The following is a 57,671-nucleotide window of genomic DNA, read 5'->3' as shown; positions in this document are numbered from 1 at the left end:
GATAATACCCTGACTATAATCCCCTTGCTTAATGCCTCGCATGTGCGTAAACCACCCATGCTCCTGAAACGCTCTAATTGATACGGCCGCAAAACAATACGCGCTACTCCCCCATAGCAAATCGCGATTAGAGTCGTAGACATGCTCTTGAAAGTCGAACTGATCGTTGCGTGAACCATCACTTTTATATGGCTGACGGAATAGAACATTCGGCGCAGTCAGGCCAATAAATTTGGTATCATCGTTGTCTCTCAAACTGCGCCATTTTGCGTAATCTGCCTGTTCAAATTGGGCCGCAATATCTCTTATCGCAGAAAGCTGTGAAAAACTGTCAACACCAAACATCTCCGGCGATGCTGACATAATGAACGGGCTGAATGCTGCCGCTGCAGACTGAGAGATCTTGCTGAGCACAGACAGATCTCTATCAAAATAATTTTTACTCGCATCACAACGAAGTTGATAATCGCCAACTACCACGCCAAAGGGTTCTCCCCCGGCCATGCCATATTCATTTTGATAGAGCAGCTTAAATAGTGCTGATTGGTCAAACTCGATGGCTTTTAGTGCATCTTTACTGACTTCATTCCATGTTGCCGCCAACACCTTGACTTTGACGGAGTCTGATGATCGAGTGTCGACCTGTTCGCATAAATACCTCACGCCGATCCAACCTCTTTCGAGTTGTTGAAACTCAGGATGATGTATTATTTCGTTTAATTGAGATTCTAATAGCTCATCAATTCGGTTTATCGTGTTCATCACACTATGACGAAAACTGTCCAAATCTCTTGAACGCGTACCTTCTAGCCAAATTCGAGCTGCCTCTACAAGATCAGAAGATTCATTGAATCGAGTCAACCACGGGCTATCAAGCTCAGCATGGCCTCCTGTGCTGAATTCATGCTTTAGCTTACTGGGATCGCGAAAGTTAAGTGACACTGCTATTTCCATCTAGAACATAACGATTTGGTATGGCTGGCCTTACGACCAGCCAATTCATTTCTTATCCACCCGACTGAGGGATCTTTGCAACAAGTCGCAAAGATGTCGTCAATTCTTCCATTTGCAGCCAAGGCTTAAGCCATGCTACAGCATTGTAAGAACCTGGTGCGCCAGGGATTTCCTTAACCTGGACACGAGCATCTGCTAGAGGGTATTTCGCTCGGATCTCTTGACCACCACCCTCTGAAGCATTTACATAGCCTAGAATCCAGCGGTTCAACCAAGACTCAACGTCTTCTGCTTCCATAAAGCTACCGATTTTATCTCGAGCCATTACCTTCAAATAATGCGCAAAACGAGATGTCGCCATCATGTAAGGTAGACGTGCTGAAATCGCCGCATTAGCCGTTGCTTCTGGAGATTCGTGGTTCGCCGGTTTTTGACAGGTTTGCGCACCAAAGAAAACCGCATAGTTGGTGTTTTTGTAGTGACAAAGCGGTAAGAAACCAAGTTTACCCAGCTCTGCCTCACGTCGGTCGGTAATACCAATCTCTGTTGGACACTTCATATCAGGATCGCCATCATCACTCATGAAGAAATGTGTTGGCAAATTATCCACTCGACCACCACCTTCTGCACCACGGATAGCTGTACAGAATCCATATTTTGAGAAGGCGTCTGTTAACTTAACACCAAGAACGTACGAAGAGTTCATCCAACAGTAGTCATTATGCTCAGCATTGACAGCAATACCTGACACTGGGTCTACTTCGAACTCTTCAAATCCAAATTCCTCAACTGGAGCAGTGGCTTGTCCGTATGGTAAACGAGCCAGAACTTTCGGCATAGTCAGGCTAACAAACCGTGAATCAGCACTCTCACGGAACGAACGCCATTGAGCGTATTCTAGCGACTCAAAGACCTTGTCTAGATCGCGTGGTTTTGACAGTTCAGTCCACTCATCAAAACCAAATAGTGCTGGTGAGGCCGCGGACAAGAATGGGGAGAAGCCTGAAGCGGCTACATTTGACATTAGGCGCAGCGACTCAATATCCTCTGGGTGGTTGGTAAACTCATAGTCACCAATTAATGCACCATAAGGTTCACCACCTGCACTGCCAAACTCAGACTCGTAAACTTTCTTAAAGATCTGGCTTTGGTCAAATTCAACCGCTTTACTCAAGTCTTTATGTAACTCTTTCTTAGTCATACTCATCATGCGAATTTTCAGAGTAGAGCTCGTCTCTGAGTTCATCACTAGATAATTTAAACCACGCCAAGAACCTTCAAGTTTCTGTAATTCAGGATGATGCATTACTTCAGACAACTGATCAGAAATCTGTTTATCAAGTAAATTAATCGCTTCACGAAAAGTTACCGTTAGGTTTTTGTTCCAAGTAACCGTCCCTTTCATCGCTTCTTCAGTGAGCGTTTTAATTAGCTCTTCAGCACGAGAGGCTTCTGTCTGCTTAGTTGCACCAATAGCTTGATCTAAAAATGAAGTTGTTTGTTCATTAACAGTTGGATCTAACTGCTTTTCAGCTTCAGTCGTCATTATTCCGCTCCTTCAGTACTGTCTGACTTCGCTTTCTTGCCAAGATCTAACTCGCCCGCAAGTTTTGCCAGATTGTCTGTGTTGTTCAAAACATCCTCTAAGATGTTTTCAAGCTCTTCAGAACGGTCAACTTTTGTCATCAAATCACGCAGTTTATTACGCGTTTCCATCAGTTGGCGCAGTGGATCAACTTGATTTACGATCGCAGCGGGCTCAAAGTCTTGCATTGATTTAAAGTTCAAATCCACCTCAAACTGTGAATCGTCGTTCGCAAGCTTGTTCGCAACTTTGAACTTAACCGATGGGTTCATCTTTTTGAGCACATCATCGAAGTTGTCTCGATCGATCTGAATAAAACGGCGGTCTTTCAATGGCTTCAACGCTTCAGTGTTTTGACCAGCGAAGTCACCCATTACACCTACAACAAAAGGTAGCTCTTTCTTAAGAGTTGTACCTTCAGTTTCAACATCATAGGTAATGTGGACACGAGGCTTCCGTACTCGTGACAGTTTCGAGTGGATACTCGTCATACCATTCTCCCTTTATTAATTTTCATTTTGTTCTGCTATGCCAACCAAACGGAAGTAGCTTTTCTTTGCATCTCCGTCGGAGATAAGTTCCGCCAGTAACTCCGGCAGAGGCATTCCACACCAACGAATGATCTGTTCGATGGAGTAAGAAACTGGTGAGTGAGGCTCACTCTCTCTGAAGAAATCAGCCACTTGCTGCAATTGTCTAATCGCCTGCTCTCGTGATTTCATGTTTGTCGCTAATAGTGCATCAGAACTTTGTGAACTCACTTGTTGTTCCGAAGAAGAAGATTCATCCACCTCCTCCAGTTCTTCAAACACAGCTTGTGGTTGATTAAAACGCTCTCCAAGGAGATGCTTTAATGCCGAGTGTATTGATTCAAGCCTTTTTGATATATAAGAGCTAGGAGTGACATCACCTACCGCTTCATCTAATCGCTGACTGAATTCATTAAATGACTCTGTGGCGAACTCCAGATCAGCGATTAGCTCACGATAAAAGGCATCAGAGGTAGATTTAACTGTAGTTGTAATATCAGATAGCTCTGTAACGCCAAGATCGACTCGATTTCGGCGCTTATCTTCATCTAAACGCTCCAACTCAATAGCTTGCTGATATTCCCAGTAGGCATACGCTTGCTCAACGCCTACGTCAGTAAGCGGGATACAAGCAATAGGGAAAATAAGTGTTCCTTCGCTATCGATACCATTGAGGCCAGTAATCGCCGATATTCTTGTTTCAATACCATCCTCATCAGGCATTGGATAGAGATCATCCCAAAACTTCTCGATGAACTCGGTTGCGAGTTTGTACCCAACGCCCATACCACGAAAACCATGCAATCGAGTTAGAGCCTCTATAAGCCAAGCCACAAACTCTAAATCTTTAGATTGATTCGTAAGTATCTCTGGTACTTCTTCAATAAATACCCGCCATAAGTTACTGTGGGTATAAATACTTTCTTCTTCTATAAGCGCATTACGCTCTGCATTTCGCGCAGCCATACGCTGATCTTTTAATCGGTAATAAGCGGACTGTGGCGATACATCTTCTCTAGGATCAACACCTGTGGGATTCTCTTGAGATATAGGAGCCAACGCTTGTTCATACCAATCGAACATCTCACTATTCATAAGACCTCCCTCTAAGAAAAACGGGGATCGTCGCGTCTTCTCTCGTTACTGCTTCAAATTCTGTCTGCGCTTGGCGAACTTTGACTAACGCACAAGTAACGTTATCACTTGCACCTCTCACTAACGCCGAATGCATGAGCGCTAATCCTGCTTGATTTACTGAGTCCGCATACAATGTCCGGTGAATTTCATCACTCGTTAATTCTTTAGAAAGCCCATCACTACACAGAAGAAATTGATCTCCGTCAGCCAACTGCCCCGAAACTTGATCAATAGTGATACTCTCATCTACCCCAACAGCTCTGGTAATAACATTTGCGAGAGGATGTGACTCAGCATCTTCAAATGCCAATAACCCTTGATCGACTAAATCCATAACTTGACTATGATCGCGTGTTTTTTGAGAAAAATGACCATTTCTAAGCTGGTAAATTCGGCTATCACCGACCCAAAGACAGTGGTAATACCCGTCCTGGATAAACAACAAAACGAGAGTTGTTCCCATCGTTTTACCGTCTAAGTGATTTTGTGCGTATTGATAAATTTCTAAATTCGCGGCTTGAACCACACTCCGGATATCATCGATATTGGTATTTGGGACATCCTGCATATGGCGCGCGATTCTATCCACTAGCATCTGGCTTGCTATGTCGCCAGCACTATGCCCACCCATTCCATCGGCTACAACCCAAATATGCTGCTCTGTCATATCTAAAAGAGCATCCTCGTTATAAGGGCGTACTTTTCCTGCGTGCGATTTAGCAAAGGTAAAATAGTTCCAATTCATTCTTCTATCCTACCAATTCCACTTTTTCCAACCGCCATCAAGCATGGCAGAAAATTGACCAATAGAAGGGAAACCGCTGGTCATAAACACACATGGTTCAACTAGAGTCGAGCCTTCAGTCCACCAAAAGCATGGCTTACTCAATTTTTCTTTAATGAGGTAATTCAAAAGTGCGCTTTGATCTGCTCCACCTTGATCATGAAAAATCGTAGATATTTGGCTTTGATAAAGAAACTTAAGAGGCCGCACTTCACTTTTTACATTCGCCACTAAATCGTTTTTTTCTTGCATGCTCTTATGCCAAACATCAAATACAAAGTCGTCCTCAAGTACTGCTAGGGCAAGAGATGCACTGTCCTCGGTCCAAGCTTTGTCCCCCCAATATTGCGCAGCTTCACCTTTTACGGCACGAGCTATAGTAAAGAAAAAGTATCTACCGCATGCATCTACACTAGGAATCATGCTACCAATGTATGTCGAGTCTTCTAAGTAACTAACATCCAGAGCAAAGTGCCACACAGGCGCGGTTAAAAAGTGCTCATTCCAACTTTCACCCAATTGTTCTCTGCTGACTGCAATAACAGCCTGCTGCCAGTCATGCCAGCGCTCTGAAAAATCTTGTGATAAGCCATCTTTCACAAAGTCTCCTTTTGCAGGCATTTTACCGATATAACCCCAGGCTGATGTTACAAGGTTCGTGGACATCTGAACCTCTCCATTTCATTTGACCAAAACGGATTAATAGCACTAGACGGAATAAGCTCTAGTTGCACCTTATTTCCCTTTAAATCAATCATAACTATGTTGTCTTTACGTGATTCTGGTCTTGCTTTAAGTGATTGATCTAGCAGTTTGAATATGCCCCACTCACCTTCATAAGTATGGGCAATCTCACGTTTAGATTCTGGCGGTGTGAACACTATTCGAGTCTGGTCTTGACCCGCAGGCCAGCTCAAGGATTTAGCTCGTGCTGGTCCATGCTTATAAACCAAATCTTGCTTACCTAGCTCTAGAACAAACCGAGTAATGTGCTGATCCAGATACACTGGTTTCATACCGAACTCTACGCGCAATGAATTATCAGATTCAAAGAAAGACTGCCTGATACGCTTCGCTCTTTGAAAGACCATCAGCGTTTCTGGACGAACTCCAATTTCCTTTTCTAATCGCCAACGACTGTTCGACGTATCGACAAACGGTTCAAGATACTCTTGGAAGAATGAGTCAAGCGTACCTCCATAACCAAAGAAACGTTTGAAGTCCTTCAGCCTTACTTCTCTGCTCGCATTTGGCTCGAATGGGTATCTACCCGCAATCGTCCGCTGATAAGGGCGCACCACTTGCGTAACCCAAAGCTGATTTAGATGATCTTTCGACCCGCTCTCCGCAAACTTAACTGACTCTTGAGAAAGTTCACCTAGCCATTGATTAAATGGCCTAGGCAAAAATTCTTTAGCGCGAGCAAAGGAAGCAGCCACATCTTGTGTAACGGTCCCATCTAAAATACTTTTGTAAGCAATTTTCTGATTATTACCTGAGCTTGATAAATCGCTTAAGTACGAGCGCAAGTTAACCATAGCTTGTTGAATATCATCAAAGTCTTGTTCGCCGAGACGTAAGATCTCCGAAAAATGAGATTCGACTTCTTTACCTGGCAGTGCAATATTGAAACCATTTTCTTCAGGCAAGTACATGTCTAGTCTATCTGCCGTATTCGAAAATTTAACTTTGGCAACCTTACCAGCAACTTCAGAAGTGGCCTTCTGATTTTCTGACAATGATACTTTCGACAAACCAACTTCTTTTTGGATTGCCCTCAACAACGATTCGATTGGTCTTTCAACTCCAGATAGAACTCTAGCTTGTTCTGTTGCAAGCTCTAGGCTCGGAGCCTGCTTAAGTTGAATATCTTCGATCAGAGTTTTCCATTCATTCACATAATCTTGATAGTATCGAGATTGGACTCCTTGAATAGCGCTATCTTGATCAATTTCATGAGCCTTAAGATCGTCACCATAAACCCAGTTCTCTTCCATTAGGCTTTTTACTGTACGGTTGATCTGAATCTGAAAAATGCTATGAAAGCCATTGTACGTATAAAAGCCCGAAATGCCTTGTGATAAAGGCTTTCCACTCGCTCGTTCAAACTGCTCAAGCCCTTTAGGCCCCAAGACATCAGTAAAACGAAATGAAGGAACATGACTCTTCGAAAATTGTATCTTCATTCGCTGGTAAGCACGTTCTGGTAGAGACATTTGTGTCAAAACCTCGCGAGCATTAGTCACGGCAGCAGTATTATAAGAAAAGCCTTGTCCATCATTCTCTAATAAATTTTGAGTGTGCTGTAACAGACCTTTTCTTAAGTCTATATTTAGTTCACCCGGATATTGACGTTCAAAATAGAAGTTAAACCAAGCCAACACTTCATCTTGTTGGTATTTGTCTGGATTAAATAACATCAAATAAGTTTTCAACGTTTCATACAAATACTCTCGATGCTGTTGATTACTTTCCATTTCCGTTACCAAGCTATCAAGAAGCAAGGGAGCGTAATATTGGGTCAACGCATCAGAATATGCATTGTTTGCCGCCTGTGAGACTTTATCTCCTTGATAGAGACCAAACCTTTTTACGGAATCAGCATCGCCGTAGTTGCTTTGTTTTCCTAGAGGAAGCGTCATCAATCGGTCTAATGTCTCTACGGCTGAGATAATATCCGCCTCAAAATCTAGGCTCTCAGCACCAATCATTGCTTCAATATGGCCGGCTTGCTCATTGGTATCGACAATCAACTGAGAATTCCACTTGTAGCTCATAAGCCAAAGTGCAGACGCACCTAGCAGTAGAGAAGCACAGCCAATGTAAACACCTCGGCGCATCCACCCTGACTGCTTTTGATAGTGACGATTAACCGTTCCTAACAGTTGTTCCTTGAAAATAACCTTATCAAACAAGTTCTTCACGAAATAACTATGAGACCCTGTGTGGCTCTTTGCTAGAGCGAGGCGATTTAGTCCAAGTCCATTGGTCGATTCATTCATTAACTTATCGACTGGTAAGCCTTCTTGGACCGAGCTCAACATAAACACACCACGAATCAAGGCTGGCTCTTCAAAACTATTTTGTGCAAATATTTCCGCTAAAAATTCATCAAGATTAGCTTGCAATACCCTTAGCTGTTTAGGAAATTCAAAAATAAGTGCTCGCTTCTCTAAATCATCTTCAGTTTCAAGGATTCTCAGCATTCGAGAATCAAGACGCTCCAACATGCCATGAAATTCTTTATTGAATAAAGAAATAACCCCTCTTTCATCAGCCACTTCACGCGGAAACATGAAACCGAACAATTCCTCACGCTCTTCCTTACTTAGATCAGAGAAGAACTCATTGAAACCCGCAACTAAATCCATTTTGGTCAGTAGTACGTAAATAGGAAATTGCATCCCTAACTGATTCTTCAGTTCTTGAAGGCGCGACTTGATAGCTCGGGCATGAAGGCTTCGCTCGGTTCTTGTCTGCGACATCACACTGGCTAAACTGATCGTGACAATTGCACCATTAATTGGCCTTTGCGTTCTATATTTTTTCAACAACCCTAAGAAGCCGTGCCATGCTTTAGAGTCGACTTTTTCTTGACTGTCTTGTGTCGTGTATCGACCGGCCGTATCAATCAGAACTGCTTTATTTGCAAACCACCAATCACAATGACGAGTTCCACCGACACCAGCAATAGAGTCAGAACCAAGGCTATCCGCTAACGGAAACTCCAGCCCTGACTGCTTTAACACTGTTGTTTTCCCTGTCCCTGGAGGGCCGATCAACACATACCAAGGCAAGTCATATAAGCTTCGCTTTCCTTTATGTGTTTTCGTTACTACTTTGACAGCTTGCTCAATACGCTCGCGCATTAAGTCAATTTCACTCGCCGCTTCTTTATCTGACTGACTATCAACCTCAAGTAACGTTTGAATACTTTCGTCTTCTTTAACTTTTTGCTTGTGCTGCTTAGTCACGTTGAATAAAGCCCACACAAACACCAGCACCAAAATCGTGACGAGTCGTTGGAAGTCGCTCTTTAGTGGCTCATATCCCGCTATCGTGATAAGTGGACCAACAACCCAAATAAAAATTGAACAAGCAGCGACACCGATAAGACCGAGAAACCACCTTTGAGTAAATATTCTGCCAATTTCTTTAATACGCATCTCTATCTACCTGTTATTAATTCGCGACAAGGAGGTCGATTTCAATTCGACGGTTAATAGCTCGGTTTTCGTCACTATTGTTTTCAACCAATGGTCTTGCATCACCCAGACCTTCTGGTATGACTCGACCTTCTAGTGCGCTATTCGAGATAAGTTGTTCAGACATAGCAGTAGCTCGAGCTAATGATAGATGCCAGTTCGAAGGATATTTACTCGTGAAAATTGGCCTATCATCGGTATGACCTGTCACAATGATCTTGCCTTGGGTCGACTCCAACGTTCTAGCGAGTTTAGAAATTACGGGTTGGATATACGCAACAACATCAGCACTACCTGATTCAAATAGATCTTGCGACTTTAACGAAATTCTTACCCTGTCTTGCAACGGCTCGACGTTAATTAGCCCCTTCCCGATCTCAGTTGCCAGATACATAGAGATCCTTTCTGCAATTGGCGCTGATTTTGATTCTGACGTTGCATCTTGGTTAAGCTGTTGCGGTTGAACCAAATTGACTAATTGAGAAAAGGTGCGGTTGGAAGCCTTGTTTAGCTCATAGCTAAAATACATAAATATACAAACCAATAATGCAGCCGTTACGGAGCACACAACCCAGAGAGGAGCTCTGTCGGAAGCCTTAGAGCCATTCAAAATGTGTTGTTCGATACTATTGCTTAGCTCTTGAGGTATCCCTCTTCCGTAAGACTTAAGAATAGCGATAATCTGCCTTCTCAGTTTTCGGTGAGACTCCAGTCCGTTTTTTTCCAAACGATATTGGCCGAGAAACCCAAGCGATAGGCACACGTACATCAATTCAAGCAAATCTAAATTTGTATCTGGTTGCGCCATGCATTTATCAAGGTACTTAAAGAACGCTTCCCCACCCTGGCTGCTGGCATAGAAAGAACTAAGCAATGAGTCATGGCTCCAAAATGAATGCCCCCCCCAATTAGTATTGAGCACCGCTTCATCTAACGAGCAACACAAACAGTAACGAGCCGTATCAATAGTGTCCAAATCAACGTCGTGGTGGCGTAGTCGGTTCTCATAATCTCTAAGTTTTTGTGCCAACGTCTCTTTTAGAAACAACGGATCAGAATGAGTCGCTGTCGCTCGAATTTGACCAATAATGGATAAAAGACCATTCGCTTCTGCCAATAAAGGGTTGTTCCCATAAGCAACCACTGAATCGTTATTCACCAATTCAGGACTTTTTGAGATAACTACCGTATTATCTGCTGACTTTTCTGATTGTGGTTTCGGTGCGGGCGCTCTTCCACCCGGTGTTGGTTTTACGATCGTTTGTTCCATACTGAGCACACCTATTGACTAATACTCCACAGCTCAAGGTCAGCATTCGGAAAATGCCCCGATAAATGCAGCGCAATACCACCACTGTCTTTCAGCCTCATCCAAAACGGGCCTTTCTTGACTACTTCGAAGTAGACATAACCCGTTTGGTAAGGGATCTGCCTCGGTACTACACTCAATGGCGCTACGTTTATGCCATTAATCTGGTTGTTGATCAGATCACGAATCTGCTCCGCTGGTCCAAACTTGAGCTGCGCCGGGACTAAACGTCTGATTTCATCTGTTGTCGTATCAGCTTTGACCGCAAGCACAAACTGGCATGATTCAAGTAAACGCTTATCTGGAAGTGGCGTCACTTGAATTCCATATTGTCGTGGCTCCAAAGGAAGTTTGCTTGCAGTTTGATCAAGGACAACGCTCAGATATTGACTCAGAACTTGATTCAATTCGCTATAAACACTTGATACATCTAAGTGATCGTATGCAAGTAAGCTTGGCATCCTCTTGGTTTTGTCAGAAAACGTAGCTAATTCACCAATATAACCTTTCAGGGTCGTCGCTAATTCCAATGGATGTAGCCTGTCTAGGTCACTAAAGTGCTTTAACATCGCCTCATACCTGTTCAACATTTGTAGCATGATGAAATCAACAGCAGATGCAGATGCGGCTTTGCCCTTAATCAATCGCTGAGCAATAACGTCGGCACGCATCTTTGTCATCGCAATAACGTTACGCAAGTAAGCCGACATAACTTTGTCGCTAAGTAAATTGATAAGCGGTGGAACATACGAATCGTCTAGTATTACTTCGCCTTCTGCCGTTACCTCTTTTATTTTCAATATCGGTAACTCAACATAACCCGCTAATTTGTCATTGCTGGCTTTCAGTTCCAGGTTTAGGGCTGCGACTTGAATCGTTTCTTCATCCTGCCCAGTGAGATTATCTATAACGTCAACGTCTTTAAGTACATAACGAGAAACAATCGCCTCACTTACATCAGAAACATTTTTACCTTTGACATTTGAAAGGGGAAGAGTGATTTTTACTAACGTATTTTCTACGTCTTTATCAATAAATAAAGGCACAACCGAATCGCTGGCTGTTAAGGTATTAACCAGAGTCATATCTGGCAAAACTGCCTCAAAGTGATCTAATTCAATCAGACCATCTTTTAATGCATGTTCTTTTACTCGACATTTCCAAACCCCCCAATTATAAGCCCCACCAAACTGATGTAAGCCTTTGAATTCTTGAGAGGTTGCGCGTTCATGTTGTTGAAAGTGCTGGGGACGTAAAAACATCCCTTCGCACCAAGCCGTCTTGGAGTATTGCGTCATTTATAATTAGCCAACTAAACGTTATTTTACGACCAAAGACAGATCTTCTAACAGAATTTGATAGGTGTTGTAACCGGTCTTATCCACTTCAATGACTTGTCGCCAATTTGAATTTTCAATATCTCGAAACGCTGCGACAATGCCTAAGTATTCAGTCTTTGGAGACATACTTGCCTGATATGTTTCTTTCTGACCTGGAGTTAATGATATTTCATATTTATTCACTAAATCAGGGCCTAAGACTTTTTCACTTTCTTCATAAATTGAAAAAAAATCCTGACTTTCAAAAAGGGTATTTGATGTTAATTCAAAAACATACACGACTACAGGGGATGGCCTACCATTGGAGTCAGGGTTAATATTGTGATTTGCTGTTATTTCTAAATCTGAATATGGGTCAACAACTAAATTGGCTGCTGAGCATCCAAATAAAACCATTGAAATTAATAACAAAATGTACTGATAAACTCTTTTCATCACCCTATTTCCTAGCTTTTATTTTTTAATGCTAACTCATAGTGTTTAGCGAAATCTTCTAAATAAAATGGAGATTCTTTATTGATAATGTCATCGGATAGCTTTTCATGAATATCCTCAAACCGCTTCCAACTTTGAGCATATTTCCTTGCTGGAATAACCTTATTAATAACCGTGTCTTTAGCTAAAGCTTCTGAGTATATCGACGTAGGTTCAACAAGCGACATAACACTTGAAACCGTACCCTCAACACCTTTCATTAACGCTTGTTCATGACTTTCTATATCACTAAACGCTTCTTTAATGGCTGCACTTGGCTTTAGGAAACTTGCAGTTTGACGGTTATATAAGTTATGAATTGCATCTTCTAAATTCGCAGAGAACTTCAGAGGATTATTTTCTGACTTCCGAAACGCAGTATGACTCATTCGATTTGTTTGTTTAAATACCGCGCGATTGTGCAGCGTTTCCATTAAACCAACTAACATCAAAGAAAATGATTCCCCCAGCTGTTCAAACCATTGTTCTCTGTTGTCGCTGGGAATCATCGTTGGATCAATACCCGCTCCTTTAATGAACGCCGCAAGCTCGCTCCCTTTACTATCAAATTTGGGAGTTGGCTGACGTTCTAGCTGACGTGGGGTTTCCGGTACAGGTGTAGGATCTACACTCTGTTTTTCTGGTTTGGGGATATCAATGAAATCATCGACTAATCCAATATCTAATTGAAAGTCAGAAGGAACACTCTCATTCAACAGCTCACTGGCACTAAGGCCGAGGTCTACAAACTCTGCTTCAGATGAACTCGAGAATGCTTCAGGTTCTGAACTGGAACGAAAGTTACTTTCCTGATTATTGAATGCCTCAGTGCTCGTTTGAATACTTACTGAAATTTGGTAATCCCCTAAACTAACCGTATCGTCGTCGCTTAGTGCAATCTCATTTCCTTGGCCCACAGGTGTCACAGCGTTATTAACAAACGTGCCATTAGTTGATAAGTCTTTTATCAAGTATTTATCACCAAACTTGATGAGCTCTCCGTGAGTTCCAGATACTACTCTTTCAGGGTCTGGCAGTGTCCAATCACATTGTTCAGACCGACCAAATGTAACCTTGGCATGCTCATCACTTGATTCAAACACAAACTCACTCTCTATCTCTGGAGTAAATTTGTGAAAACTTGTTATGGTTAAAACCAACTTCATGTAAACCTCGCCAAAGACCTGCTAAATATTATTTTTAATTTTATTATTAGTCACTTTCTTATTAACAGTAAGATTAATAAAAATCTTAAATCTGCCATTGAAAATCATGCACGGAATAATGAATCATTTTTTTATCAAAGCAATCACGTATTGTTCAACAATTTTAATTATCCAACCAAGTTCAAATTTTTGACACTTAGACTTTCATCAATAAAAAAACGAATGTTAGTTTGGCCGCGAAATTCTAACATAATGACTTTTCATTGAGCAGAAAGGTATATATTCCCCCATCATTTATACGGAGTTCTTGTGATGGAAGACAGCAATAAAAACAATTCTATAAATAATAATGATAGCGGAGACAAAACTAAAATTGTAAAGACTCAAAAACGAGACAATGCAATTCAATCAAATAAAGTTGCTAGCAATGAAGGCTCCGTTCAAAATAAAAATGAAACAAATACAAAACTGTCTCAAAAAGAAAACACTCCGTTAGTTAATAAGAAAATAAACAATAAAAATAACACATCAAATAATGACAAAGATGTTATTAATGAGAATTTAATAGGCACAACTGTCAAAAATCGATATGAAATCGAGTCGGTTCTTGGCCATGGCGGACTTTGTGATGTTTATTTGGCAAAAGATAAGATATTAGAATCTTCAGGTTCAGAAACCCCTTACGTAGCATTAAAGATTTTACAAAAAGAGTTTGCATCTCAACCAGAGACTGCACGCATGTTGATACGTGAAGCTCAGCAAACACAAAGATTAAGCCACCCTAATATTATTAGGGTTTTTGATTTTGGTGTTGATGGCGAAATATATTTCTTAGTGATGGAATATATTAACGGGGAAACATTAGAGGATTTAATACAACGATCTAGGCCGCATGGGCTGAAGTTTAACGCAACTTTATCGATTCTAAATCAGGTACTTGACGCGCTGTCTTACGCCCATTCACTTGGTGTCGTGCATGCCGATTTAAAGCCCGCTAACGTCATTTTAACGTCTGAAGGTAATGTTAAATTACTCGACTTTGGTGTATCTAAAACTCATCAATTAAAGCAAGATCAATACGCAGCTAAACGTAAATCCGAAAATGTGGAGACTCTTGGTTATACTCCAAACTACGCATCGCTCAACTTGTTGTCGGGTAAAGAGCCAAACTTAAGCGACGATATGTTTGCGCTATTTTGTATTGCTTACGAGTTATTGAGTTGCAAGCATCCTTATTCAAGAACTCCTGTTAATGAAGCTCTCAAAAAGAAAATGAAGGTCTCGAAACCTGCTAATATGCCTGCATCTAAGTGGCCTATCTTTGCACGCGTGTTTTCAACTGGCATCATCCCTAAAGACCTTACCCCAGAGCAGTTAAAACAAAAGTTGAACATGCGATATTGGCCTATCGTTAGCGGTGTAGCTGCAAGCGTACTATTGGTTACCGGAATCGTATTTGGCTATCAACAACAACAAGAAACCATCTCTGATTTAGAAATAGCTATTAACAAGCAAAATGATCAGATTAATGGGCAGGAATGGTTGCTTGATACACCGCCAGAAAAAAGCTTGTCACTGATTAATAGTGAGAAAAACTTACACCCAGTGATTAAAGCTGGCTTACTACGACAGCACAAGAGCTACCTTCTAAGTGAGTTTGAATCTGAGATTGATCAGGTTCTGAATTCTGATGCTAACAACTATCCAAATTATGATGAAATCGAGTCTGTACTAAACAAAGCAAAAGCCTACTACCCTGACTCACATAAAATTGAAGTTCTGGCGTTAGATATTCAATCAAGCAAGCACTCCACATTGCTTTCGATAGCCAGACAAATCAATAGCCAACTGGAAAAGTCTCGATACAGTAAAGAAGAAGGCAGTAAGTCCGTCTATGAACTGAAAGATGAGTTAAATCAAATTCATCAGGATTACCCATTTACACCAAGCTCATTATCTAGCGATGTTTTTGGTAAACACCTAACTGAAGCACTCAAAAATAAAGATGCTGCAGCACTTGTTGCGCTAATTAAAGTTGGGAATACTTTCTTCTCAAACGTTGAAGAGCATCAAAACAACTTAAAAATAAGCAACGCGATGAAAGATGCAGTTCTCGAGATGAAACTGTATGAGACCGCGCTAGACTCTAACGATCCTCTACCATTTCCAGATGAGGCTGCTCGAATTTTGTTCCAAGAGGAATTTGAAAACTTCTATTACCGCCTAGAAAAGGCAAGAACAACAACTCACCTCGATAACTTAGTGAAAGATGTTGATCAGTTTTCGAAGAACTTTCCTATCGGTTTTCAAGATATTAACGATTTGAGATTCAAAACTGCAGATAAATACCTGCGCTTCTCCGACATACTACTCAATAAGAGAAGGACCACAAGCGCAAGACGTGCAATGAAGAAGGCGAACGAGTTAATGAGGCAGGTAGAACAGGACTCCAAGCAAAGCTAATTGTACAAAAGGGGCTCAAGGCCCCTTTTTTGCGTCAAGCTACTTGCCATTATGCAACTAGGTTGCTAGTTTGTATTTGTACTCGATTAGGAGAGTTAACCTTGACTGAAGGAATAGTCAAAGTTGGCGAGCGCTTGGCTTACTTATTTGATGATTGCTTTAAACTAGGTAGACAAGATTGTTCCCAACCCAGCATTTTATTTGGAACCCACTATCACGTAACTTGTGTTGCCACGACACGAGTGCAAAATGCTTTGCACAAAAGATTAGATCATAGACACTTGTATATAAGTCAAAGTGTACCGAACAATAACTTTGTTTTTATGAGTCTAGCTCAAGTGATAAGCACACTGTTCAGCGCTCAACTCCCCCCACTTCAACATTCCTATCCGATACATTTTTCTACCTCGCGGTTAGTCAGAGGTAAACATGATTAATTTTGATGTTCTCAATAAATACATGGAGAACGACGTAGATCTTATCGTCACCGTTTTTTCCACATACTTAGAAGACCACGCCAATGACATACAGCGTATCAATGAGTTGTACGCAAACAAATGTTGGCCGGAACTCTACTTATTGGCTCACAGTCTAAAGGGCATTCTAGAGAGCTTTGGTGAAGAAACCGCTGTCATTGTTTTCACCAAAATAGAAGCAGAAACAAGAAACGATAACAAGCCAGATAGCTCAGATATAGCTATAGTTACTAAAGAGCTAGCTGCCATTAATCAACAAATTTTTGCTTACTTGAAGAATATGCAATAAAACAAATTAAGGCTTAACTGGGGGAAATATGGCAATGAACAATAGCAATTTCAAGGAGCTGATTGAGTCTCTCAAAGACTTAACGCCAACTCAAAAGAGGTACTTGCTTAGTCGTACAAAGATGGCGTTAGATGATGAGAGCAATATGCTAAACATCAGTGATATACTGACACCAGAAGAGTTGGAAGCATTATTGTCGCCTGCACCAACCACAAATACAAAATAACAATAACATACAACGTAACCGTCAGATTAACGCTAGGGACCAGGTGGGGTGAATAGATCTTGCTTGGTTGTTAGTTTTTCGCCGTTCCTCTTCACTAAAACAAACGTGTTTTTTCCAATCTCTTTTTCTAACTTGAACTGGTCAGATAATTGAGCGACTAACATCAGTCCACGACCTGAAGCAGACCAACTATCATCATCCATTAAGTTAGGACCCTCAATCTGTTTATTTTTATGTTGGTTGAATGTCATTTCATTGATTGACGCTCCGTAGTCAGAAACCCTAAGTTCAATGAAATCTGACATTTGGTCACATCTAATCCTACACTCCACGTCTATCGGCTTGCCTTCAATTTCACTGTAAGAATGGATGTAAGCATTGTTCATAAGCTCAACAACACAAAGCTCCAACGACTGAGCCGTACTTAACGATATCTGATTATCCATTAAAAACTTAGCAACCTCTTTGCTCGCACTTCGAGAGCGAGTAAGGGATCCACCGTAAGTTCTTTTAAACTCGCTCTGGAACATTCTTTTCCTTTATCCCTAGGCTATCAGCCTCGCCACCTTACTTGTAAAAGACTCGCATCATCATCAAACTCATCTTTGTTCTGCCAAGATTGTACTTGTTCAAAGACACATCTAGCCTGCACTTCTGCTTCTAATTGCGAAGTACAAACAGCTTTTATACTTGATACCAACCTTTGTACTGAAAACATCGCCTCGCCTCGCCTCGCTTCTATCAAACCATCCGAATAAAGCCATACTACATCCCCCTCACTCAGAATAATTTGATTACCAACGTACTCCATCGGCTGCAAAGCGCCAATCATGAAGTTGTCTTCACCCGCCAGCTCTGTAGTTTCGGTGCTCGCTCGCCAAACAATGAACTTAGGATGACCAGCAGTACAATAGCGAAGTTGTCCTGATTCTGTATTAAGAATGGCATAAACCATGGTGAAATAAAGCTGACTGTTCCTAGTTTGCTGATACCGTCGGTTTAGCCGATCAATAACGGCTGCTGGTTCACTGATACAGTAGTCGCCATCTCTTAGCTCCATGGTTATCGAATCAGGTCCCAGATTTTGAGATAACGTCTGTTGGATAGAAAAAGCCATCAAAGCAGACGAAACACCATGACCTGAAACATCGAAAACATAAAATGCGACATGTTGTTCATCAAGCTCAAAATACCCCAACATGTCACCACCAATCTGGGAGCACGGTTTGTAGGCGTAACTAAATTGCATGTTCTGGATAGACGACTCCGCTGGGAGTAGTTGCTCCATCAGGTGACTAGCAGACTGTAAATCTTGATGGATCATTCGATAGGCTGCATCTAACTCTTTATTTCTATCAATGAGTTTGTTGTGCAGCTGCAGAGTGCGAAAACCTGCTCGAATTCTCGCTTGAAGTTCTTCGACAGACGTTTTCTTATCCACAAAATCATCTGCGCCAGCATCGATGCCTTTCACGATCGAGCTTTGGTCATTTCTAGAGGACAATAAAACAAAGAAAATGTAACGTTCACTAACTTGCGATTTTAATTGCCGACACAGCTCAATACCGTTAATGCCAGGCATCATTAAGTCACTAAGTACAAATTGAATATCTTTGCGATAAGTCAGCACTTCAAGTGCGGATTGTCCGTCTTCAACAGCAATAACTTCATATCCCTGCTTTTCTAATGCACTGCTGATATAAAGTAGTACTGTTTTACTGTCATCGACCAAAAGAATGGATTTCATTCGCCTCCTTAAGACGGTAGTCGGGCATGCTAACGTAGAACACTAGTCACTGATTGCTCATTTCTAAAACGACTATAATCTTCAGCTAATAACTGGTGTTGATATCGAGTGTAAGACAGTGCCTCATTGGAGATTAATATCTGATGCTCTTTCTCTATTAACTGACTTTGCAGTTTTTCAATCTGTTCATTCTGCTGTGTGTTATTGAGGTACAGCGCGACGAGACCAAAGACCGAAACCATTAAAAGAGCAATAAGAACATTATTGATAGTTTTAACTTGAATACGCATGACCTCTCCTTGTCTATTAATAGACTTCCCACTATGAAAAGAACGTCTACAGACTAAGAGCGCTAGGCTCTAAAACGCATTGAAGCCCATTGAGGTTGTTTTTCCAATTATAGGCGATAGGAGACAAAATAAGAAAAAAGCTGAAGAATTTGAATATCCTTGTGAATTCGAAAGGCAATAGCAGCGAGCAATGATCTACTCGCTGCTGGTACATCAACTTAGAAATGCAGGCCGAGCTGAAACTTGCTCATACCAACGCGCAATGTTTGGTGCAGTAGTAAACACATCGACTTCTAGGCCTTTAATTGCAAAACCAATCAAAATAAAGCCTGTAATATCGACGATAGTAAAATGGTCAGCGGCAATGAACTCGCTTTCACCAAGTCGCTTATCTAACAACGGTAAAAACTCTTGCACGCGTTGCTTGGACTCTTCGCCCCACTCTTTAACACAACGCTCTCTATCTTCATAGATAGCTGTGATGTTTCTAAATGCTTGAAAAGCAGCATACAGACCTTGAAACTCCACCACGCGATGCCACATTTCCACTTGCGCGCGCTCAAGTTGGTTTGCCCCAAACAGAGCTAAATTATTTTCAAACGCTTCATCCAGATAACGACAAATTGCGACGCTCTCACAAATCGTCGTGCCATCTTCAAGCTCAAGCAATGGCACTTTTCCATTGACGCTTTTTTGCTTGAAATCTTCCGCTAGATTTTCGCCGTCACGCACATTTAAAGCGATGCGTTCAACATCGCCACCAATTTCCTTTAAAAAAATGCTAACTCGCTTACAACTTGGAGTTATCGCGGTTTCGTAGAGCTTCATTTTATATCCTTTTTTCTTTTTCTAACCGATTGGTTAGGATATACTGTAGCCAGTTTATAAACGATCAGTCAAGAACTTCATTTCCCAAAAGTTGTTCAATAAGTTTAGGAGTGGTTTGAGAAAAACCGCTCAGGTAGGTACGCATATGGCAAGAAAAGCCAACTTCGATCGAGAAGAAAAACTATTAGTCGCTATGGACGTTTTTTGGCGCAAAGGTTTCGCTAATACATCCATTTCTGATCTCACCGACGAGTTGAACATCAACCGCTTCAGTCTTTACAACACCTATGGTGACAAGCAACAGCTCTACTACGAAGCGCTCGATACTTACTTGAAAAAGGTCTCGCTACCGTCACTGAATGATTTGGAAAAAGACGACGCGTCTTTACCTGAATTGGAATCGTTCCTCAAATCTTTTGCTGAGCTGCAACGCAAACGCAACTGTGGGTGTTTTATTCAAAATGCGTTGATTGAGCACGCTGGCGAAGACGATGACGTACTGCGCAAAGGGCATTTTTTGTTTGACCATCTTATCGACATTATTGCGGATGCGCTGACCAACGCGCAAAAAGAAACGTTAGTGCCAAAAACGCTGAAACCAGAAGAGCTCGCTCGTTTTGTTCTCAACAACATGCAAGGTATGCGCGTACTTGGCAAAGCCAAACGTTATGCCGATTTGGATACGGCGCTTTCCTGCTTGCTGGTTTTGATTAGGAAGTAATATGTCGATTGAAGTGATAGCAGTACGTCTTACCAAAGGCATGGACTTAAAGCTGAGCCTAGCGAAATTGGTCGAGCAGCACTGTATCAAAGCTGGCTCGATTGCCTCATGCGTTGGCTGTATCTCTGACCTCAACCTTCGTTTGGCAGGTGCAGAGAGTACGTTAACCAAACAAGAGTCATTTGAAATTGTCTCTGTGATGGGAACCCTAACGCCTGAACATCAACATGTTCATATCTCGGTGTCTGATCGTGAAGGACGAGTTTTGGGTGGGCATTTGCTGGAAGGCACAGTGATTGATACTACCGCAGAACTGATCATCCATTCTTACTCAGGACTTGAGTTCACTAGAGCGATGGACGAGTCGACTGGCTATACCGAACTCCAAGTGAATCCTTCCAAATAGTAAAAAGCTCCAGAGCCATACTGTGCTGTCTCTGGAGCTTTATTCAAATGTTGCTTACCTTATGAGTTCACTCATATCGAGCAAGCTGACGAACTTAGAGGATCATTCTTCGACTAAATAACAACCCTGATTATCGTCGACCGTTACTCGCCACGTTTTTAGACAGTGCGCTTCGTCTTCCAAACATTGTCCATTCTTTAAACTGAAGTGTTGTTTGTATAGCGGTGATGCAACACACATCTCACCATCGATATCACCGACAATCCCTCGACTCATCACATAAGCCTTACCAATTGGGTCCCAATCTTGAACGGCGTAAACACCGCTATCTGGAATGTAGAATAACGCGACATGCTCGCCTTCAATCAACACCGTGGCACCGATGAACGGCATTAGGTCATCAAGCTGACACAATTTCACTTTGGTTAAAGCTGCCATTTACACCTCCTGTTTCACTGGAATACGCTGACCGCGCACACGTTGGTACGGCAAGACTTTGCTGCCCGACGTGCTGTTCAAGAAAGGACGGAAGCGTTGCAATTTTTGAGGATTATCCAACGTACTCTTCCACTCACATTGATAGGTATCTACGACTCGTGCCATTTGTTCATCCAAAGAATCACATAGGTTGAGAGAGTCATCCAGAATAACTTGTTTAAGGTAATTTAAGCCCCCTTCCATGTTCTCCATCCACACTGACGTACGCTGCAAGCGATCAGCGGTGCTGACGTAGAACATCAATACTCGGTCAATCATGGTGATCAACTCTGATTTGGATAAGTCGGATGCAAACAAATCAGCGTGTCTTGGTCTCATGCCGCCATTACCACAAACGTATAGATTCCAGCCGTTTTCGGTGGCGATCACCCCAATGTCTTTACTTTGCGCTTCTGCACACTCGCGAGTACAGCCCGATACGGCAAACTTAAGCTTATGGGGCGCTCGCAATCCTTTGTAGCGGTTCTCTAACTCAATGGCTAATCCAACTGAATCATCAACACCATAACGACACCAAGTAGAACCCACGCACGATTTCACGGTGCGCACCGATTTACCGTAGGCGTGCCCTGTTTCAAAACCAGCACCAATTAAGGTTTGCCAGATTTCAGGAAGCTGTTCTAACTGCGCGCCAAATAAATCCACGCGCTGACCGCCAGTGATCTTGGTGTACAGATCGTATTGCTGAGCGACTTCACCAAGTACGATGAGTTTGTCTGGTTTAATTTCGCCCCCCGGAACACGAGGTACAATCGAGTAAGAGCCGTCTTTTTGCAGGTTTGCCATAAAGGCATCGTTAGAATCTTGTAGAGATTGATGCTGTGGCTCCATGATGTGTTCATTCCACAAAGAAGCAAACACTGATGCTGCTGTCGGCTTACAGATATCACACCCATGCCCTTTGCCATGCAGTGCGATTAAGGTGTCGAAGTCTTTGATCTGTTCCACTTGGCAAATATGGAACATCTCTTGCCGACTCAGCTCAAAGTGCTCACAAAGGTGGTTGTTAACCTCTACCCCCATGGCTGCCAATTGAGTATCCAATACCGATTTGACCATATTGCTACAGCCACCACAGCCAGTACCTGCTTTGGTGTTGGCTTTAAGGTCCGTCAGGTTGGTGGTGCCAGCTTGTATCTCGGCAACTAAGTCGCCTTTTGTGACGTTGTGACAAGAACAGATGATGGCGCTGTCTGGCATCTCTCCGTCCAGCATTCCGGTATCAAACAGCAGGTTCGCCGCGTGGTCTGGCAGAACCGTTTTGTTCAAATAACACTGTAAGAGCGCATCGTAATCGCTGTTGTCACCGACGAGAATCGCACCAAGCAATTGGGTGCCGCTCGCATCAACCACCAGCTTTTTGTAGATGCCTGCAACCGCATCTTGCAAGACCATTTCTTGTGCGCCTTCGGTCTGCATTTGTGCATCGCCAATAGACGCCACATCCACCCCAAGCAGCTTAAGCTTGGTGCTCATGTCCGCACCTTTAAAACCTTCACTCGGCATTCCAGTCAAGACATCGGCAGTGGTTCTCGCCATGGTGTAACCGGGTGCGACTAAACCAAAGATCTTCTGCTCCCAAAGGGCACATTCGCCAATCGCGTAAATATTCTCATCGCTGGTTTGGCATTGGTTGTTAATCACAATGCCACCTCGCTCACCTACTTCTAGCTCAGCCAGCCTTGCCAACTCATCTTGAGGGCGAATGCCTGCGGAGAAGACTATCACATCAACTTCGAGAGGATCTTTGTCTTTAAACACCATACGATGCTTAGCCGTTTCACCATCGCAGATTCGTTCCGTACCCGTTGAGGTATGCACGGTTAGCCCTAGCGCTTCAATCTTCTCTTTCAGCACTAAGCCAGCACCATCATCTAACTGTACGGGCATCAGACGAGGCGCAAATTCAATAACGTGAGTTTCTAGCCCCAATAGTTTGAGTGCATTTGCCGCCTCTAAACCCAATAAGCCACCGCCAATTACTGCGCCTGTTTTTGCGCCTTCACATGCTTTTTTGATTTGTGAAAGGTCATCAAGCGTACGGTAGACAAACACGTTGTCGCGGTCTTTACCTTCAATTGGCGGCACAAATGGGTAGGAACCGGTCGCGAGCACAAGTTGGTCGTAACCCAGCACATCTTCACCATCAAGCAGAATACGCTTTTGCTCTCTGTCGATGCCTGTTACTTGGCTGCCAAGTACTAGTTGGATGCCATGCATGTCGTACCATTCTTGGTTACTCAGCATCAAATCATCATGGGACTTACCCGCAAATAAAGAAGATAGTTGTACACGGTCATACGCGATAAAGCGCTCTGCACCAATCACGGTAATTCGGTGCTCCAAATGCGCGTTTTTCTGCACTAATTGCTCGACGAGGTGTTGCCCGACCATACCGTTGCCTACCACAACGATGTGGCTCAATGCGTTCTTTACTGGAATCGTTAAAGGACTGTTCATCGCTGCCTCCTTATGCCGTTTGCGCTGCGGTTTTGGGTTTGTCTTCTTTCGAAGCAGGAATCTCGACTTTGGATTGCTTCTCGTAAAGGAACTTCAGCACCGCTTGTCGACACTTCTGATACTGCGCATCATCCGCCAGTGCGACACGCTCACGAGGGCGAGGTAGATTCACTTCTAACACTTCACCAATGGTTGCTGCCGGTCCATTAGTCATCATCACGATTTTGTCGGATAGCAGCACCGCTTCATCCACGTCATGGGTAATCATGATGACGGTATTGTTTAGCTCGGCTTGAATCTTCATCAGTGCATCCTGCAAATGCGCACGAGTTAACGCATCCAACGCGCCAAATGGCTCATCCATAAGCAAAACCTTTGGTTGAAGTGCCAGTGCTCTCGCAATGCCGACTCGCTGCTTCATACCACCAGAGATTTCATTGGGCTTTTTGTGCGCGGCATGCTGCATTTGAATCAACTCCAAATAGTGGTTCACTTGTTCCTGAATCCATGCTTTGCCCTTTTTGCCAGCAATTTGTTTTACTGCGAGCTCAACATTTTGATATACAGTGAGCCAAGGCAATAATGAATGATTTTGGAACACCACTGCACGATCGGGTCCCGGTCCTGCCACCTCTCGCCCATCGACGATCACGCCGCCGTCTGTTGGCATGTGCAGCCCTGCGACTAAGTTCAATACCGTTGATTTACCGCAACCAGAGTGGCCAATCAGCGATACAAACTCACCTTTATTGATTTGTAAATCAACGTTCTTAAGCGCGATGAACTCGCCATCTGGCGTTGGGAATCGCATCCCTAAACGCGTTAGATCTAATAATGCTTTTTCCATGATCTTTTCCCTTATCTCAACGCTTGTTGTTTATTCCAAGACAGCCACTTTTGAAGTTGCAACATGCCTCTATCGAGCATCAATCCAATAAAGCCGATTGTGATGACGGCGACCATAATACGACCCAATGATGCCGAGCTGCCGTTTTGGAATTCATCCCAAACGAACTTGCCTAACCCTGGGTTCTGCGCGAGCATCTCTGCCGCAATCAACACCATCCAAGCGATACCTAAAGAGAGACGTAAACCTGTGAAGATCATTGGAATGGCAGAAGGTAAAACGATAGTGCGAATGTGCTGCCACCACGAAAGTTGAAGCACTTTACTCACGTTGATTAAGTCTTTATCAACGCTCGTTACACCCACTGCGGTATTAATCAGCGTCGGCCATAAGCTACACAGCGCTACAGTGATCAGAGAGTTGATGAACGACTTAGCAAACATCGGGTCATCACTCACATAAGTGGCACTTACAACCATAGTGACGATAGGCAGCCAAGCTAAAGGTGATACGGGCTTGAGCAGTTGAATGATTGGGTTGAACGCTTGATACAGCCCTTGATTAAGACCAAGCACGATGCCAAGCGGAATCGCAATGACCGTCGCCAGCAAAAAGCCCGCGGTTACGGTCACTAAGCTTGTTATGATTTGGTCGAAGAACGTCGGTTTACCTGTGTAGGGACGAATCTTCACTTCCGCATCTGGATTTTTGGCTAACTTCGCAGCATTGCGCTTTTCTTGACGCTCGATAAACGCTTGTTCCTTTTCTCGCTCTTGCCAATGGTCATCGACAAGGTTGCTGAACTGCTGAAAAGTTTGCACAGGTCCCGGTAGCGTACCTAATGAAGTTTGCACTTCTCTCGCCGCTAAGTGCCACATTGCCAAGAAGATCAGCAAACCAATGACGGGCAAAAGCACCAACCTACTTCGGTTCACTACCTGCTTAGCAGGAAACAGGGAAATGACATTACTAGACATACTCACTCCTAAGAAATTTACATCCTTGTTGCCACAAGCGAATCCCCCTCGCCTGTGGCGTTTATCGTTATGGTTAAACCTTGTCTTTTCCTTTAAGCCCGATAGAGAACTTCTCTAGATATTTATTTGGCTCGCGACCGTCATAAACGATGTTGTCGATAAAGTGTGTTTGTGGCGCACGGAAACCATCTTCAGCACTAAAATCTGGGAAGTCTTTTTTGCTCAACACACCATCTTCAATTAGCGCTTGAGCTGCTTGTTGGTAGATATCTGGACGGTAAACCTCTTTCGCCACATCCATGTACCAATCATCGGATTTCTCGCTTGAGATTTGTCCCCAACGGCGCATTTGAGTCAGATACCAAATCGCATCGCTGTAATACGGATACGTGGCGTTATGACGGAAGAACACGTTGAAGTCTGGCACGTCTCGTTTGTCGCCTTTCTCGTATTCAAATGTGCCGGTCATTGAGTTGGCGATAACTTCGGCATCGGCTCCGACGTACTCGCTTTTTGATAGCATCTTCACTGCTTCTTGGCGGTTGGCATTGTCGTTTTCATCCAACCAATGTGCCGCTCGAATCAAGGCTTTCACTACGCGAATGTGTGTGTTTGGATATTTCTCAGCCCAAGCTTTGGAAACACCAAATACTTTCTCTGGGTTGTTCTTCCAGATCTCGTAGTCGGTCACGACTGGCGTACCAATGCCTTTGAATACGGCTTGTTGGTTCCATGGTTCGCCTACGCAGTACCCTTTGATCGTGCCCGCTTCCATTGTTGCTGGCATTTGTGGTGGCGGTGTAACACTCAAAAGAACGTCAGCATCCAACTGGCCACTGTTATCGCCTGAATCTGGTGCGTAAAAACCTGGATGAATCCCCCCTGCCGCTAACCAGTAACGCAACTCATAGTTGTGCGTCGATACAGGGAACACCATGCCCATATTGAAAGGTTTGCCTTTATCCAGATAGCTGTCGACCACAGGCTTCAGTGCATCCGCTTTGATTGGGTGAACAGGTTTGCCATCTGGTTGTTTTGGAATGTATTGCTTCATCTGCTCCCAAGTATCATTGGAAACCGTGATTGCGTTGCCGTTCAAATCCATACTGAACGCGGTAATCACTTCTGCTTTTGTGCCGACACCAATCGTCGCGCCCAATGGCTGACCAGCAAGCATGTGCGCGCCCGCAAGCTCACCATCGATGACTCGGTCTAAAAGCACCTTCCAGTTTGCTTGCGCTTCTAAAGTGACGTACAAGCCTTCGTCTTCAAAAAAGCCTTTCTCATAAGCAACCGCCAGCGGTGCCATATCGGTTAACTTAATAAAACCAAACTTCAGGTCTTCAATTTCTGGTTCACCCAACTCTGCCTTTACGCTGACCGTGGTGAATACCGATAACGAAATTGCTGACACTTTCAGCATCGAACTCCATTTCATTGGTTTGCTCCCATAAAAAAAGCGCCACTACTCCGAAGAGCAGTAGCGCCGTTGCTAAGTCTACAATTACCGCCGTTGATAATTGAGATAAGCGATTCAACAATAAACCCAATTCTACTAATCCAATTACTGTGCCAACTTATTTTCTACAGTAAATACAATAAATTAGTTGATTCTACCGTTTCTAATTCCCTGTTATTGCTTGCTGATAGTGCAACACGCACCACGTTAGAAAACGTACTCTAACCCCAAAGTGGTAGAGCAACTAATCAAGCACCTCCAAAGTAGTTATCAAATTCTTGGCAACTTGTGCGAGCGTTTGGCTCGATTGCATAGCGGATTTTCTAAGCGCTTTATAAGCCTGTTCTTCATCAACGCTGTGCATCTTCATCAGCAGACCTTTGGCTTTTTCCACCAGCTTGCGCTCTTCAATCTTATGGGTCAGCGATTCAATTTCCGATTGCATACTTTCGAATTTCGCTCTCACTAATGTCGCATGCTCAATCCAAGGTTGAAGTGCAAATTCACTATCGTGCGGCATGAGCACATAGTCCATTTTTTCTGATAAACGATTGATATCATTGGAAGATAACTGCTTTAAAACAATAAGAAGTGGTGCCGATTTTCTGCGACAGAAATCGACGATCAAACGCAGTTCCGCGGTTGGTTGCTGCCATCCAACCACAACGCTTGCCGACGGTTCTCGTTGCATTAACGTTTCTAGTTGTGCCAATTGGCAGCCGATGATGTTGTCGTAATCTTTGCTCAATAAGCCGGACAATCGAGCCTGCTCTTGGAGGCTATCACAGCATACTATGATGGGTGTTTTTGACGTTGATTGAGTCATGCACATTCCTTGTTTATATCTCACTCACTAAGAGAGACATAACAAGGAATGTGCCAACTAAAGCTGAAGCGTTTTAACTAGAGGCGAGATGTTCTTTGAAGAAGCCAAGTGTGCGTTCCCAAGCGAGGGCTGCTTCTTCCGGTGCGTAGCGTGCTGTTGAGTCGTTATGGAAACCGTGGTTGACGTTTTCATACATTAACGCTTGATACTGTGCGTCGGTCGCGATTAACTGCTGCTCATAAGCTGGCCATGTGTCGTTAACGCGCTTATCGAGCCCTGCAAAGTGAATCATCAACGGTCCTTTGACTTGCTTTTGGATCTCTTGCGCCGCGGGTGTTCCATAGAATGGCACACCTGCATCGAGCTCTTCTGGCATTACCGCTGCAAGCATGTTGACAATGTATCCACCGAAGCAGAATCCAACCGCGCCCAATTTACCGTTTCCACCCTCGTATCGTTTGAGGAAGTTAGCGGCTGCAATAAAGTCTTGTTCTATCTTGGCTCTGTCCATATCTTTCTGCATGGCGCGACCTTCATCGTCGTTCCCCGGATAGCCGCCGAGTGGATAAAGCGCGTCTGGAGCGAAAGCAATAAAGCCATCTTTTGCAAGTCGTCTTGCGACATCTTTGATATAAGGGTTCAGACCTCGGTTTTCATGGATCACCAACACGGTCGGCGATTTTAAGGTCTTCTTCTGTGGCATCACCAAATAACCACGCCCCTCTCCATGCCCATTTGGAGATGGAAAGGTTTCGTAAGTTGCTTTGATGTCAGGATCGTTAAATGAAACTTGTTCTGCGAGTGCGTAATTCGGGGTTAACGCATCGACCAGTGCTGTCATGCTAAAGCCAAGCACAGCAAGGCCACCCAGCCTATTTAGAAACTCACGGCGCGAGATTTTTCCGTGGGCGTATTCGTCGTACCAATCGAAGGCTTCTTGCGGGATCGGGTGAGAAGCCTTTTCACTAGGAGTGGTATGCTTTAGAACCATTATCCATGTCCTCTGTGTCTTACCATATGGGTTTTTCTCATTCTCAAAAGCGAAGCGAGAAACGAACGCGATTGAGGCTAAAACTGCGGTTTCACCACTCTGATACGGAGCAAGGTGGTGAAACACATCATTGGCGAGCTAGGATCTTTTACCTTCTTCAAACAATAGATAATGGATTCAGATTCAACAACTTTGCGTCGTTGGTTTTACATTAATTGACAATAGTATCTTATTGCTGGCCGCAATAGGCTTGCCAGTAAGAGAAAGCTCGTTCGAATGCTTTTTCCCTGTCGCGCATTTGTGCAAACAAGACCACTGTCATTGTGGCGAGAACCGTATTCGCCATTTGGTTCATGTCATCTTCTGACGTCCCAAACGGGCAGTTCGCAGGCATTGGCACCTCAGACAGCATTTGCTCCGTCCAGTAGTGCGATGTCACGCCGCTTGTTTGGCTTAACCATACGGTTTGACTTACTTTCGGGTTGTATTCGGACTCACCCGATTGTCCTTTGAATGACACAACGGCATGAGCGGTTTTGCCAATCTCGAATTCGACTTCAGCATGAAGTTGTTGGAAACCAGGATGGAAGCTACCACGAATACCAACCGTTGCTTGCCCCGGATTCAATGCTCGAACCACGGTATTAATCGGCGTTCTAAGCCCATAACGATTCTTCCAACCGATCATGGTTTCTGCTTGAGGAGCAAATGCACTGAGCGGTAGATACACGATGTTTTGTGTTTCTAACACACGCTTTGCGTCTTCTGCTGATTCCGCTTTCGTAATAGCAAATTTGCCGAGGTAATCTTCGGCGTGTAAACGTCCAGATTGACGGTCGTGATAGCCATGCATCAGCACTTTATGACCATTATCGGCAAGGATCTTCGCTGCCAACAGGTGCCAAGGCTGACCTGCCGCTTCACGTTTGCCTGCGTAACATGGCCAGTCGATGTCTGCACCAATAGCAGGCATGCGGGATTGGAATGCTTTTACAAAGCCAGCGATTTCTTGTTGAGTCTCGTTTTGTACGCGGATCAGCATCAGCAGCATTGCCATTTGATCATCATCGCACTCTCCGTTTAGGTATTCATCCATAACTCGAAACGCTTGATCAAAGTTCAGTGGTTTTCTACCACGTTCGCCACGACCGACTGTTCTGATACATTCCAAAATGCTGCTCATATTCCCTCGTATTCCGTCACTGACTGTACGGTTTCTATTAGTTGTTCGCGCAGTTTGACAACTTCTCCCATCACAATCAATGCTGGGCTGATGCCTTTAAGTGTAATCGATAACTCATTGAGCTGATTGAGTTGGGTCACATGAACTTGCTGCTGAGGGCTGCAACCATGAGTGATGACCGCAACAGGGAAATCTTCTCTCAAACCAGCGTCGATTAAACCGATTTGTATGTCTGCCGATTTTTCTAATCCCATGTAGAACACCAATGTTTGTCCGCTTTGCATCAATTGGCTCCAAGCCTCAAATGCGCCTGTTACCACTTGCCCCGTCACAAAGGTAACGCTGCGAGCAACGCCGCGATGAGTCAGCGGAATCAAGCTGTTTGCGGAACATCCAATCGCAGCAGTAATACCGGGGATGACTTCGTAAGCGATAGAGTGTTTGACAAGCGCTAACGCCTCTTCGCCTCCACGACCAAATACAAAAGGATCTCCCCCTTTTAAGCGCACAACTCGCTTTCCTTGCTGAGCGAGCGACACCATCAAATCACAGATTTCCTCCTGACCAATACTAGGTTGTCCGCATCGTTTGCCCACGTAAATCCAATCGGCTTGTGGCGAAGTCAACTCCAAAATATCTTTGCTAACCAGACGGTCGTACAACAGTACCTCTGCCGACATAATCGCTTTCACTGCCTTCACGGTTAACAAGTCTGGATCGTGCGGTCCTGCTCCGACAATCGAAACAAAACCTTTTTGATTCGCATCTAGATCTGCGGAGTGATTTTCTAAAAGTTGGTTCAGTTTGCTTGCTTGGTCATGCTTAGAAAAGCGAGACGAGCGTTCTTGATTCTGACTCGCTTGTCCTTTCTTAAACCAAGACTTTTGATAAGGCGCTTCCATGTGCTTATCCTCTTTCTGATTTACTTTATTTGCATCGCCAGACTTTGCTGGCTCGCTTGCTGTTTGCCCTTTTGATGCTGATGGCTGTCGACCATTTGTTTGATTTGAGAAACGCACGAACCACAGTTAGTACCGCATTTGAGTTTGTTTTGAAGCTGGGTCAGTGACGTGCAATCTTGTTTCTCCATCGCGTCATGTATTTGTTTATCGGTGACACGGAAACAACTACAAACCAGTTTAGCGCTGCTTTGCGATTGAGTAATGGTAAGCAGTTGCGATAGCTCCATCGGTTTGCCAATCAAGCCAGTAAAGTTGGTGTAGTCGGTTTGAATCGGTTCACTAGACACCACCAAAACAGAACGAATGATACGAACATCTCCAACAAGATCGTAATCCACCGCTAGCCAACCTTGGGCAATATCAATCGTGATCCTGCGGCTCTTTTCCGTTCGACAAAAACTCTGCTTTTTTGGTCGTTTATCGTGTGCGAAGCGCCAGATGCCCAAATTACTTTCTGATTGAAATGCGCTGTAGAGAAACTTGCCGGAATCAAACTGTGTCCCGATGAACATACCGTAGGTTTTTACCGCTGCGTCTTGCACTTCAACATAAGACGACTTAAACGCAGGTTGCCCAGAAATAGGGTCTTTTGCGCTGTTTATTATCGCGTTAACATTGCTTTCACCCCCATATCGGCCCGCCCAGTGCATTGACATAAACAGCTCCTGAAAACCCAAACCTTCATCAATGGCCACTTTGGCATAAATACTGGTGTTTGAAGTAGGCTGGAACAGCTTGGTGAGTTGTCCTGCTTTTAAGCGATTTTGAGTGGCGGAGAGTGTGTTCATGTACACGGTTGGTTCTAACTCTGAGGCGGCAAGGTGTGCGATATGCCCTGTACGCGTCATGGTATGCCATTGGTCGCGTTGTCTGCCCGTATTGAGCCACCAGCCTTTTGTTCTCTCTAAGCGTTGAGGCAATTCACTGGTCACGACAAAACGCGCTTTACCATCTGGGTGCGAATAGATTCCTTCAGCAAAAGGGCGCTCTCCTCCCCATTGTGTCGGCACCCACTCCTCGTATTCTTGCTCGGTTAAGTTCGCGTATTGAGACAGGTCGAGCTTCAATGGCGAATCAGTATTCATGCCTGTCATCGCCGCATATTCCCTGAATACCGCCCGCTCAGAAGTAAACGCAAAGCCATTTTGTGTCTTTTCCAATGTACACAGAGCTTGTCCGACTTGGCTTATCGCCCACCAATCTGGTTTTGCTTCACCAGGAGGCGTTTGAAACTGACGCTGCCTTGAAAGTCGACGTTCAGAGTTGGTTACCATACCTTGTTTCTCACCCCAACCAGCGGCCGGCAGCAACAGATCCGCGTAATGCGCTACATCCGAATCCGCTGTAATATCGGAAACAATCACAAACGGACAAATCTCTAGTGCACGTTTTACCAATTGGTTATCTGGTAAAGAAACCACGGGATTGGTTGCCATGATCCACAGAACTTTAATCTCACCACGCTCTACCGCCTCAAACAGCTCAACGGCTTTTAAACCGGGCTGAGTGGCAATTTCGGGTGAATCCCAAAACGCCTGCACTTGCTTGATAGACTCTGAGTCAAAAGCACGATGAACCGCTAACTGGTTGGCCAATCCACCGACTTCTCGTCCGCCCATCGCATTCGGCTGACCTGTAATAGAAAACGGCCCGCAACCTGACTTGGCAATTTTACCTGACGCCAAATGTGCATTAATAATGGCATTGCCTTTATCGACACCATTTTCGGCTTGGTTAACCCCTTGGCAAAACAGCGTGATTGCGGTTGGGCTTTGTGCGAACCATTGGAAGAATGTCGTGAGTTTTTCTTCTAAAATACCAATGGAAGACGTTAAATTAGTGACATCGTAACGCAAATCAGAAACTTCTTCTGCAAGCGCATCAAACCCGTCGGTATGGGAATTTATGTATTCAGAATCAATACATTGCTGCTCGATAAGAAACTTGAGCAGCCCATTAAAAAGTGACACATCCCCATCGTTTTTAATCGATAGATGCAAATCCGCTTGCTGCGCTGTGACCGTTTCACGCGGGTCAATGACCACCAGCTTGAGGTTAGGATTGTTTTCTCTCGCTTGTTGAATACGTCGAAATAGAACAGGGTGCGTCCAAGCGGTATTCGCACCGCAAATGATCAATAGTTCAGTATTATCAATGTCGTCGTAATTGACTGGAACGACATCTTCGCCAAATGCGCGCACGTGAGCAGCAACCGCAGAAGACATGCATAAACGGGAATTGGTATCGATGTTCGCGCTACCCACATAACCTTTCATGAGTTTGTTGGCGACGTAATAGTCTTCCGTCAACAACTGGCCTGACACGTACATAGCGACGGAATCCGGTCCAAACTCTGCTTTCGCTTGATGGATCTCTTGTGCAATTAAGTCTGTGATCACCTGCCATGATACTTCTTTTTCCCTTAGCTTGGGGTAGAGCAATCTTGAAGGCATTTGTAAGCTTTCTGCTAATGCGACACCCTTTACACACAGTGAACCGGAATTGGCCGGATGAAGCGCATCTCCAATAATCTTGTTATTGCTGATTTCAATTCCGCAGCCTACTCCGCAATACGGACAAGTTGTCTTTCTACACCCTTGTGACATAACGCCTCCTGCGCGACTAATCCTAAATTACAGGCAAAAAAAAAGCCTCTCCCGAATCGAGAGAGGCAGCAATGCCTTTAACGCTGTTAGTACATTTTCAAAAGTAATACCCTATCCCGCTCTCGCCTGCTATAGAGAGCGGCGCATCGAGTTAACGATGAACATTTATCTCAAAGCAAACGAGGTGCCAAGATTGAAAATCATTAATTTACAAAACGTTAGAATGTAAACAACTATTGCAAAGTAATACCGCGCACTGATTGAGTGCAAGTTTCGTTCATTATCGTGCAGGGTTACTTTACTAATTCCATGACCAATCTAGACTCTTCGTCACCGAAATAATGCGCTTCTTCTTTTAATACTTTGAAGCCAAGGGAGAGGTACAAAGACAATGCAGGCTGATTATTCGGATCGACCGTCAACTTCACACTTGAGCCCAGCTTTAACGGCGCGATGGCACTTTCAATCAGAGAACGCGCAATACCCTTACCACGATGTTGAGTATCGACAGCCAGTGACATGATCCAATATTGCTGCGCATTTGTGCTCGTCGTCAGCAAAATATATCCTGCGACTTGCTCCCCCTCTTTCGCCACTAGTAAGCTTTCCCCCCAACAATCAAAAGCTTGTCGAAAGAAAAATTGAGGATAGGCATGTTCTCCAAACAAAGTATTTTCAAGCGTATACACAGCCAATAAGTCGTCTTTATGTGCAGACAGAATGTCCATTCAATGATTCCTCCTTTAACATTTGTGGCGGCAGTATATACCTAAAGCTCATCTAAATGCAGGACTCATAGACCTGCCACTTGCTAGCCCTACAATATGCACCATGGCTCATTAAGTAAGAGCAAGCTTCTTTAGCATATACATCCATGATTAAGTTTTAACCACGAAATCAAAAACCACCCATTAGTAAAAATTTGAAATATAACACCAATTTATTACTCATATATCAGATTAAAATTCTAGTTTTTAAAAAAATTCATAGTTTGATAAGTTACAACCACCCCTTATCTTCAGCATGATTCACCACACTTCCGATGTGATAACAAACACCAAAACCTATACCATTCTCCGCATTATTATTTTTATAAAAGCGAGTTTTAAGTGAAAGAATCTCGAAATGCGTTAAATTCCAGTGAATTAAACACAACAACATCTTGGTCAAAACACGATACACATTGGGTCCTTAGTCTGTTTGGAACAGCCGTTGGTGCAGGCATTCTATTTCTGCCGATCAACCTTGGTATTGGCGGGTTTTGGCCGTTAGTCGCAATGGCTGTGCTTGCTTTCCCAATGACTTATCTTGCCCACCGTGGTTTAGCTCGCTTTGTACTGTCTTCCAAGATCAAAAATGCAGACTTTACTGATGTAGTAGAAGAGCACTTTGGCGCAAAAGCGGGTCGCTCTATTTCACTGCTGTATTTTCTTTCGATCTTCCCGATCCTGTTAATTTACGGTGTCGGTATTACCAATACCGTAGACAGTTTTATGGTTAACCAAGCTGATATGGCTTCTTTGCCTCGCCCTCTGCTTTCAGGTGCACTAGTGTTTGCATTAATTGCCATTATGATGGCGGGCGAAAAAGTCATGCTACGGGCTTTTGCCATTATGGTTTACCCATTAGTAGCTATTCTTGCCTTTCTTTCATTTTACTTGATACCAAACTGGACCATGCCAATCATGGACGCCCCTGAAGCGTCTGCTTTTGCTAGCACTATGTGGTTAGCGGTTCCTGTGGTTATTTTCTCGTTTAGTCACGCAGCTGCGATTTCAAGCTTTGCAAATGTGCAACGTCGCCATTATGGCGATCAAGCGGATGCGAAATCCGAAGTAATTCTTCGACGCACTAGCATCATGTTAATTGCGTTTGTGCTTATTTTTGTCTTTTCGTGTGTATTAGCGCTGTCACCAGAGCAATTGGCTCAAGCTAAAGAACAAAACGTGTCGGTGCTGTCTTATTTAGCCAATGCAACAGACAACCCATTTATCGCAACGCTTGGTCCTTTGGTGGCTTTTGTTGCTATCACTTCCTCTTTTCTTGGGCACTTTTTAGGTGCACGCGAAAGCTTAAATGGTTTAATTACCAAACACTCTAAACTGTCTGAAAAGCGGGTTGATCGTATCAGCGTTGCAGTACTTTTCTTTTCAATCTGGGCAGCAGCGATCATGAACCCAAGCATTCTTGGTATGATGGAAGCGTTGTCAGGGCCTGTTATCGCGATGATCTTATTTATTATGCCAATGTTAGCGGTATACAAAATCGATGCATTGAAACAATATCGTGGAAATGGCTCAACTTACTTTGTTTTAACTGCGGGCATTGTAGCGGTAAGTGCATTGATTTTTAGCTTCTTCAGCTAAAAAGTAGTTATTAGGTTGGATTTTCAGGGGAATACCTTATACGAGATTAAGGTGATTCCCTGAATTTTCTTACTCTTAAGCGGGTAACCATCGTTACCATTGACTCTTAAATAAGAGCAAAAACGCCCGCAATCATAAGTACTGAAGCGATACAAGTGCGGCCAATAATACCGAAGTGTGAAGGTTGAATCATTTCATTATGCATAGTTAATCTCCTGTTTATTATAAAAGCCATTTTTTATTGGCTTAATAACACTATGTCTAATATCGAGTTTTTTAACAACCCATACAAACATTAAATATTTATGACAGAAAGATAATTTTTTAGCGAACCAGCCATCTTTCGAGATGCGAATCGCACCGACTAAATGATGAAACTTACACCACTAACAATGTTCGACACACTAGATTCGTCGTACTGTTTATCTTGTCGTTAAATCAATCTTTCCACTTTTGAACAGATTTATCATTATAAATCATAATATTAGCCTCACCTTTCGCGAAACTTTCTTCACAAGCCGTTTGTAACTCGGAATCCATCCGCACTTAGCCAATAAGAAGTGATAGACTTACCTAGTATTAGGGTTAAACGAGATCACATTTTATTAATAAGCTCATGCACTTTCCGATTAAAACGCTAACTTGCGCGCTGTTCTCAGTACTTGGATCCTTCTTCCATCCAACCCATGTACTTGCCAACACAGAAAAACAGAGCTACCTGGAAGAACACATTTCTCCTCAAAGCAACTCCTTGCTCAATCTCTATTTTCGTTCAATGGGTAAGCCGCGCTCAATTGAAGAAGATGAATTAGTTGCGCCACAGAATGCGTCAGCGGAATCTCTTGCGCTTTATTACTTTGCGCGCCTATACCTAAAGCGCTACGAAGGCGTTCCGCTGCCCAAAGATATGCCTGATTTAATTGAGTTTGGGACAGAGCATAATTTACCGTGGGTAGTCGCTGAAGCACAGCTTAATAAAGCGGTAACCATGATTGAACTAGACGACAATTGGAATGCAGAACTTGTACTCCATGACATCATCGCTGAAGCCCGCGATCTCGGCTATTTAGCGCTAGAAGGAAGAGCATATCGCTGGCTAGGGAACTTAGAGGTTTCACGGAATCAACTACGTAGCGGACTCAAGTATTACCGAACCGCCTATGAGTTGTTAGAGAGAACCGTATTTGAAATGCAAGTTGCCATGACGCTGAATAACATCGGTACCGTCTATATCGATGCATCCGATTGGGCTCGCGCCAGTAGCTACCTTACGCAAGCACTCGATACCTATTTAAACAGCGAATATCAATATGACAACAGCCTTTTCATTGGGGTTATCTACGCAAACTTAAGTATTGTTCACTTAAGCAGTGGAGATAGCGAAAAGGCAGAATACTATTTTAATGAAGCAATCCGACTCTCAATGCAAACGGGGTCAGACGTCATCAAACACTATTCATTATCCAGCTTCTCACAAATGTTAAGTTCGATAGGGAAAATTGATGAAGCGTTGATGGTTGCACAGCGTTGCGTAGCTCTCCCTATCACGGGAAACGTAGAGGCGAAGAAAATGCCTTGTTATGAAGCATATGCAGAAGCATACCTCGCAGATGAACAATACGATAAAGCTATTTCGACAGCTATCAACGTACTTGAGCAAACTAAATCAACCGATGAGCTAGAAATACGACAGCGCATTGATATGCTGTCGGTCCTAGTAAACGCGAATCAAACCCTTAATAATTTTGAAGCGGCTTTTCGTTACTTGACTCAGTTAAGAGAGCTAGAAGCTGAATTTTCTCATCATATTCACGGCGAAGAGATGATTAATATTAAGTTTGACCTCGAAGCTAAGTTAGCTCAGAAAGAACTCAAGCTACTAGAAACGAAAAATGCGTTGCAAGCTTCAGAGCTGCGTTCACAACGCTATAGAGAAATGTTCTACTTTATCGCTATCGCAGCGATTGGTGTCGTTGGCTTTCGTTACGTACTGCGCGTTAGGAGTATTAATAAAGCACTCACTCAAGAAAATACTACCGATCCATTAACTCAACTGCACAACCGTCGCTACCTTCCCATTTGGCTGGATAAAATGGCTCGTAGAAGCCCAGATAGAACGTTTGCCTTAGCCGTATTAGATATCGATCATTTTAAAACGTTTAACGATGAATATGGGCATGATATTGGCGACAAGATGTTAATGCATATTGCCAGGTTATTTAATGAATCGACTCTCTCTGGTGACCTACTCATCCGTTGGGGTGGAGAGGAGTTTGTCTTATTATTTGAAGTAAACAGAACTGAAGATTGCGCTAAATTCTTGGATCGATTGAGATATATCGTGGAAAACACGCCACTAGTGGTTGACTCTAAGTCATTAAACGCGACAATTTCTCTCGGGGCTGTCGACAGACTGTCCGTAAAAACTATTCAACAAGAATGGGATCAATGGTTTTTCTTCGCAGATCAAGCTTTGTATGACGCAAAGCAAGCAGGAAGAAATCGCTTCGTTATTCACCCGACGTCATAAGAGCAAAATGAAAAAAATCCTAACCATCGCTATTTTTGCGCCTGCACTTCTCACTGCATGTAGTAACCATCAAGCCTCTCAACTGGGAATGCGCAGCAGCAGTGTTAACGTATATGCCCAACAAATGAGTAACACTCAGTTGTGCGAGACTCTCTACTACAACCGTGCAACCAACCAAACCAAAGTTGCGATTGGCGCTGAGTTTAACCGACGTGGTTTAAACAAGAAGTGGTGTGATAGTGAGTTCAATAAGCTATACATCAAAAAGTGGATTGATAACGTGCTACCCAAAGAAAAGGCCAAACCGAAGAAACCAATGGCGACAATTCAACCCGCTTCAACTAAGTAATCCTTCCTCTCAAAGCAGACAGTACGACCGTATTTTCTGCTTTTTACTTTTCATGCGTGCGCTATTCGACATTAAAAAACCCTATAGTTTCAGTTAATTAATACTGACTCATGTTGTTCGTCGAACTTTTTATGTAAACAAGTTGTAAATGGTTTTCGTCCTTATTCTTTGTCGTTAGCTTTGTTTACTCCTGTTAGAGGAATATGAAACAGGAGCTAAAAAATTCCAAACAAAGACATGAGCTCAAAAATGGAAATACGCATTAACCGCCTATTTGCTGCTATGTTGGCAGTAGGCATTGCACCTGCCGCCTCGGCGTTTGATCCACTCTATTCTGAACAATGGCACTTAGACAACACAGGGCAAACTGCTTTTGCAGCTAACCCAGCTGTTGCTGGGAACGACCTAAACACCAAGCTCACTCAAGCAATGGGTATTGCGGGTATTGGTGTAAAAGTCGCGGTCATTGATTCTGGAGTGCAGATCGATCACCCAGATCTTGCAGGTAATATAGTTACAGGTAGCAGAAACTTCGTCGAAGACTCTTCTTTCCCATTAAGTTATCCGGTTGATACCAATGGTCACGGCACTGCTGTCGCCGGTTTGATCAGCGCAGTCGGCAACAATGGTGAAGGTGGACGCGGTGTTGCTTCTCACTCTTCTCTTATTGGTTTTAACTGGTTAGCCAACCAGACATTAGAAGGCTGGCTAATCTCTCACGGCATGGACCCAGCCACACGCGATGTTCGTGTATTTAACCAAAGCTATGGTTTCAGCCCGATCAACCCAATAACTTTTGATGAAAGCGATCCTCAACTTAAACTTGAAATGGACGTGATAAAAAATGTCAGCGAGAGTAACTCATGGGGACGCGGTGCTGTATTTGTTAAGTCAGCCGGCAATGGTTATCGCTATTTCAATGCGGGAAGATTCTTCGTATTACCAAGTAACTTCTTTGCTGGTGGAGACAACCAAGGCTTGCCGATGCACAACTCCGCTCAGTCTTATGACAACGCCAACTATTTTAATTTAATCACCAGTGCACTACGTGCGGATGGCACGCGAGCGAGTTACTCATCGGTGGGGTCTAACGTGTGGGTTGCCGCACCAGCAGGTGAATATGGGCAAGACTTCCCTGCCATGGTCACCACCGATTTGATGGGTTGTGAAGAAGGGCAAAATACCAGCGACGGACTTGGTATCAATGGCTTACACGGCGGAACGGAGCTAGACCCGAACTGTAACTATACCAGTACAATGAACGGAACCTCGTCTGCTGCGCCAAACACGTCCGGTGCCATCGCGGCAATCATGTCCACGAATCATGCACTTTCTGCTCGTGATGTACGTGCTTTGCTAGCAGAGACAGCAAAAGTAACGGATAAAACGCATCCAGGCGTACAACTTGAATTTACTAACCACAAAGGTGAACAGGTTAGCTACGAGGCCATTTCTCCTTGGCAGAAAAACGCTGCAGGCGTAGATTTCCATACTTTTTATGGCTTCGGCGCTGTCGATTTGGATGAAGCAATGCAACGTGCTCGCATGACGAATCGTGTTTTACCGCCTCAAGTTATTACGCCTCAAGTTATTACGCCTTGGGTTAATAATGCTAAAGAAGTCAGTGTACCCGATGCGAGTCTGGCTGGCGGTTCATCAAGTATCGCTATTGCCGATGATCTGAAGGTAGAATCCGTTCAAGTGAAATTGACATTAGACCACTCTCGCCTGCCCGACTTAGCTATCGAGCTCGTTTCGCCATCAGGGACTCGTTCCGTTTTGCAAACACCACGTAATGGTCTTGTTGGTCAATCTCTTGACCCAACGATTACTGGCTACAAAGACCAATTAATGTTGTCTAACCAGTTCTATGGCGAAGATGCAAAAGGCGAATGGACATTACGAGCAATCGATACGAATGGCGACGAAGTCTTTTCTTACATTGCATATTTTAACTCTTCAACCATCTATGACGTTCCGATGGCAAACAACGCTCAGCCAGGTGTTATTAAGAACTGGTCCATGCGCATCTTTGGACACTAAGGAGTCAATTACATGAAATACATATCATTTTCTATGCTGGCTCTTTCTATGATGACGGCTAGCGCATACGCTGAGCAACAACTCTCTCAACAACCCGCACCTGAACTGTTTGTGCCTTCAGAAGCGGTTGAGATTAATGGCCAAGATTATCGCAAGGTGCAAACGGGTACAGCTAGGAGCCTATCCGAAGAAGTAAAACTTCAAGCCAGTGATGAAGTGTTTAAGAATGCGTTTAGCAATGTATCCAAGGCCACTGGACTGGTTTACATCACGGTAAACAACTCTAACGAAGCGAAAGCGGTCGCCAAAGAGCTAAAGCTGGAAGTTGTCTTCGCAGAGGGAGAGTCTGCGGTGTTAAAAGCATCTCAAGATCAAGATCTACTAAGCATTAGCGACTATCTAAACGCAGACAGCCGGGTAAAAGCGTCTAAAATTGAACTAAACAGCGGTAAGTACCGTGCACAATAATTCTCTAGCAAGAGAAGTTGGCTGATAAAACCATGCCTCAGCGATTGCTGAGGCATTTTTATAGATGGGTATAGAGACCCTCTTTTTCTTTTGTAGATTACTACGGAACTAGCATGATATTTAGGGGAGCGTGTCCGGCTGCGCCTGTCATTTCTTAAATAAAATAACTTCGGTTCTTAGTTTATCCTGCGTGGTTTCTTGCGGATTATCTAAGTAGCGCTCAATCCCTAATGGACTGGTTTTGGCTTTCATACCACTCTGACGAACCAAGTTCATCGCTAAAGCCCATGCATTTCCCAAAAACTGATATTCCCCACGGTGCTCGACGACAAATGTTTCACTCTCAGGTATGGTACCGGAAACCGCTCCCTCTGGCGCAGTTACTGCGTTATCAAGTGGCAAGCAAGTGATAAACTCAAACGTGCCTTTCTGCATATCCATCGACTGGTAATAACAAAATAACTCGCCGTTCACAGATAAGCCCTTGTCATCAACTATCTGCTTTAACTGTTGAACTTGTTCTTCTATTACCGGACCTAATTCTGGAATGGTGGCCTCGCCTTTTATTCCGATGTAGTGAACCTGAGGCAGGGTTCGATTACCAATTTCAACCAAGTCTGAGAGCACTTGCCCGGTTTCAAGTTTGCTTTTGAGCATGCGTAGCCCACGTTGATAATCCATCTCTATCATCGACTTAACCATACTTTTCAAAAAGAACAGATACCAAGGAACGCGTGATTGCATTTGCCATTCGACTAAACAACCATCTTGTGACGGCGTCACTATTAGAGTCACCTTTCCGTGACTCTTAATTGGGCGAAAGAAATGAAGCTCCATATCTAACCGATGTTCTTGAGTGCTTTCAAGTACGATGGCACCAGTCCCAATACGCTGACCATTCCATTGGTAACCGGCTCCAACGTGACCTTGATTATCGCTGAATGTCAGCTCGCAGCTCGGTTCAAGAATGCTCCAAGGTGACCAATCAGGCCAGTTATTAAAATCCTTGAGATAGCCAATAATCTCGCTTTGATTCTTATTAATTTCAATACTTCTGCTGACCTGATAAGAAAGCATAACGGTTCCTCAAGTTTCCGCGTCACTAACTTCAGTCTAATTCAAATTCCAGTTTTTTCTTGTTTGACTGTGGGTTAGACGCACAAAGCTAGGAACGGAATTCCACTTTCGCACTAAATCGAACACCATCATCGTCCAGTATTAACGCCCATCCCATCCGTTCACATATGCGTTGTACGATAACAAGACCACAACCGTAACCAGCGTTGTACGTCTCGTTACCATCGTGACGATTCAGGATCTTAAGAGCATGACCATCCAACTCAATCTCAATATCTCCCACACTATAGCTAAAGGCGTTTTTAATCAGATTGTTGATAACAATGGTCACAAAACTCTCTGGTGCATTCACGACACCACTATGTTGTTCGTGCAAAGAATAATTCGAATCTTGCTTTGCAAATAAAGGAGCCAGCTCTTCCAGTTGTTTTTGTAGACAAGTAAGAAGCTGATGCTCTCCGTAATGCTGAGGCTCTATTTTCTCTTTACCGAGCAAGAGAAACGCTTCTGTCAGTACGCGCATGTCTTCACAAGCCGACTGCATCCTCGCGATGGCTTTTTGCGCGACTCGAGGTTGATCTGGAATACGCGTTAGAATGTCTGTTGAGCCTTTGATCACCATGATTGGCGTTCTCAACTCATGCGATGCAAAACGGCTAAATTCTTGTTCTCGTTTGAAATAACCCGCGATATCGTTTTTATTATCCAGCAAAGTTTGCTCTATCTGGCGTGTCTCGCTGAACTTGGTTTCAACTTGGAAAGCGGGTTGATCCGGTGACATTTGGCTGATTTTGTCTTCGATTTGCGCTAGTGGTCGAGACAATATTCGCACCATATAAATGCCATACCCGACCATAACAAATGAAAATAAGCCACCGAGCAGTAGCGTAAACTGATGCAGCGAGCTTTCGTATTCGTCGAGGTAATCATCGGAGTCATCTTGAAACACAATGTACATAAGCCCCTTCCCTGAGGGATGTTTCAATACGACAAAGTGTTTGTCTTCTTCACCAAGCAGATATTCGTAAAAACCGGGCGAAGTAAAAGAGAGCAACCAATCCGGTGTCGGTGCTTCACTCCAATATGAGTTGAACTCCAATACGTTTGGCAATGGCGCATCCCAGCCCTGTTTCTCGAAATTCTCACTATAAAGCGCAGCTTCAGTATCAAGCCAGTGATGTAAACTCAGCACTTCGAGTTTGTTTTCTGCCACATAAATCAGCGACCAAAAAAGAGTAAACATCACAAGCGTCATCACCCCAAAACCCCAACGGATCTTGCGATAAATACTTGGATATTCGTTATGCTTTAAGTCGGTAACCTTGTCCATGAATAGTCTCTAATCGTGATTCTTCAAAACCTTTGTCTAACGCGGTTCTTAAACCATAAATATGGCTACGAAGTGCATCACTTCCGGGTGGTTCGTCTCCCCACACACTATCGATCACTTCTGTGCGCGAAACCGATGCTGGAGCACGTTGGAGAAGTAACTTTAAAATCTTGGTTTGAATTCGGCTCAGCTTAATTTCTTTGTCTTTTCTCGTCACTTTGCCTGTGCGCGCATCTAAACAAATGTCCGCAAACTTGAGCGTGCCAATATCTTGCCTTGGACCGCGATTAGCCAAAGCATGAACACGTAAACTAAGCTCTTCCATCGCAAATGGCTTCATTAAATAATCATCGCCTCCCGCTTTAAATGCCGCGATTTTGTCATCTAACGTATCTTTTGCGGTTAGGAAGAGGATTGGCGTTCCACAGAGCTCATCTTGTCGAAGTTTCTGTACCGTACTAATGCCATCAAGCTTAGGCATCATGATATCCATGATGATTACATCGTAATGATTATCCTCGATTAACTTCAGTGCGGCCTCACCATGATACGCACAATCGATAATCATGCCTTCAAGCTCAAGATAGTCCGCAATCGTCTCCGAGACATTGTGGTTGTCATCTACAATTAAAATTTTCATAAAAATCACATTTCTTCACGATCTCTTCACGATATGCCCAATAAGATACAGGCAATTTCCTAAACTAGCTCGTAAATTGAGGTTAATACAATGAAAAAACTCGCTCTTATTTCTGTAGTAGGTTTGGCATTGTCTGGTTGTGGTGGTTCAGGTGGTGGCAGCAATAGCGATAGCACACCAACTCAACCAGTAGTGAAACCAAGTGTAGCGATTGGCTCTGTTGAAGCGGTCAACGCTGAAGAAAACACGTTAACCGTCAATGGATATACATACCATGTGTCTGGGGTGGTTTATGGCGATACATCAATGCAATTGGCCGATGTAGAACCCAAAATGATGGTTCTAGTAGGAACAGATGTTCGTAAAGCGTCTGACGATGGCTTCTTAGTAACACTTGAGCCAACCATTACCGGACGTGTTACAGCAATTGATTATGTGAAGAAAACATTTACGGTAAACGGCGTAGATCTGCAGTTTGACGGTTTAAGTGATGATATAGAGATCAACGACTGGGTGATGGTGTCATCCTTGCCGACTGCTGATGCGGGTTATCGAGTGTTGTCTGTGGTCGAAATCGACGTAGATAACGATTACCCAACTCTTGGAAGCTACTACGAACTAGAAGGTCGCATTACTAGTATCGATGAAAATGCTGGCACGTTTAAGCTTGGTACAAATATAACCGTATCTTACGACAACATTAGCCAACTTAGCATCGGCCAATGGGTGGAAGTAGAAGGTGAAATGCAAAACGGCGTCTTCATGGCAAATGAGGTAGAAGTTGAAGGCTACGACGTCATAAGCAATGACAGCGATGTGGAAGGCATCGTGACTTGGGTTGCAAATGATTACAGTGAGTTTTCATTAAACTACCGAGGTGCATTCTTCATCGATAACGCAACACGATTTGAAGATGGCAGCAAAGCGAACCTAAAACAAGGTCAAGAAGTGGAAGTAACGTCTGTCATGAAAAATGGCAAACGCATCGCTACCGTTATTGAGTTTGAGCAACCAGACTTTGACGATAACAACCAATGGCAAGGTAAAGAATTTGAATGTGAAGGATACGTATCAAACTACGATGCTGAAGCAAGAACATTTGACATCGAGCGTTGCGAAAACGACGCAGATCAATTGCTAAACAACACTACCGTTGTGATTGATGTACAAACACGCTTCCAAGGCATCGAAGAACTTAACCTAAATGGTGCTCGTGTCGAAGTCGATGGTGTAATCATCAACGACCAAAATATTGCCCGTGAAGTGGAGTTGGACGTTTACGACAACTGATACCTTCTACGCTAAAGAAAAAGTGTCACTTCGGTGGCACTTTTTTGTTTTCACCTGACTATGCTTCCCTAGACTCAAACTAGCAAATTTCCGCGTAACTCTTTTCTCCAAATTACACTTTACCTATGTTCCACAATATTGGTGACTACTATGAAAAACGTTATCTCACTCTGCTTATCTTACTTTTAGCTTCATCCACCAGCTTAGCTAACGTGACTCCCCCTGACTGCGATGCAGAAAAAACAACCAAAACCGTTGCGAAAAAAACCGTGGTTGGTATTGGCAGTTGTTGTACACCTAAAGAAACATTGAAAGATACCGCGATTGATCCAAGAAAAGACAAACTGCCAGATGAAAGGGTGGCGGGCAAAGCTGTTGATACAACGACACAAGAAAAAAGAGAGGAAAACGGTGAAAAGACGTGACAAAAAAGCTCAATAAAAATTAACGTCTACACCATAGAGTTTGAGCGTAGAAAGCATGTTGCCGAAATAAACTGATTACTTACCTGTTGTTTGATGCCCAAGTTCAACCTTGTTTTCTCATATTCCAATACAGGACTTTGACCTCGTACTATTTTTACTACACAAGTCAATTAATTAGTAATAGTTTCTCTTAACTCTGAGACTTTGAGCCTAATGAAAAGTGCTACAACTTGCATACAAATCACTTGTCTATATTGTACACATACAATATATGAAAAAAAGGAGGTCTAACGATGGTTAGAGGTTATAGTGAGCAGACGCTAAAAACCGAACCTGTAGTTCAGTTGGCGATACTGACAGGCTTAGATGCAGATTTGAGTTTTATCAGAAACAACAGAGAAAAGGTTTTGCCTGTAATAACAGGTGTCATTTTGTATCGACAGCTCAATCGACTCGACCAAAGAAAAGTCCTTGAACAAGCACAGGCTTTAGGGAATCCGAAATTTTTCGGTAAGGTTCAAATGCTGATAGCGCAAAGTATTGCTAAGCCCATGTGGAACCCTTGGAGTCTATCAGATGGTGAGTTGCGCCAGTATTTCGATACTCATCAGGCAGTCGCAGACTTCCTTTCTACATGGTTTATCACCATCGATATTAAACTTGAGGTCGGCTTTGCAGCAGCTGTTATATACGGGCTATCAAAAGGTCAAGGGGCTGCATTGATTAAAGAAATGGCTTCTGTGCACATCGCTGAAGAGACTTTCAAGAAACTCAGCCTCTCATCAACTGCGCAACGAGCTGGCGCGAGAGCATTTTTTGTAGCGGTTATTCTCGCGAGTGTACTCAAAGGCTTTAACGAGGCTGATGCGCTAGCTGCAAAGCAAGAGTTATTACGACGTAACATGCTTAGAATAGAGGATTTGTAAGCTATGTTTTGGATACTGGGTCTTTTTATCTCGTTGTTTATCATGTACTCGGATTATGCGCATTATTTCTATACCAAGCGGCACGGAAAGAAATCTAAGGTTTCTCGCTTATTAAGCTTGCTGATCACGGTAACGCTTCCTATGATTGCTACTACCGAGATTTTGAACGATCTTGGGGCAGGGAAAGTCACCTACCAAGTGTGTGTAATTTTCGTTTCGGCTTTAGTTGGTCTTCTGGTCTGTTTGTCGGAACAGTATCGTTTTAAGGCAGAAAGAGATTAGTCGTATCATGTTGTGTAGCTATCAACAAAGGCACCAAATTAGCGCCTCTTTCATTCTTGGTGTATTAATAACCGATTCGGGCAGGTAAGTTTGGAGCAAATGTTTCCTCACGTGTATCCTCGATCACGCGACCGCTATTATGACTTCCTGAATGAAGCAAAATGTATCTTTCGGCTAATTTTTAACTCGCTGACTTAGAGCCTTTAATCACCTGAATACGCATAGTTCATGCCCACCATTGAGCCGTCTGAACTATTCGCTGTACCATGATAGAAAATAGTTTCTGTATTGAAACATATATCCCTTGCGCGTGAATATTTAGCTGACTCGGACATATCAAATCTAGCCTCAACTGATATCCAAGTGAACTTTCAATTTGCAAGACCAGTTGTTCATAATTTATTTAAAAGTTAAAAACTAGTTAATGGCGAGCTAATACAAAAAAGAGCGCCGATTGACGCTCTTTCCGATCTCTAATTGATAACCAATTATGCTGTCTCTGTCTGACCTATCCAATGATAATGGTGGTTGGCTTTTTTACCCACTAAACCGAGCTCTGCCAATTCCTCAAACACCTTGTCTACCTCTTCCGCAGATAGCCTAAATTGTTTGGCAACGGCTTTTTTTGTGCACGTAATTTGATGCGTTTTAAGTGCATCGCTCACTTGCTCTAACAGAGTTTTCGGTTCTTTTGGCTCTTCAGGCTCCGGCGTTACTGGTATTTCTTGCGCTTCCTCCTCTTTGATATGAGGAAGATACCCCGCTGGCTCTGGATCGATATCGCGAACCGTTTTCAGTATCATGCCCTCATTTCGGCGATAGAAATGTCTGAACCGTTGCTCTTCACCAATCAGGCCGACAAAAAATGCAGCAAAGAAATCCAACAGAATCGAAAGAAATACAACCAAGCCAAGCTGAGCTTGCTGAGAGGTGGTACCAAATGCGTTGGCTAGGCTATCAATCAAACCAATCACTGAGCCTTGCGTGACCGGTGGCAAACTATCACGTTCCATAGCCAAGCGTTGCTGCTCTTCGCGTAAGGTTTTGTTTTGCTCCTGAATGCGAGTTACACCGGTCGCGATACGCTCCATCTCGATGTATTTCTGCGCTGCCATATTGTTGAGCTCAACCTGTTTATCGATTGCCGCAATTTGGCGATTAAACGCGTCCACTTTCGCCTGCTCTACCGAAATATGGCTTTGTGCGCTGTTTGTTGCACTGTTAATGCCACCAATACTACCGCCAATGGAGATCGCAGCTAAGACTAAATAAAACACGAGAGCGGTTGCCGCCCCTGTATAGTTGCGATGGGCTCGGCGCTCACCGTATTCATACCAAGCGTAGAACTTACCCGCTTCAAAAATAATCGCTAAACCACCAAATAAGGTTTGCATCATCGGGTTTTCGTCGATCGACAAAAACAGCAATAGAGAAAAAATAGTCGATGCTAAAATCGCAGCACCAGTGAATGCGTATACACTCACCATGGCAAATCGACCTTTAGGGTATCGATATCCAATCTGTTGTTCGTATTTCATTTGAGAAATTTCTTAAGATTAATCGCCCCTCCGACTAAGTAGGACGGACGTTCTGGCATGTACAAAGGAGCGCAGAATACCGTATCCTTTATTAAATTACTGTCATAATTCCGTTAATGGAAAACAAGTGAAGATTCGGTGTGCATTTTGAATCGATATCAGCCAAATCTAGCACGTAAAAACACCACTTCGGCACCCACTAACCGAAGTTTCAGTGACATATAAGAGAGATTAATTCAGTATCTTCAAAAGCGACTAGGCAAGACTGACAAGTTGAATTGGAGGTTGTGAATGCCAGCCGAATCAAGACATTAAAGCGTTAATAACAGGCAATAAAACAAATAATGCACACTTGCATCACCTTTTAGTAAACTGATAATTACATTGTTTGGTTAATTTGTTAGTATCCCGCGCCGAAGAAGATAAGCACTCAATTGTATGGAAAACACTCTAATACAGCATAAACACCATCGCTTGCACGCTATTGCGGTTATTATCGCGGTGTTGTTTCAGTTGTATTTAGCGTCCACAGCGACTCTTAACCCAACACAAGTTCACAGCACAACCTGGCTTAACAAAGTTCAAAGTGAAAAGGTCTTACTGTGTACCGCAGATGGTTTCAAATGGGTGGATATCAATACGCTGATTGAAGCTAATGCTCAACCTTCTTCTACGCTCATTCAAGATCTTAATTTACATGAAGGCTTTCAGTTTGAATGTCCGCTTCTACAAGCGGTTCAATTCTTTCTTTTGGTTGCGATTGGGCTATACCTGACTACCATCCATTGGCTGCGCCGAGTCAAGAATGCCCTGACGCCTTACCGATTTTCAAAATGCGATAAGCTCGTTTACAAACACATCGCGCCTAAGCACTCTCCGCCGAGTGTTTTTCCTGCCTAACAGGCATCTAATCATTAACAACTTTATTCAAAAATAACGATGACTCTGTTTGTTGTCCATTCAGAGAAGCTATTCATTCAAAAGGAAAAACACATGCTTAAATCATTTAAAACCGCCGCTATCGCGCTTATTGCTGTCATCGCTAGCCCGCTGAGTTTAGCGCACGATTATGAAGCAGGGAAAATTCATATCGATCATCCATGGAGCCGCGAAGCGCCACCAAACGCACCTGTTATCGGTGGTTTTTTTCAATTAACCAACCACGGTGACAGTGAAGATGCATTGATCGCAGCAGAAAGCCCAATCGCAGGACATGTCGAAATTCACACGCATAAGAAAGAAGATGGTGTGATGAAAATGATTAAGATTGACGAAGTGCGCGTTCCCGCCAATGACTCAGTGTTGTTTAAGCCAGGCAGCTTCCATTTAATGATTTTCAATCCAACACAAACGCTCAAAGAAGGTGACCGCTTCCCTATGACGTTAACATTCAAAAACGCGGGTAAAGTGGAAGTAGAAATGGCGGTTGAAAAACAAGGTCACATGGAAAAACACATGCACCATTAATGACGTAAACAAAAATGCCCGCTGATTTAGCGGGCATTTTTATTTCAGCTTAGTAAAAATCATTATTCCGATAGATCATAACCCGATTCTTCAGAATAATGGCAGCGAGTTGCGCTTAGCGAGACGAAGTCATATACATAACAGCATGCTCGGACAATAGATCTGAATCACGCTCGTCCCTCATTGTTCAGAATGACATTGAAAGATTTAAGAACCCTAACAAGGTTCCCTACTCGCATGAAACTCAATCTCTCAGCGAAGTCTTCCAACCATCATTTGATAAGCCTAAGCGAAGTCATAAATTTGGTAACAATGCCCATAGCGCAATTAGTTTTCTTTCTACTTGAAACAGACCTCAGCCCAACGAGCTAGGCCAGCAGTTACCGAGCCAAAATAATTTCCACTGACGACCGGAATATTTGGCAGTACGGTTTGCACCGCATCGCGCAAAATTGGCGAGCGTGCCGAACCACCAGTCATAAAGATAGCATCGGGTTTCACCCCAGCTTGCTCTACCGCTTCTGTCACCAACGCCGTCATTTTATTCTTCGGCGACTGAATCGCTTCGATCATTTCGTCTCGTTGCACATCGACTTCAATCAGTTCTGACAGTAAGTTGATGCCAGTTCGGTAAGAAGCTTGTTCTGAAAGCGCCACTTTCGCTTCTTCGGCACGGCGAACAATGTTGTAGCCTAAAGACTCATGATACACCTCTAGCAAACGAGCAAGCTTTTCTGGCTCTTGAGCCTGCTTTTGAAGCAACTTCAACGCGGATAGGTTCTCTCGCGAATAGAAATCACTCTGCGCTTCTACATTGTTGATTGCTATCGGGTTCCAGAATTGGGTGGTCGGCATCACAATACCTGACTCCATTTTGCTTTCCATGCCAAACGGGAACATGAGCTGCTTAAATGCTAACGCGATATCAAGATCATTCCCGCCGACGCGCTGGCCACTATGAGCTAACAAGCTTGCGGTCCTATCCGCTTTGCCACGCCAAGACGGCCCCATTTGAATCAACGAGCAGTCCGTTGTACCACCGCCAATATCGACCACTAGAATGGTTTTGTCTTCGCTGAGTGTCGCTTCATACTCTAGGCCCGCCGCGACAGGCTCAAACTGAAACTCCACATTTTGGAAGCCCGCACGTTTCGCTGCCCGCAACAAAATGCGTTCAGCCTGAATGTTAGCCGTTTCACCGCCACGCCCATGGAAGTTAATTGGCCGGCCGATAACAGCATCGGTAATACTTTGCTGCGCATCGTTTTCGGCTTGCGACTTAATATTGTCCATCATCGCGCAGACAAGATCTTCGAAGAAAGCCAATTGCACGTCACGCAAGCCAGAAGCGCCAAGAAAAGACTTCGGCGACTTTACGTAATAGATATCACGAGGATCTTCCAAATAGAGATTAAGCGCCGCCTGACCAAATGCAATGTCGTCAGATTCGAGATCAATACTTTCTTCTCGGTTTAAATTGATTGCCCGGCGTAAAACCTGCTCACCAACTTGATCTAATGGTTTAATATCTCGATGGCGAAATAAGTGCTCGGATACCGATTCACGAGTCGGTGCAGCAAGGGTGGAAGGAATAAATGGACTGCTCCCTTCTAGGTTAAGCATTACTGGCTCACCCGATTCCATTTTTGCCACTGAACAGTTTGCAGTGCCATAGTCAAAGCCGATAAACATAGTTCCTCCCACTAATAAGGGCCTGTAGACCGTTAAAAAGCCGGCAATGCTAACTTAATGGCATAGGAATTACTATCCTAAAATCGTGTGTAATTTAACGTGGCAAGTCTATCTAAGGTTTATTGCTCTCTTTTTTCATAGATGGCAAAACAACCGCAACCAATAACGCCAATAATAAGAATACAGGAGTAAGCGTTAATCCGTGCCAGATCGAATAACCGTCATGGAACAACCAGAAAATACCAACTGTCAAGAGATACGCAAAGTAACTGCAAAACACTAAGCTAATCGCAACAAAGCGCGTTCGATTGATAATAAGAATCCGCACTAGATACTGACTGAGAATACCAGAACAGTGCATGGCAAGCTGCCAATTGATGATAAAGAAAGCAAGCGCAATAAACCCTGCAACCACTAGTGAATCGTGAGTATTTAAAATAAAGTAGCTACCAAATCGGCTTATGATGATCGGGTAATCCCCTTCATATACTGTTGACCAAGATATCGCATTTGCTGCTGCAATATAATTCGCAAAATAAGCGATGGCGTAAAAAGTCGTTTGAGAGCTGAACGGCTGAAATACATCCGTACAATATCCTCGCCATTCTTCTTTGTTGGCGGTAGGTCCAACCCAGTTACGTTTTTGATGAGCGACGCGTTCGGCGAATGCAGGTCCGTTGCGAAACAACAACCAAAATATATACAGTGAAAGTATGACCAAGAGTATCGAAAACATACCCTTCCCCCTCAGAAATTATCGGCTCCACTGCCAATGGCGTTGGGGTCGTAAACTGCACTTCCCTGCTATACCTATTTCATTTATCTGAACTTATTATTTTATTGCTGCCAAAACTTATTTAACGACATGCTAAACAGAAACATGGTCTCACTTGATGTTTAAGCTCAAAAGCCTACTTGTAGGTTTAGCACACAAAAACAGGGCCTGCAGAATGGAGAAAAGGAAACCGCGACTTATTAACGAACATGAAGACGCTAACTTGCTACGGTGACCGCGATGAGGGGAGAAGCATTCAAAGCGGTCATACATGCGAGAGGAACAACTATTTCTCTAGCTTCTCTTCAAATACACCAATCTCTCTACCCAACCAAATCGCGCGTTCCGTATGGTCGAGCAACTCTTCTTCACTCACAGGATGGATAAGCACAGAAAAATCACCTCGAATCGTATCGAGCCAAGCCAAAAACTCTTCACTCAATGACTCTAGGTGAATTTCAAACATCGGCATTTTATGTGGGCCAACCAATCTTCCAACCAAAGGAAACACACGCAGCACATCTTGACGCTCTTGACGGATGATCTCGTTCAAGGCTTGCGCTTTATCTTGTTCTCTTAAAGGAAAATAAACATGAGCGTGATACATAATTTCTCCATAATCACTTCGACTTGAGCGCCATCTACTGCTGATAAGCTCAAGGACCGCCGAGGGTATACATTTGTAATGCCGTCACCCTACCCTGATTCCACTCTGTTGGGAAGAAGTTATGTATTCTCATAAGGCCGGAGTTTCGGGCACAACAAAAAATCTCAATACAACACATAACAACTACTTGAGTTGATTCATTAATAATGACTCACTTTGTCAAATTTTACAGCCAAATTTTGTTGCAAATATGTTTCATTAACCAGTAATTAAATTCGAATTTAAAAATATCACCAACAAAATAACAGCATATTACTCTGCCAAATCAGGGTGTAAGCAAAACTTTACTACTGGGCGAAAGTCAAAATGAAGCACAATTTAACAATTTGTTTACACTTATTGTATCTGGCTATCCCACGATTTAGTTAGAGGGTTAGATGCAGAAAAAATGTTTCTCTGTGTCTTGCGATGAAATAGCCGCAGCGGTGTTATCGGAAAATAGTTTAAAGGACGTACAGATACCTACAGCTATAGAAAACACAAGCAACCTTAGGTATGGCCTTTGCGCTGATATCAGAGTTTGAGTACCCATACAAACTCTGGTTTGATATGAACAGCTGCAGTCCAAAAGACACGCAGCGTCAAAAGGAGCTTGAGATGAACGTTCAGGCATTACCCATGCATCGGTTTATCGACCATCATGGGGACCTAGTCGGCCAACTACCCAACTGGGCTGACACTGAAACTTTGGTCGGGTTTTACCGAGACATGGTATTAACTCGCACTTACGACAACAAAGCCGTTGCATTGCAACGCACCGGCAAGTTAGGGACCTACCCTTCGCACCTAGGTGCTGAAGCCATCGGCATTGCGGTCGGCAGAGCGCTGAAAGCCGATGATGTATTTGTCCCTTATTATCGCGATATGCCTGCAATGTGGTGTCGTGGTATTGGCATGGAGAAGAATCTTCAATACTGGGGCGGTGATGAGCGCGGTAGTGATTTTGCTCCAGAGGGCAGCCCAATTCCTAGCCGAGATCTTCCATTCTGTGTTCCCATTGCGACGCAATGTACGCACGCTGTCGGGGTGGCTTCCGCACTGAAAATTCAAGGTAACCATGAAGCTGCGCTAGTCATGTGCGGCGATGGCGGTACATCCAAAGGGGATTTTCTAGAGTCAATAAACTGTGCGGGTGCTTGGAATATTCCACTTGTTTTCGTTGTGAATAACAACCAGTGGGCAATTTCAGTGCCGCGTAGCCTTCAATGTGCTGCCGATTTCTTATCAGAAAAAGCGCAAGGCGCTGGCATCCCGGGCATTACGGTAGATGGTAACGATGTCGTCGCCGTTTATGATGCAACTAAGACCGCACTTGAGAGAGCGAGAAAAGGGAAAGGCGCAACACTCATCGAAGCGGTCAGTTACCGATTAAGTGACCACACTACTGCCGATGATGCGACTCGTTATCGTAAAGAGGACGATGTTCAAACCGCATGGCAATACGAACCTATAGCACGTCTTAAAACGTATCTCCTTAATCAAGGTGCTTGGAGCGATGAACAAGAGCAACAATGGCTAGAATACTGCAAGGAACAAGTGGAACTGGCAGTTGAACGCTACCTCAGCTTACCGTCACAAGCACCAGAAACTGGGTTCGATTATTTGTATGAATCGCTTCCCCAAGAGCTTCACGCTCAAAGAGATGAACTCATCAACAAAGCAATGCGAATGCAGGGAGGCAAACATGGCTGAGCTAACGTTAGTTGAAGCAGTAAACCTCGCTCTGCACCACGAAATGCAACAAGACCAAAATGTTGTCGTGTTAGGTGAGGACGTAGGTGATAATGGTGGCGTATTCCGTGCCACCGTAGGGCTCAAACAAGAGTTTGGTCTCAAACGAGTGATCGATACGCCACTCGCTGAAGCGTTAATCGGCGGTGTTGCGGTCGGTATGGCAACGCAAGGATTACGACCTGTCGCCGAATTTCAATTTCAAGGTTTTGTTTTTCCGGCAATGGAGCACTTAATGTGCCATGCGGCACGCATGCGTAACCGAACTCGCGGTCGCCTCACTTGCCCCGCGGTTTTTCGTGCGCCATTTGGTGGCGGTATTCACGCTCCAGAGCACCACTCAGAAAGTGTAGAGGCGCTATTTGCGCACACTGCTGGCTTTAAAGTAGTGATCCCTTCTTCACCACAACGCGCATACGGCTTACTTCTCGCTGCAATTAGAAGCAATGATCCCGTCATGTTCTTCGAACCGAAGCGCATATATCGCACCGTTAAATCTGACGTCGTTGACAATGGCGAAGCACTTCCACTCGACACCTGCTTCACCTTACGTAAAGGGCGAGATATCACGCTTGTTACTTGGGGCGCATGCGTCGTAGAGTCACTTCAAGCCGCACAGACCTTATCTAGTCAAGGGATTGAAGTCGAGGTGATTGATTTGGCGAGTATTAAGCCAATTGATACCGCGACGATTTTCAGCTCACTAGAAAAAACCGGACGTTTACTCGTTGTTCATGAAGCGAGTAAAACTTGTGGTGTGGGCTCTGAGCTTTTAGCTCGAACAGCCGAACACGCCATGTGCTTACTAAAAGCCCCACCTAAACGAGTAACTGGAATGGACACCATTATGCCTTATTACCGTAACGAAGATTATTTCATGGTTCAGGAAGAAGACATTGTGACCGCAGCGCGCGAACTCGTGGAGGATTGGAAATGAAGACGTTTAACTTACCCGATCTCGGCGAAGGCCTCGCTGAATCAGAAATTGTAAAATGGCACGTTAATGTCGGTGACATGGTTAAGTTGGATCAAGTGATCTTAACTGTCGAGACAGCAAAAGCGACGGTCGACGTTCCCGCCCCCTACTCGGGCCGTGTAGTCAGCCGCCATGGGGAAGAAGGTGATATCGTCAATATTGGCGCATTGCTACTCGAAATTGACGAAACTGGCGCAGAGCGCGGGGCAACGGTAGAGAAAAAAGAGACCGCTGACGCCGCAACCGTTGTCGGCAATGTTTCTCATCAAGCGCATCACGTTAACGTCGATGACTTCTGGATTGGAGGCAATCACAACACGACTGAGAGTAATCTAGTTACTGCTCTACCGTCGGCTCGTCTATTGGCACAAAAACTTGGGGTAGATCTTAATCTCGTGTCAGGCAGTGGTCCAAACGGTCTTATCGTTGATGCCGACATTTACGACGAAGCCGGGAAACAGCGTCCGGGCACAGAAGTATTGAAAGGCGCTCGACGTACCATGGTGTCCTCGATGACTGAGTCACACGAGCACGTTGCTGCCGTGACCATTACAGAAGAAGCGTTGCTGGAAGACTGGCTGCCGAACGAAGACATCAGTATCCGTCTGGTTCAAGCGATTGTTCATGCATGTCAGGAAGAGCCTGCTTTAAATGCTTGGTTTGATGCAGAAACCATGACGCGTTGCGTGCACAATACAGTTAATCTTGGTATTGCTGTAGATAGCCGTCATGGCTTGTACGTCCCCGTATTGCGCCACGCAGATGAATACGAGCCACAAGATGTTCGTCGTTGGCTCGATCAAACTGTTGAAGGGATCAGAGAGAGAAAGATCGGTCGAGAGCAATTACAGCACGCGACGATTACGCTTTCCAACTTCGGAGCGATTGCCGGCATTTACGCGACACCTGTCGTCACACCTCCGCAAGTCGCTATTGTTGGTGCTGGTCGAATACTCGACCGAGTGGTGATAAGAAATGGTCAAGCAATTTCGGTGAAAGCAATGCCGCTATCCGTAACGTTTGATCATCGCGCTTGTACTGGTGGTGAAGCAGCAAGGTTTACTAAAGTGCTTGCAGAACACCTGCAACGCCCGAGCGAAAAGTAACTGGTAAAAACCAAATGATAAAGGCTTCCAGCTCGGAAGCCTTTTGTTTGAGAGAACAGATTATATCTACAGCTTCTCTAGCAACTCCGGCATCACCTCAAATAAATCGCCGACCAACCCATAGTCAGCGATGTCAAAAATAGGCGCATCGGGATCGCTGTTAATTGCGACAATCACCTTTGAGTCTTTCATTCCCGCTAAATGTTGAATAGCACCAGAAATTCCGACGGCAATGTATAATTCAGGTGCAACAA

General features: G+C 43.9%; 53 protein-coding genes (2 of these 53 cut by a window edge). 19 read left to right on the top strand and 34 right to left on the bottom strand.

Going from position 1 to position 57,671, the window contains the following annotated elements; translation table 11 throughout:
* The 11 genes in view from tssC (ACHFJ9_RS00480) to tagH are tightly spaced (at most 57 nt apart) and all read right to left on the bottom strand, a layout consistent with a single transcriptional unit that may run on beyond the window.
* Positions 1 to 954: the 5' portion of a type VI secretion system contractile sheath large subunit gene (gene tssC, locus ACHFJ9_RS00480; RefSeq protein WP_048625110.1), read on the bottom strand. The gene continues 558 nt to the left of window position 1, outside the view; 954 of the gene's 1,512 nt are visible here — the first part of the coding sequence; it begins with the start codon at positions 952 to 954; its stop codon lies beyond the left edge, outside the window.
* A gap of 52 nt (positions 955 to 1,006) precedes the next feature.
* Complete coding sequence (gene tssC, locus ACHFJ9_RS00475) at positions 1,007 to 2,500, bottom strand: type VI secretion system contractile sheath large subunit (RefSeq protein WP_005396386.1); 1,494 nt, start codon at positions 2,498 to 2,500, stop codon at positions 1,007 to 1,009.
* Positions 2,500 to 3,030: a type VI secretion system contractile sheath small subunit gene (gene tssB / locus ACHFJ9_RS00470; protein WP_005396385.1), complete on the bottom strand. Its 531-nt coding sequence runs from the start codon at positions 3,028 to 3,030 to the stop codon at positions 2,500 to 2,502. The genes tssC (ACHFJ9_RS00475) and tssB overlap by 1 nt, the downstream gene beginning before the upstream one ends.
* Before the next feature lie 15 nt (positions 3,031 to 3,045).
* A complete protein-coding gene (tssA, locus tag ACHFJ9_RS00465) occupies positions 3,046 to 4,164 on the bottom strand; it encodes a type VI secretion system protein TssA (protein WP_395354714.1) in 1,119 nt (372 codons plus the stop codon).
* Positions 4,157 to 4,951 carry a PP2C family protein-serine/threonine phosphatase gene (locus ACHFJ9_RS00460; RefSeq protein ID WP_005398381.1) on the bottom strand — a complete coding sequence of 265 codons (795 nt, stop codon included), beginning with the start codon at positions 4,949 to 4,951 and terminating at the stop codon, positions 4,157 to 4,159. The genes tssA and ACHFJ9_RS00460 overlap by 8 nt, the downstream gene beginning before the upstream one ends.
* Positions 4,952 to 4,960: 9 nt before the next feature.
* Entirely contained in the window at positions 4,961 to 5,656 is a 696-nt protein-coding gene (gene tagF / locus ACHFJ9_RS00455) for a type VI secretion system-associated protein TagF (protein ID WP_395354713.1), read from the bottom strand.
* On the bottom strand, positions 5,638 to 9,156 hold the full coding sequence (tssM, locus tag ACHFJ9_RS00450; RefSeq protein ID WP_395354712.1) for a type VI secretion system membrane subunit TssM: 3,519 nt from the start codon (positions 9,154 to 9,156) through the stop codon (positions 5,638 to 5,640). Before tssM ends, tagF begins: the two co-directional genes overlap by 19 nt.
* 16 nt (positions 9,157 to 9,172) lie before the next feature.
* Positions 9,173 to 10,465, bottom strand: coding sequence for a type VI secretion system protein TssL, long form (gene tssL, locus ACHFJ9_RS00445; protein WP_317347110.1), 1,293 nt, complete (start codon positions 10,463 to 10,465; stop codon positions 9,173 to 9,175).
* A gap of 11 nt (positions 10,466 to 10,476) precedes the next feature.
* Positions 10,477 to 11,766 carry a type VI secretion system baseplate subunit TssK gene (gene tssK / locus ACHFJ9_RS00440; RefSeq protein WP_238935388.1) on the bottom strand — a complete coding sequence of 430 codons (1,290 nt, stop codon included), beginning with the start codon at positions 11,764 to 11,766 and terminating at the stop codon, positions 10,477 to 10,479.
* A 57-nt stretch (positions 11,767 to 11,823) separates the two neighbouring features.
* The gene (gene tssJ, locus ACHFJ9_RS00435) at positions 11,824 to 12,279 is read right to left on the bottom strand and encodes a type VI secretion system lipoprotein TssJ (RefSeq protein ID WP_005395676.1); all 456 of its coding nucleotides are present in this window, start codon (positions 12,277 to 12,279) and stop codon (positions 11,824 to 11,826) included.
* 11 nt (positions 12,280 to 12,290) lie between these two features.
* Positions 12,291 to 13,484: a type VI secretion system-associated FHA domain protein TagH gene (gene tagH / locus ACHFJ9_RS00430; protein WP_395354709.1), complete on the bottom strand. Its 1,194-nt coding sequence runs from the start codon at positions 13,482 to 13,484 to the stop codon at positions 12,291 to 12,293.
* 312 nt (positions 13,485 to 13,796) lie between these two features.
* On the opposite strand from tagH, the gene ACHFJ9_RS00425 reads away from it, so the two are divergent.
* From ACHFJ9_RS00425 to ACHFJ9_RS00415, 3 genes are all read left to right on the top strand, one after another.
* Entirely contained in the window at positions 13,797 to 15,947 is a 2,151-nt protein-coding gene (locus ACHFJ9_RS00425; RefSeq protein WP_186437937.1) for a serine/threonine-protein kinase, read from the top strand.
* A gap of 429 nt (positions 15,948 to 16,376) precedes the next feature.
* Positions 16,377 to 16,712 (top strand): Hpt domain-containing protein, encoded by a 336-nt coding sequence (locus tag ACHFJ9_RS00420; RefSeq protein WP_046875350.1) that lies wholly within the window; start codon positions 16,377 to 16,379, stop codon positions 16,710 to 16,712.
* Positions 16,713 to 16,746: 34 nt separating this feature from the next.
* Positions 16,747 to 16,938 carry a hypothetical protein gene (locus ACHFJ9_RS00415; protein ID WP_012842175.1) on the top strand — a complete coding sequence of 64 codons (192 nt, stop codon included), beginning with the start codon at positions 16,747 to 16,749 and terminating at the stop codon, positions 16,936 to 16,938.
* Between the two features lie 32 nt (positions 16,939 to 16,970).
* Here the strand turns inward: ACHFJ9_RS00415 and ACHFJ9_RS00410 are convergent, their stop codons facing one another.
* The 4 genes from ACHFJ9_RS00410 to ACHFJ9_RS00395 all read right to left on the bottom strand — a co-directional run bounded on the left by ACHFJ9_RS00410 (position 16,971) and on the right by ACHFJ9_RS00395 (position 19,803).
* Positions 16,971 to 17,468 (bottom strand): ATP-binding protein, encoded by a 498-nt coding sequence (locus tag ACHFJ9_RS00410; protein WP_145535210.1) that lies wholly within the window; start codon positions 17,466 to 17,468, stop codon positions 16,971 to 16,973.
* 23 nt (positions 17,469 to 17,491) lie between these two features.
* A complete protein-coding gene (locus ACHFJ9_RS00405; protein WP_258486184.1) occupies positions 17,492 to 18,685 on the bottom strand; it encodes a PP2C family protein-serine/threonine phosphatase in 1,194 nt (397 codons plus the stop codon).
* Between the two features lie 29 nt (positions 18,686 to 18,714).
* Complete coding sequence (locus ACHFJ9_RS00400) at positions 18,715 to 18,975, bottom strand: hypothetical protein (RefSeq protein ID WP_005395662.1); 261 nt, start codon at positions 18,973 to 18,975, stop codon at positions 18,715 to 18,717.
* Between the two features lie 213 nt (positions 18,976 to 19,188).
* Positions 19,189 to 19,803, bottom strand: a complete 615-nt coding sequence (locus tag ACHFJ9_RS00395; protein ID WP_258486183.1) for a glutathione S-transferase — start codon at positions 19,801 to 19,803, stop codon at positions 19,189 to 19,191.
* 145 nt (positions 19,804 to 19,948) lie between these two features.
* Between ACHFJ9_RS00395 and ACHFJ9_RS00390 the strand changes: the two genes are divergently transcribed.
* Together ACHFJ9_RS00390 and ACHFJ9_RS00385 are read left to right on the top strand one after the other, a co-directional pair.
* Positions 19,949 to 20,524 (top strand): TetR/AcrR family transcriptional regulator, encoded by a 576-nt coding sequence (locus ACHFJ9_RS00390; protein WP_005395660.1) that lies wholly within the window; start codon positions 19,949 to 19,951, stop codon positions 20,522 to 20,524.
* A 1-nt stretch (position 20,525) separates the two neighbouring features.
* Positions 20,526 to 20,930: a PPC domain-containing DNA-binding protein gene (locus ACHFJ9_RS00385; RefSeq protein ID WP_258486182.1), complete on the top strand. Its 405-nt coding sequence runs from the start codon at positions 20,526 to 20,528 to the stop codon at positions 20,928 to 20,930.
* Between the two features lie 102 nt (positions 20,931 to 21,032).
* On the opposite strand, the gene nirD is transcribed toward ACHFJ9_RS00385, so the two are convergent.
* The 11 genes from nirD to ACHFJ9_RS00330 all read right to left on the bottom strand — a co-directional run bounded on the left by nirD (position 21,033) and on the right by ACHFJ9_RS00330 (position 34,467).
* Entirely contained in the window at positions 21,033 to 21,368 is a 336-nt protein-coding gene (gene nirD, locus ACHFJ9_RS00380) for a nitrite reductase small subunit NirD (RefSeq protein ID WP_395354704.1), read from the bottom strand.
* Positions 21,369 to 23,888: a nitrite reductase large subunit NirB gene (nirB, locus tag ACHFJ9_RS00375; RefSeq protein ID WP_395354702.1), complete on the bottom strand. Its 2,520-nt coding sequence runs from the start codon at positions 23,886 to 23,888 to the stop codon at positions 21,369 to 21,371.
* Positions 23,889 to 23,898: 10 nt separating this feature from the next.
* Positions 23,899 to 24,735 (bottom strand): ABC transporter ATP-binding protein, encoded by an 837-nt coding sequence (locus ACHFJ9_RS00370; protein WP_054865281.1) that lies wholly within the window; start codon positions 24,733 to 24,735, stop codon positions 23,899 to 23,901.
* Between the two features lie 11 nt (positions 24,736 to 24,746).
* Positions 24,747 to 25,712, bottom strand: coding sequence for an ABC transporter permease (locus tag ACHFJ9_RS00365; protein WP_005375889.1), 966 nt, complete (start codon positions 25,710 to 25,712; stop codon positions 24,747 to 24,749).
* Between the two features lie 73 nt (positions 25,713 to 25,785).
* Positions 25,786 to 27,150 carry a CmpA/NrtA family ABC transporter substrate-binding protein gene (locus ACHFJ9_RS00360; protein ID WP_005375887.1) on the bottom strand — a complete coding sequence of 455 codons (1,365 nt, stop codon included), beginning with the start codon at positions 27,148 to 27,150 and terminating at the stop codon, positions 25,786 to 25,788.
* Between the two features lie 265 nt (positions 27,151 to 27,415).
* Entirely contained in the window at positions 27,416 to 27,997 is a 582-nt protein-coding gene (locus ACHFJ9_RS00355) for an ANTAR domain-containing response regulator (RefSeq protein ID WP_042521036.1), read from the bottom strand.
* 73 nt (positions 27,998 to 28,070) lie between these two features.
* Positions 28,071 to 28,988 (bottom strand): dienelactone hydrolase family protein, encoded by a 918-nt coding sequence (locus tag ACHFJ9_RS00350; RefSeq protein WP_395354699.1) that lies wholly within the window; start codon positions 28,986 to 28,988, stop codon positions 28,071 to 28,073.
* A 229-nt stretch (positions 28,989 to 29,217) separates the two neighbouring features.
* Complete coding sequence (locus ACHFJ9_RS00345) at positions 29,218 to 30,171, bottom strand: glycosyl transferase family protein (protein ID WP_395354697.1); 954 nt, start codon at positions 30,169 to 30,171, stop codon at positions 29,218 to 29,220.
* Positions 30,168 to 31,073: a uroporphyrinogen-III C-methyltransferase gene (cobA, locus tag ACHFJ9_RS00340; RefSeq protein ID WP_395354695.1), complete on the bottom strand. Its 906-nt coding sequence runs from the start codon at positions 31,071 to 31,073 to the stop codon at positions 30,168 to 30,170. Before cobA ends, ACHFJ9_RS00345 begins: the two co-directional genes overlap by 4 nt.
* 20 nt (positions 31,074 to 31,093) lie before the next feature.
* Positions 31,094 to 33,739: a nitrate reductase gene (locus ACHFJ9_RS00335; RefSeq protein WP_395354693.1), complete on the bottom strand. Its 2,646-nt coding sequence runs from the start codon at positions 33,737 to 33,739 to the stop codon at positions 31,094 to 31,096.
* A 293-nt stretch (positions 33,740 to 34,032) separates the two neighbouring features.
* Entirely contained in the window at positions 34,033 to 34,467 is a 435-nt protein-coding gene (locus ACHFJ9_RS00330) for a GNAT family N-acetyltransferase (RefSeq protein ID WP_005395641.1), read from the bottom strand.
* A gap of 381 nt (positions 34,468 to 34,848) precedes the next feature.
* On the opposite strand from ACHFJ9_RS00330, the gene ACHFJ9_RS00325 reads away from it, so the two are divergent.
* The 5 genes from ACHFJ9_RS00325 (at position 34,849) to ACHFJ9_RS00305 (ending at position 41,495) form a co-directional block, all read left to right on the top strand.
* Positions 34,849 to 36,105, top strand: coding sequence for an aromatic amino acid transport family protein (locus tag ACHFJ9_RS00325; protein WP_047009261.1), 1,257 nt, complete (start codon positions 34,849 to 34,851; stop codon positions 36,103 to 36,105).
* Positions 36,106 to 36,721: 616 nt separating this feature from the next.
* Positions 36,722 to 38,635, top strand: coding sequence for a diguanylate cyclase (locus tag ACHFJ9_RS00320; RefSeq protein WP_395354690.1), 1,914 nt, complete (start codon positions 36,722 to 36,724; stop codon positions 38,633 to 38,635).
* Positions 38,636 to 38,642: 7 nt separating this feature from the next.
* Positions 38,643 to 38,984 carry a hypothetical protein gene (locus ACHFJ9_RS00315; RefSeq protein ID WP_012842508.1) on the top strand — a complete coding sequence of 114 codons (342 nt, stop codon included), beginning with the start codon at positions 38,643 to 38,645 and terminating at the stop codon, positions 38,982 to 38,984.
* Between the two features lie 249 nt (positions 38,985 to 39,233).
* A complete protein-coding gene (locus tag ACHFJ9_RS00310) occupies positions 39,234 to 41,027 on the top strand; it encodes a S8 family peptidase (protein WP_395354687.1) in 1,794 nt (597 codons plus the stop codon).
* A 12-nt stretch (positions 41,028 to 41,039) separates the two neighbouring features.
* On the top strand, positions 41,040 to 41,495 hold the full coding sequence (locus ACHFJ9_RS00305; protein WP_395354685.1) for a hypothetical protein: 456 nt from the start codon (positions 41,040 to 41,042) through the stop codon (positions 41,493 to 41,495).
* 147 nt (positions 41,496 to 41,642) lie between these two features.
* On the opposite strand, the gene ACHFJ9_RS00300 is transcribed toward ACHFJ9_RS00305, so the two are convergent.
* The 3 genes from ACHFJ9_RS00300 to ACHFJ9_RS00290 all read right to left on the bottom strand — a co-directional run bounded on the left by ACHFJ9_RS00300 (position 41,643) and on the right by ACHFJ9_RS00290 (position 44,542).
* Positions 41,643 to 42,572: an SRPBCC family protein gene (locus ACHFJ9_RS00300; protein ID WP_395354683.1), complete on the bottom strand. Its 930-nt coding sequence runs from the start codon at positions 42,570 to 42,572 to the stop codon at positions 41,643 to 41,645.
* An 88-nt stretch (positions 42,573 to 42,660) separates the two neighbouring features.
* On the bottom strand, positions 42,661 to 43,902 hold the full coding sequence (locus tag ACHFJ9_RS00295; RefSeq protein WP_395354682.1) for a sensor histidine kinase: 1,242 nt from the start codon (positions 43,900 to 43,902) through the stop codon (positions 42,661 to 42,663).
* Positions 43,874 to 44,542 (bottom strand): response regulator transcription factor, encoded by a 669-nt coding sequence (locus ACHFJ9_RS00290; protein ID WP_047009266.1) that lies wholly within the window; start codon positions 44,540 to 44,542, stop codon positions 43,874 to 43,876. Before ACHFJ9_RS00290 ends, ACHFJ9_RS00295 begins: the two co-directional genes overlap by 29 nt.
* Before the next feature lie 90 nt (positions 44,543 to 44,632).
* On the opposite strand from ACHFJ9_RS00290, the gene ACHFJ9_RS00285 reads away from it, so the two are divergent.
* The 4 genes from ACHFJ9_RS00285 (at position 44,633) to ACHFJ9_RS00270 (ending at position 47,465) form a co-directional block, all read left to right on the top strand.
* Positions 44,633 to 45,832, top strand: coding sequence for a DUF5666 domain-containing protein (locus ACHFJ9_RS00285; RefSeq protein ID WP_395354680.1), 1,200 nt, complete (start codon positions 44,633 to 44,635; stop codon positions 45,830 to 45,832).
* A 125-nt stretch (positions 45,833 to 45,957) separates the two neighbouring features.
* On the top strand, positions 45,958 to 46,257 hold the full coding sequence (locus ACHFJ9_RS00280) for a hypothetical protein (RefSeq protein WP_145472013.1): 300 nt from the start codon (positions 45,958 to 45,960) through the stop codon (positions 46,255 to 46,257).
* Positions 46,258 to 46,550: 293 nt separating this feature from the next.
* A complete protein-coding gene (locus ACHFJ9_RS00275; RefSeq protein WP_256894148.1) occupies positions 46,551 to 47,183 on the top strand; it encodes a hypothetical protein in 633 nt (210 codons plus the stop codon).
* Between the two features lie 3 nt (positions 47,184 to 47,186).
* Positions 47,187 to 47,465, top strand: coding sequence for a hypothetical protein (locus tag ACHFJ9_RS00270; protein WP_046875328.1), 279 nt, complete (start codon positions 47,187 to 47,189; stop codon positions 47,463 to 47,465).
* Positions 47,466 to 47,953: 488 nt separating this feature from the next.
* Here the strand turns inward: ACHFJ9_RS00270 and ACHFJ9_RS00265 are convergent, their stop codons facing one another.
* Positions 47,954 to 49,003, bottom strand: coding sequence for a Preprotein translocase subunit SecY (locus ACHFJ9_RS00265; RefSeq protein ID WP_395354677.1), 1,050 nt, complete (start codon positions 49,001 to 49,003; stop codon positions 47,954 to 47,956).
* Positions 49,004 to 49,441: 438 nt separating this feature from the next.
* On the opposite strand from ACHFJ9_RS00265, the gene ACHFJ9_RS00260 reads away from it, so the two are divergent.
* Both ACHFJ9_RS00260 and ACHFJ9_RS00255 read left to right on the top strand, forming a co-directional pair.
* Positions 49,442 to 49,903 (top strand): hypothetical protein, encoded by a 462-nt coding sequence (locus tag ACHFJ9_RS00260; RefSeq protein WP_012842502.1) that lies wholly within the window; start codon positions 49,442 to 49,444, stop codon positions 49,901 to 49,903.
* Positions 49,904 to 49,996: 93 nt separating this feature from the next.
* Complete coding sequence (locus tag ACHFJ9_RS00255; RefSeq protein ID WP_042521048.1) at positions 49,997 to 50,470, top strand: copper chaperone PCu(A)C; 474 nt, start codon at positions 49,997 to 49,999, stop codon at positions 50,468 to 50,470.
* Positions 50,471 to 50,809: 339 nt separating this feature from the next.
* On the opposite strand, the gene yegD is transcribed toward ACHFJ9_RS00255, so the two are convergent.
* The 3 genes from yegD to ACHFJ9_RS00240 form a co-directional block, all read right to left on the bottom strand.
* A complete protein-coding gene (gene yegD, locus ACHFJ9_RS00250; RefSeq protein WP_006742470.1) occupies positions 50,810 to 52,162 on the bottom strand; it encodes a molecular chaperone in 1,353 nt (450 codons plus the stop codon).
* Between the two features lie 112 nt (positions 52,163 to 52,274).
* A complete protein-coding gene (locus ACHFJ9_RS00245) occupies positions 52,275 to 52,898 on the bottom strand; it encodes a hypothetical protein (protein WP_005395624.1) in 624 nt (207 codons plus the stop codon).
* Between the two features lie 325 nt (positions 52,899 to 53,223).
* Entirely contained in the window at positions 53,224 to 53,544 is a 321-nt protein-coding gene (locus ACHFJ9_RS00240; protein WP_005375836.1) for a DOPA 4,5-dioxygenase family protein, read from the bottom strand.
* A 657-nt stretch (positions 53,545 to 54,201) separates the two neighbouring features.
* On the opposite strand from ACHFJ9_RS00240, the gene pdhA reads away from it, so the two are divergent.
* From pdhA to ACHFJ9_RS00225, 3 genes are read left to right on the top strand one after another with little or no spacing between them, the layout of a single operon-like run.
* Positions 54,202 to 55,296, top strand: coding sequence for a pyruvate dehydrogenase (acetyl-transferring) E1 component subunit alpha (pdhA, locus tag ACHFJ9_RS00235; protein ID WP_012842500.1), 1,095 nt, complete (start codon positions 54,202 to 54,204; stop codon positions 55,294 to 55,296).
* Positions 55,289 to 56,272 carry an alpha-ketoacid dehydrogenase subunit beta gene (locus ACHFJ9_RS00230; protein ID WP_104972702.1) on the top strand — a complete coding sequence of 328 codons (984 nt, stop codon included), beginning with the start codon at positions 55,289 to 55,291 and terminating at the stop codon, positions 56,270 to 56,272. Before pdhA ends, ACHFJ9_RS00230 begins: the two co-directional genes overlap by 8 nt.
* Positions 56,269 to 57,417 (top strand): dihydrolipoamide acetyltransferase family protein, encoded by a 1,149-nt coding sequence (locus tag ACHFJ9_RS00225; protein ID WP_047009272.1) that lies wholly within the window; start codon positions 56,269 to 56,271, stop codon positions 57,415 to 57,417. The genes ACHFJ9_RS00230 and ACHFJ9_RS00225 overlap by 4 nt, the downstream gene beginning before the upstream one ends.
* A gap of 66 nt (positions 57,418 to 57,483) precedes the next feature.
* On the opposite strand, the gene ACHFJ9_RS00220 is transcribed toward ACHFJ9_RS00225, so the two are convergent.
* Positions 57,484 to 57,671, bottom strand: the 3' portion of a protein-coding gene (locus tag ACHFJ9_RS00220) for an electron transfer flavoprotein subunit alpha/FixB family protein (RefSeq protein WP_395354672.1). 778 nt of this gene lie beyond the right edge of the window; only the last 188 of its 966 coding nucleotides appear in the window; the start codon falls outside the window, past its right edge; it ends in the stop codon at positions 57,484 to 57,486.

Source organism: Vibrio sp. D3 (genome assembly GCF_043995865.1).
Taxonomy (GTDB): Bacteria; Pseudomonadota; Gammaproteobacteria; order Enterobacterales; family Vibrionaceae; genus Vibrio; species Vibrio diabolicus.
This window is presented reverse-complemented; position numbering and strand designations above follow the sequence as displayed.

What these genes read in the sequence shown, in the direction of transcription:
- tssC (WP_005396386.1), bottom strand. Translation starts at nt 2,500, where the DNA reads ATGACGACTGAAGCTGAAAAGCAGTTAGATCCAACTGTTAATGAACAA.
- ACHFJ9_RS00255 (WP_042521048.1), top strand. Translation starts at nt 49,997, where the DNA reads ATGCTTAAATCATTTAAAACCGCCGCTATCGCGCTTATTGCTGTCATC.
- ACHFJ9_RS00305 (WP_395354685.1), top strand. Translation starts at nt 41,040, where the DNA reads ATGAAATACATATCATTTTCTATGCTGGCTCTTTCTATGATGACGGCT.
- ACHFJ9_RS00265 (WP_395354677.1), bottom strand. Translation starts at nt 49,003, where the DNA reads ATGAAATACGAACAACAGATTGGATATCGATACCCTAAAGGTCGATTT.
- ACHFJ9_RS00420 (WP_046875350.1), top strand. Translation starts at nt 16,377, where the DNA reads ATGATTAATTTTGATGTTCTCAATAAATACATGGAGAACGACGTAGAT.
- ACHFJ9_RS00300 (WP_395354683.1), bottom strand. Translation starts at nt 42,572, where the DNA reads ATGCTTTCTTATCAGGTCAGCAGAAGTATTGAAATTAATAAGAATCAA.
- nirD (WP_395354704.1), bottom strand. Translation starts at nt 21,368, where the DNA reads ATGGCAGCTTTAACCAAAGTGAAATTGTGTCAGCTTGATGACCTAATG.
- tssM (WP_395354712.1), bottom strand. Translation starts at nt 9,156, where the DNA reads ATGCGTATTAAAGAAATTGGCAGAATATTTACTCAAAGGTGGTTTCTC.
- ACHFJ9_RS00370 (WP_054865281.1), bottom strand. Translation starts at nt 24,735, where the DNA reads ATGGAAAAAGCATTATTAGATCTAACGCGTTTAGGGATGCGATTCCCA.
- ACHFJ9_RS00320 (WP_395354690.1), top strand. Translation starts at nt 36,722, where the DNA reads ATGCACTTTCCGATTAAAACGCTAACTTGCGCGCTGTTCTCAGTACTT.
- ACHFJ9_RS00415 (WP_012842175.1), top strand. Translation starts at nt 16,747, where the DNA reads ATGAACAATAGCAATTTCAAGGAGCTGATTGAGTCTCTCAAAGACTTA.
- ACHFJ9_RS00365 (WP_005375889.1), bottom strand. Translation starts at nt 25,712, where the DNA reads ATGTCTAGTAATGTCATTTCCCTGTTTCCTGCTAAGCAGGTAGTGAAC.
- tssJ (WP_005395676.1), bottom strand. Translation starts at nt 12,279, where the DNA reads ATGAAAAGAGTTTATCAGTACATTTTGTTATTAATTTCAATGGTTTTA.
- ACHFJ9_RS00395 (WP_258486183.1), bottom strand. Translation starts at nt 19,803, where the DNA reads ATGAAGCTCTACGAAACCGCGATAACTCCAAGTTGTAAGCGAGTTAGC.
- pdhA (WP_012842500.1), top strand. Translation starts at nt 54,202, where the DNA reads ATGAACGTTCAGGCATTACCCATGCATCGGTTTATCGACCATCATGGG.
- ACHFJ9_RS00405 (WP_258486184.1), bottom strand. Translation starts at nt 18,685, where the DNA reads ATGAAATCCATTCTTTTGGTCGATGACAGTAAAACAGTACTACTTTAT.
- cobA (WP_395354695.1), bottom strand. Translation starts at nt 31,073, where the DNA reads ATGGAAGCGCCTTATCAAAAGTCTTGGTTTAAGAAAGGACAAGCGAGT.
- ACHFJ9_RS00330 (WP_005395641.1), bottom strand. Translation starts at nt 34,467, where the DNA reads ATGGACATTCTGTCTGCACATAAAGACGACTTATTGGCTGTGTATACG.
- ACHFJ9_RS00335 (WP_395354693.1), bottom strand. Translation starts at nt 33,739, where the DNA reads ATGTCACAAGGGTGTAGAAAGACAACTTGTCCGTATTGCGGAGTAGGC.
- ACHFJ9_RS00270 (WP_046875328.1), top strand. Translation starts at nt 47,187, where the DNA reads ATGTTTTGGATACTGGGTCTTTTTATCTCGTTGTTTATCATGTACTCG.
- ACHFJ9_RS00355 (WP_042521036.1), bottom strand. Translation starts at nt 27,997, where the DNA reads ATGACTCAATCAACGTCAAAAACACCCATCATAGTATGCTGTGATAGC.
- ACHFJ9_RS00230 (WP_104972702.1), top strand. Translation starts at nt 55,289, where the DNA reads ATGGCTGAGCTAACGTTAGTTGAAGCAGTAAACCTCGCTCTGCACCAC.
- ACHFJ9_RS00350 (WP_395354699.1), bottom strand. Translation starts at nt 28,988, where the DNA reads ATGGTTCTAAAGCATACCACTCCTAGTGAAAAGGCTTCTCACCCGATC.
- ACHFJ9_RS00345 (WP_395354697.1), bottom strand. Translation starts at nt 30,171, where the DNA reads ATGAGCAGCATTTTGGAATGTATCAGAACAGTCGGTCGTGGCGAACGT.
- tssB (WP_005396385.1), bottom strand. Translation starts at nt 3,030, where the DNA reads ATGACGAGTATCCACTCGAAACTGTCACGAGTACGGAAGCCTCGTGTC.
- tagH (WP_395354709.1), bottom strand. Translation starts at nt 13,484, where the DNA reads ATGAAGTTGGTTTTAACCATAACAAGTTTTCACAAATTTACTCCAGAG.
- tagF (WP_395354713.1), bottom strand. Translation starts at nt 5,656, where the DNA reads ATGTCCACGAACCTTGTAACATCAGCCTGGGGTTATATCGGTAAAATG.
- ACHFJ9_RS00390 (WP_005395660.1), top strand. Translation starts at nt 19,949, where the DNA reads ATGGCAAGAAAAGCCAACTTCGATCGAGAAGAAAAACTATTAGTCGCT.
- tssA (WP_395354714.1), bottom strand. Translation starts at nt 4,164, where the DNA reads ATGAATAGTGAGATGTTCGATTGGTATGAACAAGCGTTGGCTCCTATA.
- ACHFJ9_RS00260 (WP_012842502.1), top strand. Translation starts at nt 49,442, where the DNA reads ATGGAAAACACTCTAATACAGCATAAACACCATCGCTTGCACGCTATT.
- tssL (WP_317347110.1), bottom strand. Translation starts at nt 10,465, where the DNA reads ATGGAACAAACGATCGTAAAACCAACACCGGGTGGAAGAGCGCCCGCA.
- ACHFJ9_RS00225 (WP_047009272.1), top strand. Translation starts at nt 56,269, where the DNA reads ATGAAGACGTTTAACTTACCCGATCTCGGCGAAGGCCTCGCTGAATCA.
- ACHFJ9_RS00280 (WP_145472013.1), top strand. Translation starts at nt 45,958, where the DNA reads ATGTTCCACAATATTGGTGACTACTATGAAAAACGTTATCTCACTCTG.
- yegD (WP_006742470.1), bottom strand. Translation starts at nt 52,162, where the DNA reads ATGTTTATCGGCTTTGACTATGGCACTGCAAACTGTTCAGTGGCAAAA.
- tssK (WP_238935388.1), bottom strand. Translation starts at nt 11,766, where the DNA reads ATGTTTTTACGTCCCCAGCACTTTCAACAACATGAACGCGCAACCTCT.
- nirB (WP_395354702.1), bottom strand. Translation starts at nt 23,888, where the DNA reads ATGAACAGTCCTTTAACGATTCCAGTAAAGAACGCATTGAGCCACATC.
- ACHFJ9_RS00385 (WP_258486182.1), top strand. Translation starts at nt 20,526, where the DNA reads ATGTCGATTGAAGTGATAGCAGTACGTCTTACCAAAGGCATGGACTTA.
- ACHFJ9_RS00290 (WP_047009266.1), bottom strand. Translation starts at nt 44,542, where the DNA reads ATGAAAATTTTAATTGTAGATGACAACCACAATGTCTCGGAGACGATT.
- ACHFJ9_RS00275 (WP_256894148.1), top strand. Translation starts at nt 46,551, where the DNA reads ATGGTTAGAGGTTATAGTGAGCAGACGCTAAAAACCGAACCTGTAGTT.
- ACHFJ9_RS00410 (WP_145535210.1), bottom strand. Translation starts at nt 17,468, where the DNA reads ATGTTCCAGAGCGAGTTTAAAAGAACTTACGGTGGATCCCTTACTCGC.
- ACHFJ9_RS00285 (WP_395354680.1), top strand. Translation starts at nt 44,633, where the DNA reads ATGAAAAAACTCGCTCTTATTTCTGTAGTAGGTTTGGCATTGTCTGGT.
- ACHFJ9_RS00310 (WP_395354687.1), top strand. Translation starts at nt 39,234, where the DNA reads ATGGAAATACGCATTAACCGCCTATTTGCTGCTATGTTGGCAGTAGGC.
- ACHFJ9_RS00400 (WP_005395662.1), bottom strand. Translation starts at nt 18,975, where the DNA reads ATGCGTATTCAAGTTAAAACTATCAATAATGTTCTTATTGCTCTTTTA.
- ACHFJ9_RS00425 (WP_186437937.1), top strand. Translation starts at nt 13,797, where the DNA reads ATGGAAGACAGCAATAAAAACAATTCTATAAATAATAATGATAGCGGA.
- ACHFJ9_RS00315 (WP_012842508.1), top strand. Translation starts at nt 38,643, where the DNA reads ATGAAAAAAATCCTAACCATCGCTATTTTTGCGCCTGCACTTCTCACT.
- ACHFJ9_RS00245 (WP_005395624.1), bottom strand. Translation starts at nt 52,898, where the DNA reads ATGTTTTCGATACTCTTGGTCATACTTTCACTGTATATATTTTGGTTG.
- ACHFJ9_RS00460 (WP_005398381.1), bottom strand. Translation starts at nt 4,951, where the DNA reads ATGAATTGGAACTATTTTACCTTTGCTAAATCGCACGCAGGAAAAGTA.
- ACHFJ9_RS00240 (WP_005375836.1), bottom strand. Translation starts at nt 53,544, where the DNA reads ATGTATCACGCTCATGTTTATTTTCCTTTAAGAGAACAAGATAAAGCG.
- ACHFJ9_RS00360 (WP_005375887.1), bottom strand. Translation starts at nt 27,150, where the DNA reads ATGAAATGGAGTTCGATGCTGAAAGTGTCAGCAATTTCGTTATCGGTA.
- ACHFJ9_RS00295 (WP_395354682.1), bottom strand. Translation starts at nt 43,902, where the DNA reads ATGGACAAGGTTACCGACTTAAAGCATAACGAATATCCAAGTATTTAT.